This window comes from Serratia bockelmannii, from assembly GCF_008011855.1.
Taxonomy (GTDB): domain Bacteria; phylum Pseudomonadota; class Gammaproteobacteria; order Enterobacterales; family Enterobacteriaceae; genus Serratia; species Serratia bockelmannii.
Genome location: NZ_VOUX01000004.1, coordinates 172806 through 228402 on the forward strand (window position 1 = coordinate 172806; position 55597 = coordinate 228402).

Below are 55597 nucleotides of genomic sequence, written 5' to 3' on the forward strand. Positions count from 1 at the left end.
ACGGGAATGGCAGCGTCCAGAATACCGAGAGAGCGAAGGTCAACCACAGCGCCGGACGCGGGATACCGGACTCGCTATCCACCCGGGTGAACAGTTTGAAGAAGGTGCCGGCGCGCGCCCAACCGTAGATCACGCGAGGCGTGGCGTTCATATAGATGTTGCCGGTGCCGCTCGGCGAAACGATCGCGTCGCTGACTACCAGAAACGCCAGCCATCCCATGCCCAGCGTGATGGCGATGTCGCGGAACGGCAGGGAGAACTGTTGGCTGATGCCGGCCCAGCCACCGCTCAGCATCTCGCTAGGGATACTGCCGAGAAACGCTATCTGCAGTAGCACATAGATGATGGTGGACAGCACCACCGACAGGATCAGCGCGATAGGAATGGTGCGCTGCGGCCTTTGCACCTCGCTGGCGACCGAAATGATCGGCGTCAGGCCGAGGTAGGCGAAGATGATGCCGCCGGCGGAAATGGCGGCCTCAACCCCGGCGGAACCGAAAGGGGCAAAGCCCTGGCTGTGCAGGTTTTCCGGTTTGAAAAAACTGAACAACACCACGATCACCAGCAGGGGCACCAGAAACTTCAGCACGCTGATCAGGTTATTGGATTTGGCGAAGGTTTTGACGCTGTAGTAGTTGAGCGCGAAGAAAAAACACAGCAGCGCCAGCTGCACCAGCCAGCCGATCGCTGTTGGATCGCCGGACCCCGGCTGGCTGAGGAACGGGAACCAGGCGGCAGCGTACTGCCGGGCGGCGACGACTTCGATGGCGATCAGGCTGGAGAAGGCGATCAGCGTGATAAACCCCAGCAGATAACCCATTAGTTCACCGTGCGAGAATACCGGATAGCGAATGATGCCGCCGGCGCGCGGCAGAGCGGCGCCCAACTCGCAGTAGACGATGCCGAGCAGCAGCACCGCCAGACCACCGATCAGCCAGGAATAGATGCCGGCCGGGCCGGCGATGGAGGAGACGTGGCTGGCGGCGAACAGCCAACCGGAGCCGAAGATGGCGCCCAGACCAATGAACGTCAGATCGGTGAGCGTAAGCTGCTTCTTGAATTTGCCTTGGGTTGTCATGGTATTACCCTTTTGTTATTGAGTGGCAGGCAGATGCGGCCGGGCTAATGTTGGGCAGGTGAAACCAGGGGATCTCGGGTGTAAGCGCCGTTAACCAGTCGCAGCAGGTTGAGCGGGTTGGCGTCTTGCAGCGCCGGCGGCAACAGCGCCGCAGGGGTGTTTTGCAAACAAACTGGCCGCAGGAAACGCTCGATCGCCAGCGTGCCTACCGAGGTGCCGCGTGCGTCGCTGGTGGCCGGGTAAGGGCCGCCGTGTACCATGGCGTCGCACACTTCCACCCCGGTCGGGTACCCGTTGAATAGTACCCGACCGGCTTTGCGCGCCAACAGTGCCGTTAGCCCGGCGGCCATATCGAGATCGTCGTCGTCCGCCAGCAGCGTGGCGGTCAACTGGCCTTGCAATGCCGTTAGCGCCGCATGCAGCTGCGCTTCGTTATCCATCGCCACCAGGATGCTGGCCGGGCCGAAGACCTCCTGTTGCAGCAGCGGGTCGGCCTGCAGCAACAGCGCCCCCTCCGCCTGATAAAGCTGCGCCGCCGCCCGAAGAGCAGGCGTTTCGCTTCGGCCTGCCAGCCGCCGCATACCCGGGTGGGCATCGAGGGCCGCCAGCCCGTGACGGTAGTGCTCCAGGGTGCCGGCATTCAGCATCGGCTGCGGCTCGGCGGCGTTGACCAGGGCGCTCATCGTTTCGGTTAACCGATCGAAGGCGGCGCCGCGCAGCGCGACGATCACGCCGGGCTTGGTGCAGAACTGACCGCAGCCGAGCGTGAAGGAAGAGACCAGTTCCTGCGCGATGTGCTGCCCGCGCCGCGCCAGCGCCTTGGGCAGGATCATTACCGGGTTGATGCTCGACATTTCGGCGAAGACCGGAATAGGTTGGGGACGTTGCATCGCCAGATCGAACAGCGCCCGGCCGCCTTGCAGCGAGCCGGTGAATCCCACCGCTTGAATCGCCGGATGTTGTACTAAATCGGCCCCCACGCGGTTGCCGAAGAGCATGTTGAAGACGCCAGAGGGCATCCCCGTGCGTTCCCGTGCGCGCTCGATCGCCTGAGCGGTTAGCTCGGCGGTGATCATATGGCCGATGTGTGCTTTGAACACGACCGGGCAGCCGGCGGCGAGCGCGGCGGCGGTATCGCCACCCGCGGTGGAAAACGCCAGCGGGAAGTTGCTGGCGCCGAATACCGCCACCGGGCCGAGCGCCGTGCGGTATTGACGCAGATCGGGGCGCGGCAGGGGGGAACGCTGTGGCAGCGCGCAGTCGATGCGTACGCCCTCGACATCGCCGCGCCGCAGCAGCGTGGCGAACAGCCGCATCTGACCGCTGGTTCTGGCGCGTTCGCCGCTCAAGCGCGCTGGCGGCAGGGCCGTTTCCTGTGTGGCGAGGGCGAAGAAGGTTTCGTCCAAGGCATCTAGCTCCTCGGCGATGGTGTCCAAAAAGTTCGCGCGTTGCTCGGCGCTGAGTTGCGAATAGGGCACAAAGGCCGTGGCAGCGGCTTCGGCGGCGGCGGCGGTTTCAGCCGCCGTGGCTTGGTGGAAGCGGTAGCCGGTCGGCTGACCGTCGTCGGCGCGCAGGCTGAGCAGCGCAGCTTCCCCTGCGGCGCGGCGCTGGCCGCCGATAAATTGTTGGCCGCTGATGGCGACGTGGCGTTCGTTGGGCATGGATTCCCCCGGTAAATAAAGAGCGACGCCCGGCCTGGCCGGGCGGTGAAGGCGTTACAGGCCGACGTTCGGCAGCGCCGGACGAGTGGCCAGCGCTTTATCGATCACGGCATTGATCTCGGTGAGCGTTTCCCCCTGCAGCGCCAGGCGCGGTGGGCGAGTGACGGCGCTGCCGCGGCCAACCCGCTGTTCGCAGAGCTTGATGCATTGCACCAGATCGGGACGGGCATCGAGGTGCAGCAGCGGCATGAACCAGCTGTACAGCGCCAATGCTTCCTCATAGCGCTTTTCCTTAGCCAGACGGAACAGGGTTTCCCCTTCGCGCGGGAAAGCATTGGACATGCCGGAGATCCAGCCTTGCGCGCCGACGGCGATGCTTTCCAGCACCACATCGTCCAACCCGGCGAACAGCACGAAGCGATCGCCGACTTCGTTGCGTAGGTCGATAAAGCGGCGCGTATCGCCCGAGGAGTCTTTGAAACACACGATGTTCTCGCAGTCGACCAGCGAAGTCAGGATGTCGGGTGTGACGTCATTTTTGTAAATGGGGGGGTTGTTGTAGACCATGATCGGCAGATCGGTCGCGCCGGCGACGCTGCGGAAGTGCGCGGCGGTTTCGTGCGGCTTGGCGGAATAAACCAGCGCCGGCATCACCATAATGCCATCGACACCGGCCTTTTGCGCTTCACGCGCCATGTTCTGCGCGAAGGCGGTGGTGAACTCGGCGATGCCGGCGATCACCGGCACTTTGCCGTCGGCGGCGTCTCTCGCCACTTCGATCACCGCCAGCTTTTCCTGCATCGTCATCGAGGTGTTTTCACCGACGGTGCCACACACCACCAGACCGGAGACGCCGTCGCGCACCAGGTTTTTGATCACCGTATGGGTGGCGTCGAGGTCCAGAGAGAAATCGTTGCGGAACTGGGTCGTCACCGCCGGGAATACGCCGCTCCAGCTTATGGCTTTATGGCTCATAGTGTTTGTCCTGTCGTCCGAAAGTGTTAATGAAAAGTGAATCTTTAGTAAGGCTCACCGACAGATTGACCGGTATTGCGCAGGGAGGCTTGACGCTTTTCGCCGATTGCCGCGACGAAATTGGCACAATGGCGGCGGAAAGCGGGCATGAAAAAAACCAGGCGCCGGTGCGCCGTGAAGAGAGGGAGGTAACCAGGTAAATCAGCGCGTTAAGCGGAAAGCGTCAGGCGGAAATCGCGCGGCGTGGAGCCGGTCATCGCTTTGAACTGACGGCTGAAGGCGCTGTGATCGGTATAGCCGCACTGTAGCGCGATGTCGGTGATTGGCAGATCGCCGGCCAGCAGTTCCGTGGCCTTTTCCAGCCGCACTTTATGGATCATCTGGCGCGGGGTGAGGTGGAAGATACGTTTGCAGTAGCGTTCGATCTGCGCCACCGACAACCCGGTCAGCGCCGTCAGCTCTTCAAGCGCGATCGGTCGCGCGTAGTGGCGGCGGATATGCACGTCGATCGCCGCCAGCCGTTGGTAGGCCGGGTGATTGGCCCTGGCCTCCTGCAGGTCGTGAGAAATACCCGCCATACCGATGATTCTTCCCTGCGCGTCATACAGCGCCAGCTTTTGCGTCAGGCACCAGCCGGTTTCTCGGCCATTGTACAGGTGCATCTCCAGTTGATCCTGGATCAGCACGCCGTGGCGCAATACCCGCAGATCCTGCTCGGTGTAGCCGGATCCGAGCTGAGCGGGAAAAACGTCGGCGGAGGTCTTGCCCAGCAGCGGCGTGACGGTTTTGAAACCGCAGCGCTTGGCCAGCGTGAGGTTGGCCAGCAGGTAGCGAGCCTGGGCGTCTTTGATAAAGAACACCACGTTCGGGATCGCGTTCAGCAACGGCGCGATCAGCGCCAGTGTATTCAGCAGATCGCGCAGGTTGTTCGGGCGCTGTTGCGCCAGTCCGTCGCACAGACGCGACAGATGTTCGACGGCAAAAACGTCCTCCTGCTCCGGCAACCCAACAAGCGAAGGCGGCGAGAGAGAAACCGGAGGCTGATAGTCTGAAGTGGATCGCATAACAGTCCCTTTTCGGTCGTTAGCCGGAAAAACAGGCGGGCCAGGTTGGCACTTTCGCATCAATATTAACTTTTCTGTAACGAAGCAAGCGCTATTTCCGGCCGGCTGCTAAATATGCGGATTGCCGCATACTTTTGCCGGGCGGTGTTTGGCAGTTGCTTGAAAACTGCGGTGTTTCTCGCTACACAAAGGTTTAGCATGGAAATAACAATATGATAAATAAGTCATTATTATGGCATTCGTTAAGCGTATACCCGCGCCGCGTCAGACCTGACTTTTATCACTGTGCTGATTTCTTCATTCGCCGCGCCGAAACGCATCAAGCCGCCATGCCCACATTCGTTCAGGCTAATGCCATTGGTAACATCTCATTAACTCAGGAGACGCCGATGGCACTTTCTGCGCATATCACCGCTTTGCGGGCGATCGATTCTCATACCGGCGGAGAGCCGACACGTCTGATCGTGGAAGGGTTTCCCGATCTCGGCGAGGGCAGCATGGCGGAACGGCGGGCGCGTTTCGCGCAACATTATGACGATTGGCGCTGCGCGGTGATGCTCGAACCGCGCGGCAATGACGTGCTGGTGGGGGCGCTGCTGTGTCGCCCCTGCTCGCCGCAGGCCACCGCTGGGGTGATCTTCTTTAACAACAACGGCTATCTGGGTATGTGCGGGCACGGCACTATCGGGCTGATCGCTTCGCTGGCGCACCTGGGGCGGATCCACGCCGGGAGCCATCTCATCGAGACCCCGGTCGGCACGGTAAACGCCACGCTGCATGACGACGGCAGCGTCACGGTGGAGAACGTGGCGGCTTATCGTTACCGTCGCCAGGTGCGGCTTGAGGTTGGGGGATACGGGCCGGTGACGGGGGATATCGCCTGGGGCGGTAACTGGTTCTTCCTGATCGGCGAGTCGCCGTTACCTATCGATAGACAAAATCTGGAGGCATTGACCGCGTTCACCTGGGCGGTGCGGCAGACATTGGAACAGGCGGGCATCTGCGGTGAAGACGGCGGAGTGATAGACCATATCGAACTGTTCGGTGACGATCCGCAGGCCGACAGCCGAAGCTTCGTGTTGTGCCCCGGCAAAGCCTATGATCGTTCTCCGTGCGGTACCGGTACCAGCGCCAAACTGGCGTGTCTGGCGGCGGACGGCAAACTGCCACCGGAAACGCAGTGGCGGCAGGTCAGCGTGATCGGTAGCGAATTCCAGGCCTATTACCGCTGGAATGGCGAACGTATTACTCCTTTTATTCGCGGGCAGGCCTATGTGTGTGCCGATAGCCAACTGCTGCTCGACGAACGCGATCCCTTTGTCTGGGGAATACGCTGATGGGCACCGGACAGAAAGCCGATGTCATCGTGATCGGCGCCGGCATCATCGGCGCTGCCTGTGCCTGGCGGTTGGCGCGGGAAGGGTATCGTGTCTCGGTAGTGGACGATCGTCGCGCCGGTGCGACCGCCGCCGGCATGGGGCATCTGGTATGCATGGACGATAATCCGGCTGAGCTGGCGTTGAGCGCTTATTCGCTGCGGTTATGGCGTGAAGTGACGGAGCGGATGCCGCAAGCGTGTGCCTGGCGCGGCTGCGGAACGCTATGGCTGGCGGATAAAACGGATGAAATGGGCATTGCCGAACAAAAGCGGGCGCGGCTGGCGGAGCAGGGTGTGACTGCGGAACTGCTGACGGCGGAGCAGATCGCCGCCGTGGAGCCGATGCTGCGGCACGGCCTGGCCGGTGGGCTGCGGGTGCCGGCCGACGGCATTGTGTATGCGCCGCTCGTGGCTCGCTGGCTGTTGGACGACGGTAGTGCGGCGATCGAGGTGGTACATGGTGAAGCGACAGCACTGGAGGAAGGGGCAGTGAGGCTGGCGGATGGCAGGCGCCTGGCTGCGCCACTGGTAGTCCTGGCCTGTGGCCTTAGGGCCAATAGCCTATTGCCGCAGGCTTTGCTGCACGCCAAGAAGGGCCATCTGGCGATCACCGATCGCTACCCGCCGCGGGTGCGGCATCAACTGGTGGAGTTGGGATATGGCGCCAGCGCGCATGCCAGCGACGGTACGTCGGTGGCATTCAATGTGCAGGCACGGCCCACCGGACAATGGCTGATCGGCTCTTCCCGCCAGTTCGACGCCGTCGATTCGGCGTTGGACATGCCAGTGTTGGCGGCGATGCTCAAGCGTGCGCAGCATTTCTTGCCCGCACTGGCGCAGATGAACATCATTCGCTGCTGGGCCGGGCTGCGCGCTGCCTCTGCAGACGGGCTGCCGTTGTTGGGCGCACATCCGCGGCATTCCTGGCTGTGGTTGGCGCTGGGGCACGAGGGATTGGGTGTCACAACCGCCCTTGGTAGTGCCGCGCTGATTACTGCGCAGATCGGCCGGCAAACGCCGGAGATTGATGATTCCCCCTATTTGGCGGCGCGCGCGTTTGCCGTCGAGGAGCTGCCTGTATGAATGAAAGACAAAATACGCTCTCGTTGAGTATCGATGGAGAGCACCGGCGGGTGCCGGTTGGCCTCAGCGTTGCTGCGGCACTCAGCCTGTGCGGTGACGATCGTTGCCGGTTGTCGATTTCACACCAACCACGGGCCCCCTTTTGCGGCATGGGCATTTGTCAGGAGTGCCGGGTGACCATTAACGGTCTGCGTTGCCTGGCGTGCCAGACGCTGTGCCAAGCCGGCATGCGCATCGAGAGGAGCGATGATGAGTAACTTCGACTGTGAGGTGCTGATCGTCGGCGCTGGGCCGGCCGGCATGGCTGCGGCGCTGGCCGCTGCGGAAAGTGGTGGTCAGGTACGAATGATTGATGATAATCCACATCCAGGCGGACAAATCTGGCGCGATGGACCGCAGGTGGCATTGCCTGAAATGGCGAACCGCTATCGGCAGGCGGTGGTGACGAAGGAAAATATTGCGCTGCAGTCCGGCTGCAAGCTGGTGGCGCAGTGTGGCGCTAACCGATTGGCATATGAAGATGCCGAAGGCTGCGGCGTGATTCGCTATCAAAAGTTGATTTTATGCAATGGCGCTCGTGAACTCCTGTTGCCGTTTCCCGGCTGGACGCTGCCGGGGGTGACCGGCGCCGGTGGTCTACAGGCGCAAATCAAGCAAGGGCTGACAATTCGCGGTGAGCGAGTAGTGATAGCAGGCAGTGGTCCACTGCTGTTGGCGGTGGCGAACAGCGTAAAACAGGCCGGCGGCGAGGTGGTGCTGGTGGCTGAGCAGGCACCGCTTTGGCGGTTGGCGGCGTTTGCGGGCGGCTTGTGGCGCTGGCCAGCCAAGCTGCATCAGGCGTTTTCTCTGATGCCGCATCGTTATCGTGCCGGTAGCCGGGTGCTGGCGGCGTTGGGGCAAGACCGTTTAACCTCGGTGCACGTCAATAACGGTGGGCGGCAAAGAACGATCGCCTGCGACAGGTTAGCCTGCGGTTTTGGATTGGTGGCGAACATTGAGTTGGCCATGCTGCTGGGGTGTCGGATAGAACACGGTGCCGTAGCGGTGGATCATTGTCAGCAAACCAGCCAGGCGCAAATTTATGCCGCCGGGGAATGTACCGGCATCGGCGGCAGTGAATTGGCGCTCACCGAAGGCGCCATTGCCGGTTATGCCGCCACCGGTCAGAAGGAAAAAGCCGATTTTATGATGGCGCAGCGGCAGCGGTGGCGGCGTTTCGCCACGGCGACAGCGGCCGCTTTTACGCTCGATGAACGCATGAATTCTCTGGCCAAACCGCAGACGCTGCTGTGCCGCTGCGAAGACGTCGCGCTGGAACAGGTCCGCCATCAGCCGGATTGGAACACGGCTAAGCTAAGTAGCCGCTGTGGCATGGGGGCATGCCAGGGTAAAGTCTGCGCGGCGGCGGCGAGGCAGCTTTTGGGCTGGCCTTTGCCACCGCCGCGTGTGCCTTTAACGCCGGTCAGGGCGGAAACACTGGTTGCGCTGGGGCTGAACCGAAGTGATGACGACGGCTGAATGGATTAGCGGCATGTCACCCTAGGCAAACGCCGCCACATCACCATTGCGGCCAATAGTAGGTTTTCTCTCGCCAACCTTTGCTGTACATACAGGCTTCGATGGTGGCGTTTCGGGCGGACTGATTGCGGTCGGTCTGCACCGTCTTAATCGACGGCTCTTTGTCATAGCGGTATCCCGATGGGCAATCTTTCTTATTTTTCTCGCAAGGGATGTATTTGTTTTCGTAGCTGAACTCCACGTCCCGCACCACGTCCGGCGGAAAACGATCGTAGCCGCGGCTGCGGCATTCGGCATATTCGGCATCCCGGGTACTCTCGACCGCGCCGGGCCTTTCCCATTGGGTGCAGGCGGTCATCATCAAAAGCGGCAAAACAATCAAACAACGGTAATTCTTCATGGTGTCCCTAACTCTTTCTCTGTCCTGAGGCTCTCCGACTAGGAATGTTCCTAACTGGCGAGGTAGGAAAGTGTAATAAACTGGCGGAATAATTGGAAATGATAATGGTTATTGTTTAGGTATGATTGAGGAAGTGCCGCGTTGAGAGAGGATGTGGCACATTGGGGAAGTCTGTAGGGATCTGCGACCACACGACGAAGGTGGGTCGATGTGGTGCTGGTTTTATTCATTCTTTTTATGCCGTAATGATCCGAGCGCAATTGCATCGTTTTGATGAGTGAAATAATACGCATGCTAAGTATATTCTTATCTTGCCTGACTATTATTTTTATTTAGGATATTTACCCATGCCAAGGATTTAATACTCGGTATTAATACTCTATTTTTTTATTTCTGTTTTTTTATTGGGGTTTTATTTTCGGGTTTTTTCTGGGGAAGGCTTTTAGTTACAGGGAATTCATTTGCATTTTAAATTTGGATTTTTTAAATTCATTTTAGAGGAAGGGTAATCGTACGCGACAGCGTCAAAAAAGGAGTTTATTTTGTCTGGGATAAAGAAAACGCCTGAAAGTCATGACGGTTTACCTTCACCATCAGAGGATTATGATACTTTCAAGCACCTCTCCGATGTGGGGGCCGTGTTGGGATATGGGCGAACTCGCTTTTATCAGTGGTGCCGCGGACGCGGATTTCTAACCCCAATGAACGTTCCATCACATGAAATGATCAGCCTGGGATATATGGTGGCGGTGTTATCAGAGACCGGTCATACCCGAGTTTACGTCACGCAGGATGGTTTCAGTTACGTCAGTGGTGCTTTTGCGGCAGATATCCAACGTGGCATGGTCAAGTTTTAAATCTGCAAGAATCGCCTTTATTTCAATAGCTTTAATGCAGAATCTTCTTATTCCTGCCGGTTTGTGGGTGAGTGGGAAGTTATCCGATTTTTTCGTCTCTGCAGTATGAATGCTACTGGAGACAGCTATTCTCTTGTTACGATAAGCATTATTTTCTTCAGGAGCCAAGGATGAAGCATTACGCCGCGTTGTTATTTGCCTCTGCACTGTTGACGGGATGTGCGACTCAAGTCGTACCGCCGCAACAGGCTGAATTGCCGCCCCCAAGCCGTCTGATGCTCTATCAGAATATCCCGGATACGCCTTACGCTACGGTAGTGGTGGTGCGCGACAGCGGAATGCTAGCGGGGAGCTGTCGCACCGGCGTCTATGTGAATGGGGAGTTCGCCGCTTCGCTGGGGTCGAAAGAGAAAGCAGAATTTCGCGTGCCGCCAGGCAATATTACGGTCAGTATCGGGCAAGATATGATCGAGAATAATCTGTGTATTTGGCGTGAGACCGGCGGCAGTGTACCGATGACGCTGCGCGCCGGTGAAAGCCGCTATCTGCGTATCGCCGGCGATCGGCAGAGAGGCTTCGTTTTGCAGGCAGGGCGGCCGTAACATTTCCGGCAAGGGCGTTAACGCCCTTGCCACCATCCCCACAGCGTAATGAGTAGCCACGCCGCTGCAATCCAGCACAGTACCGCCGCACCCAGCGCTAACGACAGCCGCAGACTGTTAATCAGGAAATACAGCGAAATCAAATACACCAGGTAGGGCAACACCGCCCACATGCCGAAAATCAGCGTCGTTTTTAGCGCCGCTATTGAACGTTCGCTGCCGACAACATAATGCGCAATCAAAGCAAAAGTGGGGAAGAGCGGGACTAAACCGGCGATATAATAGTTGCGCGTTTTGGCCAACAGGCCAATCAGAACCACGACCAGCGCGCCGATCAGCGCTTTGACAAGGATGCCCATAACGGTCTCGGGTGTGGGGGAAAGTCAACACACTGCCCGAAAGTCTGTGCAAGATCAATGGCGTGTTGCGTAGCGCGGGGAAAAACAGACCCGCATGAAACGCGGGTCTGAGAGGCAACGTTTACTGGCGGTAAGCGTGCTTGATTTGCTGAATGCTGTTCTTGAAGATTTCCGCCTGAGTCGGATCTTCAATCTGGGCAATGAAACGTTCCATGTTGATGATGACTTTCCCGGCGTCGGCCTGGCCGATCGACTTCAGGATCAGCGTCAGCGTAGCTTTGAGGCAGGCAACCTCGGTCGCCAAGATTTCCGGGTTTGCAGACGTAGTGAAATCAACGTTGCTCATTTTCTCTCCTGATTTTTTGAGGCCGTAGCCTGATACAAGCTGCTTTGGCGCACCGCGCGTGGGCTAAACAGTTGTCGCGCGCGGTGGCGAATTTAACTGGGCGCGGAGTATAGCATAGCATGCGTCCATCATCTGCACCGGGCTTGCTCCGGTCACGCGGGTGGGCAACGTTCGCTCATTGCTTGTCCGAATCATCCTCTATCGGCAAGTTATTTCGAGGTGGTTAACAAGTATTTGTCCGGCACGTTATTGTTGAACGATGGGGTTATTATAATTATTTGGAGCGTAGTACACCGATTTTAGCGGCGTTTGCCGGGAATAATAGTTTCGACCGTGGGTTGCCAGACCCGCGTTGGCAGCGGATTTTGCTACGCCTTTAAATATCAAATGATTACAAATAGCCAATAGCCGTGTTAATATTATTCATGTCGTGATTGCTTACACAGATTTCTCACTCGTAGCATGATTGTCGCGCTATCCTGTGTCTGGTACAGCGCCGCGGAATTATTTTCGTCGCCTGATGTTTTCCGACGTGACGATTTATCGGCGGCATAGACGGCTAAAATTGAAAAATCAGCTCTGCTCCGCAAAGTTATTCGAAAGTATGTATTAATCTGTGTTCATTCTTGTCTGAAAAACAAGTAATATCTCTGGCGAAAACAGAGGCCGATTGCGTTACTCCCTTTTTTTGGAGATTTTTCCTTGATTAGCGTTCTTCTTGTTGATGACCACGAACTGGTGCGCGCAGGGATACGACGCATTCTTGAAGATATCAAAGGTATAAAAGTTGTCGGTGAGGCCCAGTGCGGTGAAGACGCCGTAAAATGGTGCCGTGGCAACGCTGTCGATATCGTGCTGATGGACATGAATATGCCGGGCATTGGCGGGCTGGAAGCCACTCGCAAGATTGTGCGTTATGCGCCCGACGTCAAAGTCATCATGTTGACCATCCATACTGAAAATCCTTTGCCCGCGAAGGTGATGCAGGCGGGGGCCGCCGGTTACCTGAGCAAGGGCGCCGCGCCGCAAGAAGTGATTAACGCCTTGCGTTCCGTGCATGCGGGGCAGCGCTATATCGCGTCTGACATCGCTCAGCAGATGGCCTTGAGTCAGCTGGAGCCGCAGGCTGAAACGCCGTTCAGCTGCCTGTCTGAACGCGAGTTACAGATCATGTTGATGATAACCAAAGGCAAAAAAGTGAATGAGATCTCGGAGCAACTGAGTCTCAGCCCAAAAACGGTGAACAGCTACCGTTACCGCATGTTCAGCAAACTGAATATCAGCGGCGACGTCGAATTGACTCACCTGGCCATCCGACATGGATTGTTCAATGCGGAGACGTTGTTAAGCAGTGAATGATCGTTTTGATGCCAAAGCCTTCCTGAGTACCGTCACCAGCCAACCCGGCGTCTATCGTATGTACGACGCCACGGGGACGGTGATCTACGTCGGTAAAGCCAAAGACCTGAAAAAGCGTCTCGCCAGCTACTTTCGGCAGCAGGTCAGCAGCCGTAAGACCGAGACGCTGGTTAAAAATATCGCGCAAATAGACGTAACGGTTACCCATACCGAAACGGAAGCGCTGTTGTTGGAACATAACTACATTAAATTGTACCAACCGCGATATAATGTTCTTTTGCGAGACGATAAATCTTATCCGCTGATTTTTCTCAGCGCGGATACCCATCCCCGTTTGGCGGTGCATCGCGGCGCCAAACACGCCAAGGGCGAATATTTCGGGCCTTTTCCCAACTCTTACGCCGTACGCGAAACGCTGGCGCTGCTGCAGAAGCTGTTCCCGATCCGCCAGTGCGAAAACAGCGTGTATCGCAACCGTTCACGTCCGTGTCTGCAGTATCAGATCGGCCGCTGTCTGGGGCCTTGCGTCGCCGGCCTGGTGAGTGAAGAAGAATATCGGCAGCAGGTGGACTACGTGCGGCTGTTCCTTTCAGGCAAAGATCAACAGGTATTGCACCAGCTGATTGCGCGCATGGAAGAAGCCAGCAAACTGCTTAATTTCGAAGAGGCGGCGCGCATTCGCGATCAAATTCAGGCCGTACGCCGCGTCACGGAGCGGCAGTTCGTGTCGGGCGACAGCGACGATCTGGACGTGATTGGCGTGGCGTTCGATGCCGGTATGGCGTGCCTGCACGTGCTGTTCATCCGACAGGGCAAGGTGCTGGGCAGCCGCAGCTATTTCCCTAAAGTGCCGGGTGGTACGGAGATGAGCGAGGTGGTGCAGACCTTTGTTGGCCAGTTCTATCTGCAAGGCAGCCAGGCGCGCACGCTGCCCGGCGAGATCTTACTGGATTTCAGCCTGCCGGAAAAAGATCTGCTTGCGGAATCGCTCTCCGAGTTGGCGGGGCGCAAGATCCAAATTCAAAGCAAACCGCGCGGCGATCGCGCCCGTTATCTGAAGCTGGCGCGCACCAATGCGGCAACGGCGTTGACGACCAAGCTGTCGCAGCAGTCGACTATTCATCAGCGGCTGGCGGAATTGGCCAAGGTGCTGAACCTGACGGAAATCAACCGTATGGAGTGCTTTGATATCAGCCATACCATGGGCGAGCAGACCGTGGCTTCGTGCGTGGTGTTCGACGGTAATGGCCCCGTGCGAGCGGAGTATCGGCGCTATAATATCAGCGGCATCACGCCTGGCGATGACTACGCGGCGATGACGCAGGTGCTGAAGCGCCGTTACGGCAAGGCGCTGGAAGAGAAAAAGATCCCGGATGTCATCTTCATCGACGGCGGTAAAGGGCAACTCGGCATGGCGATCGAGGTATTCAAATCGCTGAACGTCACCTGGGACAAGAATAAGCCATTGCTGATCGGCATCGCCAAAGGCGCCGACCGCAAGGCCGGGTTAGAAACGTTGTTCTTCGTCCCGGAAGGCGAGGGAATTTCTCTGCCGCCGGATTCGCCGGCGCTGCATGTGATCCAACACATCCGCGACGATTCGCACAATCATGCGATTACCGGTCACCGGCAGAGAAGGGCGAAAGTCAGAAATACCAGCGCATTGGAGCTGATTGAAGGCGTAGGGCCGAAACGGCGCCAGGTGCTGTTGAAGTATATGGGCGGACTGCAACCTTTGTTGAACGCCAGCGTGGAGGAAATTGCAAAAGTGCCGGGTATTTCACAAGCATTGGCAGAAAAGATCTACAATGCATTGAAACACTGAGGGCAATGTAGCAACATACTCTTAATTTCCACTCTAGCCAGATAGTTACCGTAGCATTATGCAATTGAATATACCGACTTGGCTTACCCTGTTTCGCGTAGTTCTGATCCCATTCTTTGTGCTGGCGTTTTATCTGCCGTTCAACTGGGCTCCGATGGTTTGCGCCGTTATCTTTGTGTTTGCCGCCGTCACCGACTGGTTTGACGGCTTCTTGGCACGCCGCTGGAAACAAACAACGCGCTTCGGGGCGTTTTTGGATCCGGTCGCGGACAAAGTGATGGTGGCGGTGGCGCTGGTGCTGGTGGCGGAGCACTACCACAGCTGGTGGATCACGCTGCCGGCGGCCACCATGATCGCCCGTGAAATCATCATTTCGTCGCTGCGTGAGTGGATGGCGGAAATTGGCAAACGCAGCAGCGTGGCGGTGTCCTGGATTGGCAAAGTGAAAACCATGGCGCAGATGATGTCGCTGGTGGGCTTGCTGTGGCGGCCGGATCGCTCCGTAGAGTATGTGGCGATTGGTTTGCTGTATATCGCGGCGGTGCTGACTTTCTGGTCGATGTTCCAATATTTGAACGCGGCACGCAACGATCTGCTGGAACCGTGATCGATACGCTGCAAAAATCGGCAAACGATCGTGATGCGCCAACAATTTTATTGACTCATCACGTCAGGTAAGTAGAATGCATCGCATCAGACGACAACGATGAATTGCCGAAAGATAGCAAAGAAATCAGTCAGTTCTGGTAATGCGGGAATAGCTCAGTTGGTAGAGCGCAACCTTGCCAAGGTTGAGGTCGCGAGTTCGAGCCTCGTTTCCCGCTCCAAATTTTGATCTGCAGAGTTCTTTGGAATTCCATTGAGGTTTGTAAGTCATTGAAAAAAGGGGCGAAAGCCCCTTTTTTTATTCCAGAGGTTTTCCCTGGAATCCAGCGCCAGCCAACACTTTTTAGTCCATTTTTTAGTCCATCAATACGGACGCGAGCTTGTGCGCATTGTTGCTGTATGGCACTGGGCGATATGCCGACCATCTGTTCCTGAACCAGGCACAGAGGAGTTGGACATGGCACTTTCCGATACCACCATTCGGCAGGCAAAAGCCGTTGCCAAGGCATGCACACTCGGCGACTCTGATGGCCTCGCGTTGGCCGTGTCACCCGAAGGCAACAAAAGTTGGCACTTTCGGTATTCCTGGAACAGCAAGCAGAAATGGTTGTCTCAGGGTACCTACCCTGGAATCTCCCTCAAAGAAGCCCGCACTCGTCGCGACATCGCTTGTGAATTGGTTGCCCGCGGCATCAACCCCTGCAAGCAAAGAAACCAGGACCGCAGACACGCCTTTCTCGCTGAGAATCACACCTTCCAGAAGGTGTTCGAGCAATGGTTCGAGTTTCGCAAGAAGAGTCTGAAGGCGGGCCGTTAAAGCACACAGGAGCAGATCCAGCGAATCTTCCTCAGAGATATTCTCCTGACCCTCGGCCCTCAATCTGTCTATGAGATTAAGCGTACGGACTTGTTGGACATCCTCGAGAGCATTGAACGCAGTAGGGCTTTCACAACGGCCGTCACCCGATGTACCGCTATGCCCTGGTTAAGGTTCCGGACCTGGAGCAGAATCCGGCGTCTGACCTTGATGTAGTGGCCGCGCCCAAATCCCCCGTTCGACACAACCCCCTTCCTGCATATGGGCGGACTGCCTGAATTGTTGCAGAAGCTCCGTGCCTACAGGGGACAGTTGCAAACTCAGCTGGTGCTACGGTTGTTGATGTTGACTGGTGTGCACACGGGCGAACTTCGCTTGGCGACGCCTGATCAGTTCCACTTGGATTAAGGTTTCTGGATCATCCCTCCGGAGATCGTCAAGCAGCTGCAGCTGGATATGAGCAGGGACGGCAAACAATCATCGGATAAGCGTCTGTTGTTGATGGCGATGGCGCTGTTCACGCTGGGCAATGCGGTAGTCAGCCTGGCAGTAGAGCGCGACCTGGGATTCGAGTGCCACTCCTATCCCATACCGATCACAACTGATCCGGGTACCCCACTACAGGTTGCGTACGACATTGAGAGCCGCACTGCTCTGGGCCACCGGCATTATTTCTATCGTGTTGATATTCAGATGCTCCGGCTGCTGGATGATCCAGAATACAGTGTTGGCGATGTCCTCAGGACCAATAGCTTTTACATCTTTGTACAGAGCTTCGACCGCTTCCATATTGCCATTGAGTCGTACCACCGAGAATTCAGTCCCAGAACACAGGCCGGGCTCGATATTGGTAACTCTCACATGGGTACCAGCCAAATCGGCGCGCAGATTCAAACTGAATTGTTTGACGAAAGCCTTGCTGGCTCCATATACATTACCTCCCGGATATGGGTAGGTCCCGGCGATCGATCCAATGTTGATGATCAGTCCGCTGTTAGCCTCAACCATCCCTGGCAGAACTCGATGAGTGACGAGGGCAAGACCGGTGATGTTAGTGGCGATCATGCGCTCCCAATTTTGTACATTGCTCTGCTGTGCACGCTCAATGCCCAACGCCAGCCCAGCATTATTCACCAGTATATCAATGGAAAACGGGGCCTCACTCACCTGCTCGAACGCCTTGTCGAGGGACAGCGGATCAGTGACATCCAGCGGCAGCGGGATGAACTGTTCGCCAAGCTCCTGCCGCAGGAGCAAGAGCTTCTCCATGCGGCGTGCAGCGCCTATGACCCGATAGCCTTCGGCAATCAGCCGATGACAGATTGCTTTACCAAAGCCGGCTGAAGCCCCGGTGACTAATGCAGTTCGCATACTATTCCTACCTTTGTTAGAAATATCGTTGGAAACTCAGGCCAGATACTTCACGCCAAGACTGGCGAACAAGCAGAGCATCGAAAATACTAGAGCTTTACGCACGACGTCATTGCCCTTACGAATTGCCAAGGCACTGCCCAGATGGTTGCCAAGGATGTTGCAGGCCACCAACGGCAAAGCAAGCAAATAAATCACCTTGCCGGCAATAACAAATGCCACCAGCGCCCCGATGTTTGAGGCAAAGTTGAATGTCTTGGAGTTTGCGGAGCTGGAAACCAGGTCCATTTTGAGCAGGTAGTGAAAGGCAATAATAAACATGCTTCCTGTGCCTGGCCCGAAGAAACCATCATAGAAGCCAATAACCAAGCATGTCAGTGGCACCACAGTAAACAGCATTCCATGAGACAAGACATGTTCCTGTACTGGCCGATCTTTTGGTGTAAGAAAAATCAGAATACCAAAGGGGATCAAAGCAAGAATGATCTTACCGACAGTTTCCTGTGGAATTGAAACAATCAGGTTCGCCCCCAGATACGCGCCCAATAGCGAAAATGGGACGCCTACAAGAGCCACCTTCCAGACCATCTTGCTATTGACCAGAAAATTCCTTATCGCCGCAAGAGTTCCCAAGGTACTGACTAATTTTTCCTGGCCCAGTGCGACTTGCGGCGGCAGGCCAACGAGCAAAAAGCCCGGCACCAAGAACAAGCCTCCACCACCTGCGATGCTGTCGACAAAGCCAGCTATAAACGCAATAGTACCCAGCAAAATAATCGCAAATATCCAATGCTCAGCCCAATAGGCTCCTAGTAGTTCCATGGTAATACCTCTATAAGAAAAAATTCAGGAAAGGACTTCGTAAAGATGATCTGCACGCGCCAAGCGCACTCGGCTCAGGCTATTGACCGCGAACAAACGAATTAGCCAACGATCTGCACCGTCATTCTGCGGCTCGAAAGCATCCCGAGCGTGGAGTACCCGCTGGTTCTTGAAGATCATGAAGTCCCCAGGTAGCAAGAGATGCGGCTTATCGAACTTACGGGTTTCAAGCATCGTTCGCAGGACATCAAGCGCGTGTGCGGCAGGGGTATTTGTGCCGTACGTGTTTTCACTATCGAAACGACACAACCACTCGTTGCCCAACCCTCGGACCAACACAGCCAGGTTAGGCGTCGAACGACGATTACTGGCGAAAGAATCCGGGCGTCGCACTTCAAAATTCGGCAAACTCAGTTCATGCACAATAGAATCCGGAAGGCTGTTGAGGACTTCATCAAGATTGACTAGTGTGGTGTTGATTCGTGGGTCGCAGCGTATGCCGACGAACGACAAGTATTCCGGGCAGCACGAAATATCGCCGACAGCCTCAGACGACAACGGCAAATCTGGGTTGTCTACGTGGTAGGAAAACCGAAGACGGGAACCGTGAGAACTTTTCTGACTAGCTGATGCTCGTGAAGGAATCACATGCCGAAATAAACGACCGTCATTTTCACCTTCGTATACGACGGGGTGAATACCTAACAGGCTTTGCAGCGAGAGGTTCACGAGGCAGGCAATGGGGGTGCTCTCCGGACTCAACACGCCAGAGTACGGTGTCGGCGGAGTATCACGATCTCGTGGGCAATTCCTTATCACCATTGCAGTAATCGTCGGGTCTTCAACGAATGTACGGATCTGGCGAGTTAGTTCGGCTCCAATTATGTCCTGGGCCTGCTCCTTAAGCTGAAAATAAATATCCTTGGTGGATTCAAAATCCAGCGGAGTCTGGCTTAACACCGTTTGCCATGCGCTGGAGGTGACCCATGGCAGGCGGATCTCCAACGTTGTCACAGACTCGGTGTCCTGATTGTGCTGTGTGCATTCCATTTCAACTAAGTTTCCATATTTCGGTGCTCGACTCGCTTGATTTGCGGACAGCACTCCCTGTTGTTGTTTTTTGTGATTTAAATCACGTTTTTTTGCTTTGTCTCAAGCAGACGCCATTAATGAATCGGTCAATTCAACCTAATTGCATCGATTCAATTACTGTAATTGAATCGATTGCGGAAATTCAATTAATTTCTGTCACAATGATTTAACTAACACCTGCTTTGGTATTAATTTTTTGATTTTAAACTATTTATTTTAATTCTCTGGCTACCTGCGGTTTTTGTGAGAATTAGGGTGGGCTAAGTAATGAAATCAAGGAAATATTCTGAAAATAGCTCGATAACCTTTAACGGGTTCCTCGATTACACCCATAACGCTTGCATATACTTTTATGCTAGGATTTGGCATTCATGAAGATATCTGGTGCTTTACCTATGTGGGTCCCTCAATACAGCGATCATGAGAAACCGGTTTACCTGATGATTGCCGATGCCCTGGAGCAGGACATCAATTCCGGGCGCCTGCAGCCTGACGAGCGGCTGCCAACGCTCAAGGATCTCGCTGGAACTTTGAAAGTCACTCCTGGGACCATTGGCCGTGCCTATGACGAAGCGGCCAAACGTGGGCTAGTGATTGGTGAGGTCGGTCGCGGGACCTTTGTCCTGCCTGCCCAAACCAAGGCTGCGCCACGCGCGATAGGCGAGCGCTCCCCCGAAGACAATGCACAGATTGATCTTTCAATAATTAAGCCTAGTGATGCCGACATAGACGGTTGGTTGCGGCAGTCAATTATTGAACTCGCGCACTCAGCGGATTTGGGCCGTGTGATGGACTACACCAGCGATGGTGGGCACGCAGTACACAAGCAAGCGGGGGCTCGTTGGGTGCAACGCAGTCTGCCAGATGCAACGTGGCAGCAGATCGTCCTCACTTCCGGAGCGCAGCATGGCTTGCTAGTGGCGATCAGTAGCCTATCGAAAACCAATGATGTGATTTTGTGCGAAGAGCATTGCTATCCTGGAATCATCTCTCTTGCTCATAGCCTCGATCGGCGACTGCAGGGCGTACAGATAGATGAATTCGGGCTACTCCCTGAGGCCTTCCGCGCCGCTTGCGTTGAGCACCGCCCAGCGTTACTAATTTGCGTAACCACCCACCAAAATCCAACTAATTCAATCATGCCCCCGGAGCGTCGCGAGGCAATCGCGCAGATTGCCCGCGAGCATGATGTATTCATTATTGACGATGATATTTACGGTTTTCTGGAGGTCCAGCCAGCGAGTAAACCGATTTCGGCCTATGCACCTGAGCGATCCATCTATTTGACGAGCCTTTCAAAGAGCATTCTTCCCGCGTTACGTATTGGCTACCTGTACGCGCCTCCTGAGACTCTCTCACGCTTGTCATCCATGGTCCGTAGCAGCGTATGGATGCCTTCGCCGATGATGGCACAGTTGGCCAGCAACGTGATCTGCAGCGGTATGGGTGAGCGATTAGTCAAAGCGCAGCAAGATGAGGCCGCTGCACGGCAGAGACTGGTCAAGGAAGTTCTTGGCAGTTATCGAATTTGCAGCCAGCCCAACAGCTTCCACGTTTGGTTGGAATTGCCCGAACCATGGACTTGCGATGAGTTTGCCAACTTGGCCCGTGCTCATGGGGTAATGGTCGTTAGCGGCAGCCAGTTCCTAGCACAGCGTACTATCGCCTCTAATGGCGTGCGAATTGCCTTGATGTCACCGAGTCGCGCCGAACTGAAGTTTGCGTTAACCACGCTGGCCAGCTTGCTAGCCTCTCCCGAACCACGCTTGTTTTACTAAAGCAGCGCATACATATAAGTAGCCGTCAGGCGACAGTTCGTCGGGGGAGGCCGTGTCCAATGGAGCTTCGATCCTTAGCCTGAATCAATCTTTGGGCATTTAAGGGGCTCTGCGACTGGTTCTACAGCTTTTCCACTGGGCATACTTAAAAAGTAACTTGCACTAACTCAGCAGACCCTCCGTCCTTCTAAGTGGGCAAGCTTGTCATCGAATGATAAGCCAAGCTGCACCCAATCAGTAACGCTGCTGTCAGGGCATTGAGCTGGCACGGTAGAGTGATAGAACAACTTCATATGTCCCTATATCTCCAGTCGTTTTCATACCGTAGGATGCCCCGTTGAACGGCGAAAACAGGCACATTTGATTGGACATCGTGCCGGTGCTCTGCAGGGGGATTGATGCCGACCCATCGTGCGTTGGACAACCTGGCGTAAGTCCCCAGCTCTGCAGTTGCGTTGGCCGTTCAGGGCTGCGGCGCTGGAGATTGCGCGATGTCCCCATGATGATGTTTTGCATGATATCTCATCATCATAAGCAGGTGAAAAGCCGGAGAGGGGGAGGTAAGCGATTCCTGTAGAGAAAAAAAGATCCGATTTGCCCGTGAATTCCCGAGCCGACGCATATAAAATCAACATTCCGCTTGCCTTTCCGTCGGCATTGTGAACAGTGCGCCCACAAAATAAGCAGTTGAAAGCGTTAGAGAACTTTTTGCTATTTCGGGGGGTTGCCAAGGTGGGGGGTTTAGTCCATAATGCAGTCCATCGATTCGGCGGTAACGAAATAAATTACTTAAGAATCAGATGATTAGGATAAGCGATTTCAACATCGCCAACCAAAAGAACAAAACGAAGTGGGTGAATCACCGGCTTTGGCCTGAAAAGGCAAACAGAATAAAGGCGCGTTAACAAAGCGGTTATGTAGCGGATTGCAAATCCGTCCAGTCCGGTTCGACTCCGGAACGCGCCTCCAACTTTCCCGAGCCCGGGTGGTGAAATCGGTAGACACAAGGGATTTAAAATCCCTCGGCTTATGGCTGTGCGGGTTCAAGTCCCGCCCCGGGTACCAGGGAATAAAAATACCGAATAATCAAAGCAATAAGTAGTAATGTCGTAGACCGCCGAGAGGCGGTTTTTTTGTTTCTGGAATTCGTATTACACCTGCATTTTTCCTTTCTTATCATACCCATCCCCTTGGATTGTCATCCTGCTTGCAGGGAGCCCCGCAGGGCTCCGAAGTACAACTCATAAGAAACCGAACGCCGCGGCGAGGATCCAACCGAAGACGCAGGAGACGCTGACGCCGATCAGGCCGGGCAGAATAAAGCTGTGGTTGATCACGAAGCGGCCGATGCGGGTGGTGCCGGAGCGGTCGAACTGGATCGCCGCCAGATCGCTGGGGTAGGTTGGCAAAATATAGTAGCCATAGCAGGCCGGCGCCGAAGCGACGATATAGGCCGGGTTGACGCCGATTGCCAACGCCACCGGCACCAACGCCGCCAGTGCGGCGGCCTGCGAATTGACGAATTTCGACACCAGCAGCAGGATCAGCGCATAGGCCCAAGGGTACTCTTTCACCAGCACGCCCAGCGTGGCTTCTATCTGCGCCAGGTGCGCGCCGAACATGGTTTCCGCCATCCAGGCGACGCCATACACCGCCACGATGGCGATCATGCCGGAACGGAACACCTCGTTTTTAGAGATAGACGCCGGGTTGGTGCGGGTAATGATGACGATCAGCGCCCCGGCCATCAGCATACACATCTGGATCACCAGGACCATGGAGAGCGGCTTGCCACCGAAGCTGGGCCGAAGGTCGGAAAAGGCTCCCAGCACCGCCACCAGGGCGATAGTGGCGAGGAAAATCCACATGGCGATCCAGTTGCTGCGCGGTAATACCCGGTCCAGCAGGGTGGCGGCGTCGCCATAGACGTAGCGATGGTTCTCCGGCACCGAGATGAATTTCTGGAACTCGGGATCTTTGTCCAGGTCTTTGCCGCGGAACCAACTGAAGATGCCGATCGCCAGAATGCCGCACAGGGTGGAAGGTATGGTGATAGACAGCAGATCGAGGAATTCCAGATGGCGGCCATTGAAGGTGTAGCTACTGAGCATCGCCACCAGTGAAACGACCGCCACTGAGACTGGGCTGGCGATAATGCCCATCTGCGCGCCGATCGAGCTGGCCGCCATCGGCCGTTCCGGGCGGATGTTATTTTTGATCGCCACGTCATAGATGATTGGCAAGATGGTGTAGACCACATGGCCGGTGCCACACAGGATCGTGAGAATGCAGGTGACGAACGGTGCGATGATCGAGACATAACGCGGGTTGCGCCGCAGCATCCGCTCGGCGATCTGCAGCATGACGTCCAACCCGCCTGAGGCCTGCAGGGTGGCGGAGGCCGCCACCACCGCGATGATCACCAGCATCACGTCTACCGGCGGTTTGCCGGGCTGCAGGTGAAAGCCGAACACCAGGATCATCAAACCGATACCGCCCAGTAACCCCAGCGCAATGCCGCCCTTACGCGCCCCATACAGCAAGCATGCCAATATAACCGCTAATTGCAGAAAGAAATCCATGATAGATACGCCTTAATAATGTTGAACTTAACTGCGTTCAGTTTCCGGCGGCGTTTACAGCAGAAAGTTGTTTTAAATCTAAAGGCGCTAAAAAATTGTGGTTATTAACTCTAAAGAGTGATGGCGGTCACGTTCAGAGAATCTGAAGAGCAGGCGGCTGACGACATCAGCACGAAAAAGCAAGTCAAGAGGTCAGACCTCTCCTATATAACCGGTTCACCACCAGAGGAGAGAGCAATGGATCCGACAAAAATGACGGGGTTGGCGTTATTACAGGCTGCGATGGCCGGCAAAATTCCACCGGCTTCAATCGCTGAAACGGTGCCCATGAAACCGGACGCGGTTGAAGAGGGGTATATCCGTATTGTGGCGCGAGCAGACGGGCGCCATCTGAATCCGTTGGGGGGCGTACATGGCGGTTTCGCCGCTACGGTATTGGACTCGGTGACCGGTTGCGCGGTGCACAGTACGCTGGGCGCAGGGATTGGTTATGGCACCGTCGATCTGCAGGTTAAAATGTTGCGCCCGGTGCCAAAGGAGAGTGATCTGATCGCCGAGGGGCGTCTGGTCTATGCGTCGAAAAATGTCGCTTTCGCCGAAGGCACGCTCAAAACGGCGGAAGGGAAGCTGCTGGCCTCGGCAACCGCCACGTGTTTTATCATTCGTCCTACCGATCAAGCCCCGCAATAACCTGCCTTTATCGGGCTTCGGGCTATCAACCCGGGGCCTGATGCATTTCTCTTCGGCTGCATACCTTGCTGCGCTACGATGACAGGCGCGATACGCCATTGTGGTCTAGTATTCTTGGGTAAAAATTTATCGGGGTGGTTATGCAGCCGTATAAAGAGGTTGAGTTTGATCATGAGCTTTGTCTGGCGATCGGCAAAGCCGTATTAGACGTGGTGGCGCAGGGGGAAGAAACCAGCGCTCCGGCGGTGATGAACGCGATTGAGCGCTCGGTGGAACAGGGGCTGAATGACGACGAAACCGCCATCGCCGACGACGCTCTGGATTTGATGGCTCGTCTCATCCACGGCTTCAGGTTCATTAATCTAGAGGGTGAAGAGGACAGTCCCCATGCATTGGTTGAATTTCAAGCGCTACAAGAGTGACGTTGCCAAACAGGCCGTGCCGCCGCATTTGAATGCGGCCGAATTTGCACGGCATTACGCCGATAAGCCGCAAACCGATACGGAAGAGTATCTTTCGCTCAGCGGGGAGATGTGCTGGGATGCGGTGGTGCTTTGTGCTCACCGTTCTGGCGCGCTCAGCAAGGCGAAATACAAGCAGTTGTGGCAGACGGTGTTCGATAAGCAATACAAACATTTCGTTAGCCCGGATGATACCGAGATCCGCACTATGGCCGATATGCTGCGCGCGCCGCAGGGATGTTTTATCGGCATATTCTCCCTGCGCGACGCGGCTGCGCCCCGTTTGCTGCATGCCATGATCGGTACCGGTGCGGGATTTGCCGCAGGCAATAAAAATCTTTGCATCGGCGTGGGGGGCGCGGTCGGCTGGGAAAATCTCAATCTGGCGCGCGATCTGCGCTGGCAGCCGGAAGGCGGTTTTTTACGCCAGGGTGATAACGAAGTGCTGCGCATTTTTTATCGGCCTTTCCCCGCCTGAGCCGGTCCGGGTGCTTTTAGAGTAAAAAAACCGCCGTCTGGCGGTTTTTTGTTGGCGCGTATCCCCCTTATTTAAACCCGCCGTTGCGAATGAATTCAAGGCCGGCGGCGGTGATCCGCGTTTGATGCGGGTCGATATCATAGTTGTTCTCGTCGATGTCGCTCATCACATAGGCCTGTATCAGCCCCTTGGTTTTGAGATAGGCGAAGGGATCGGCGAAGGCGTGCGGGCTGGTGGCGTCCTGCTTCCACAGTTCGTAGGTTTTCTCATCCAGCGTGCCGGGGTGATTGGCGGCCAGCCGGGTCAGGATTTGATTGTAGAATCCATAGTCGGTCATGATGCGGTCCTCTTTATCGCGCGCGACAGTCTCGGAAAATGACGTAACGTCTTTCAATCATAGCCGATGTTTGCTCGCTGCCTGCGTTATCGCGAACCCAGGTTATCCACGTTGGCTTTCGAACCAGTGAAACAGGCGCGAAATGGTGAGGCTGAGATCGCCGATGTTGAAGAGCGCGCCGAGCCATAGGGTTAGCATAACCAGGATGCCGATGATGATGGGAAGATCCATTTTGCCCATGAGAATGTTTTGCAGAGGTGACGGTGGCCACGAGGGTAACATCGTTTCCCGGCAGGATAAAATGTGCCGCCGTTATTTCGATTGTGCCGCTGCGGAATGGCGAAGGCCGGCCATCAGGATGACCGGCCGGGTTTCAACAGCCTATCTTGCCGCCAAACGGTCAGGCGTAGTGTCGGGCGATATGCTCGGCGGTGGCGATCGTCGTCACATTAGTGGCGACGGAGGGAACGTCGGGGAAGATGGATGCGTCGACGACCCGAAGCCCGTATACGCCGTGTACGCGGCCCTGAAGGTCAACGACCGCCTTCGGTTCGCCGGCATTTCCCATCGGCGCGGAAGAGGTCGGGTGATGATAGGTATCCAACGTCGCCACCATCGAGGCAAGAATGGCCTCGTCGCTGTCTGCAGCGGGCGCAAGCTCGCTGTGGACAAGCGTAGACAGCGGGGCGGTTTGCCCTATTTTACGCGCCAGTTTGACCCCTTCCAACAAGCGAACGCGGTCGTTCTCTTGCGCCAGGAAGTTAAGATCAATGTGAGGGGCTGCCGCTGGATCGCGGCTTTCCAGCCAGACTCGTCCGGTGGATTGTGGCCGAGTCAGCGCCACCGCCAGGACAAAACCGACGCCGGTAGGGCTTTGGTCATGAGGAAACAGATGCGTCGCGGTAATGTGCAGATCGAGCTCTCCCGGTTCCGCCTGGCTGCTGTGGGTCCACAGCTTGGCACCGATAACCGGCGTTTGGCTGCCGATGACATCGGGGCGGGCGGCGTAGGCATTGTAATAAAAGGGGTGATCGACCAGGTTTTCGCCGACGGGGAGATCGGCGACGACGGGGATCCCCAGACGCTTCGACTGTTGCGCAGGCGCGATGCCGGATCGCATCAAAACGGCGGCGCTACCGTAGGTTCCCGCGCTCAGGATCACTTCAGCGGCATGGATTTCTTCGCCGCTGGCCAGGCGGACGCCGATCGCGTGCTGCCCGTCAAATATCACGCGGTCGACCAGCGTATCTGCACGCAGGGTAAGATTGTCTCTGGCGCGGGTTTTCTCATCCAGATAGGCCATGCCGGTGTTAACGCGTACGCCGTTGACGATATTCATCGGGTAGGGGCCGACGCCATTGGCTGAAGGGCCATCAAAATCGTCAATCGCGTCATAGCCGTTGGCGCGCGTGGCGGCGACGAAAGCGCGTTGCATTGGCGTGATGTCATCCAATGTGAGTTGCACGACGGGAAAAGGGCCGCTATCGCCATGGATTGCGCGGTCGTGCAGGCCATGACGAGTCTCCAGTTTTTTGAAGGCGGGCAGCAGGTCCTGATAGCCCCATCCCGGCAGATCCCAGCGGTTGAAATCTTCCGGACGGGCGCGGATCGCCACGGCACCGTTGACGCCTGAACTGCCACCCAAGACTTTACCGCGGATAGCGCCGATCGCGTGGCTGACATAGCCGGGTTCTGTCCGGTATCCCCATTCGAACTCCGGGTTGCCATTGGCGCCGAGGACGTCGCTGTCCGCGATGAGGCGCGGATAATCGTAGGGCGCGTAACTGTGCCCGGCTTCTAACAGCAGGACCCGGCGCGCAGGGTTTTCGCTGAGGCGAGCCGCCATCACCGCGCCGGCGGAACCGCCGCCGACGATGACTACGTCGAAAGTAGGGGATGTCTCTCTGGTCCGTTGGGCCGGTTGTGATTGCGCCGATAATGCGGAAACCGATGTGGAAGCGCCGAGCGTGGCGGCGGCTGAAGCGACAAGCGTTTTTGATATCAGCTGACGGCGTGATAAGTCTTTCATGGCAGAGTCTCCAGAGCGGGCAGAAAGTGTGTGTTCTGCAGACTAAAACCCTGAAGCACAAGCAACAAGCAGGCGAAATTCGAACCTCGGGTTCGCGTTCTGCGAACCTTTCAGGTTGACGTCAGGAAAGAGGAGAGTGCGGTTTCCCAACTGGGCGTATGGCCAATGTGTTCACTCAGAAAGTCCACCAGCGCCTTGATCTTGGGGGATGCGCGTTTTGAACGGCGATAGACGGCGGAAATGTCGCCGCCGTCGGGTGAATAGGCGGCCAACACAATGCGCAGTTCCCCCGCGCGTATCGCGTCGGCGGCGATAAATGCGGGCAGGATGGCGAGGCCCAAACCGGCTTTAGCCGCCGCCAACAGGTGAAAAGCGTTATCGGTGCGCAGCCGTTTACCGATACGAAACGACCGGATTTCGCCCTCGATGGGGAGCTGCAGCATGCCGGTCGGTTCGCGCTGAATATACAGCAACCCCTGGTGCTGTTGCAGGTGTTGCGGGTGCATCGGCGTGCCTTTCTGGGCAAGATAGGCTGGGCTGGCGCAAATCAAATGGCGGTTGGCGCAGATGCGCTGCGCGATCAGGTCGGAATCCGCCAAGGGGCCGATACGGATGGCGACATCGAAATTCTCCTGATTCAGATTGGCCAGGCGATCGCTGTACTCCACGTCCAGATTGAGGCTCGGGTACTGTGCCATAAAGGTGGATAACAGCGGTGCCAGATAGCGGATGCTGAACGCCATCGGCGCGGTTAACCGCAGCGGGCCCTGCAGTTGGCCGTGCAGTGTTCGCACCGACTCTTCGGCATCGCTCACTTCGCTTAATATGAGAACGGCGCGCTGATAGAACAGGTGGCCGGCGTCGGTCAGCCCAAGCGTTTTCCCGCGTTCGAACAGCACAGTCCCAAGGCGCGTCTCCAACTGCTGGATGCGTCTGCTGACCACCGACTTGGTGGTGCCCAAGCGGCGGGCGGCGGCGCTGATGTTGGCGGCCTCGACCACGGCGATATAGGTCGCCATCTCCTGAAACTGATTCATTCATCTCTCCTTCGGCATCCGCCGGGTCAAGTTACCACTCTCTGCACGGCAGGCAAAAAAAACCACCCGGATGGGTGGTTTTTTGCTTGTCAGAGCGAATCAGTCCAGTTTGGGGTGCTGGTCGATCAGGATCTGTTTTTTCTTTTCCAGTTCGGCGATCTGCGCGTTGATGTCCTCGACTTTCTGTTCGATGTTGTCGTAGGTTTCCTGCAGCAGCTCTTTTGCCTCGGAGCGGTCAGAGGCGGCCGGCGTCGCGCCGCGCAGCGGCTTGTTGGCGGTTTCTTTCATGTACAGACCGGTGATAAGACCGATCACTGCAACGACCATCAGGTAGTAGGCCGGCATGTACAGGTTGCCGGTCGCTTCCACCAGCCAGGCGGCAACGGTCGGCGTCGCACCGGCGATCAGTACCGAAATGTTGAACGAAATCGCCAGCGCGCTGTAACGGATGTGCGTCGGGAACATCGCCGGCAGGATGGAGGCCATCACCCCGGTGAAGGAGTTGAGCAGCACCGCCAGCACCAGCAGGCCGACGAAAATCAGGCCGATGACGTTGCTGTTGATCAGAATGAAGCACGGGATCGCCAACGCCAACAGGCCGATGCTGCCACCGATAATGAACGGCTTACGGCCGATGCGGTCACTGGTCAGGCCGATCACCGGCTGCACGAACAGCATGCCGATCATGATGGCGATGATGATCAGAACGCCGTGATCTTCCGAGTAGTGCAGGTTATGCGAGAGGTAGCTCGGCATGTAAGTCAGCAGCATGTAATAGGTCACGTTGGTGGAAATCACGATACCGACACACACCAGCAAACTTTTCCAGTGTTTGGCCGCGATCTCTTTGAACGAGGTCTTTGGCGGATTTTCGATGGCGTTGCGATCCTCTTTCTCCATCTTGTCCACGTGCTGCTGGAACGCCGGGGTTTCTTCCAGCGCATGGCGCAGGTAGAGGCCGATCAGGCCGAGCGGCGCGGCGATGAAGAACGGGATACGCCAGCCCCAGTCGAGGAAGTTGGCTTCGCCGACGATGCTGGAGATCAGCACCACTACGCCTGCGCCCATCACAAAGCCGGCGATGGAGCCGAAGTCCAGCCAGCTACCCATAAAGCCGCGTTTGCGGTCCGGCGAGTATTCGGCGACGAAGATCGCCGCACCGGAATATTCACCGCCGACGGAGAAGCCCTGCGCCAGTTTGGCCAGCAGCAGCAGGATCGGGGCCCAGATGCCGATCGATGCATAGGACGGGATCAGGCCGATACAGAAGGTGCTGACCGCCATAATGATAATGGTGACCGAGAGAACCTTCTGGCGACCGAACTTATCGCCCATGGCACCAAAGAACAGGCCGCCGAGTGGACGCACCAGGAAGGGCACGGAGAAGGTTGCCAGTGCGGCGATCATTTGCACGCCGGGAGAGGCGCCCGGGAAGAAGACCTGGCCAAGCGCATAGGCGACAAAGCCGTATACGCCGAAGTCGAACCACTCCATCGCGTTACCCAGGGCCGCCGCGGTGATCGCCTTCTTGAGTTTGCTGTCATCGATGATGGTGATGTCGTTAATGTGCATCGGTTTATGTCGTTTTTTTCTTAACTTCATATAATCATCCCTTAATGAATTATTCGTTGTTCGTGAAAGCGTAATCTCCGTTCACTGTTGTTTTCGAGTTATCAAATCGGCTAATCGAATCGCGGTTCAAGACGATTCATTATCCACATTTAAGTTGGGATGTGGATCACAAAATACCGTCGTTTATGCCGAGGTTATGTCATTTAGGTGACTAATTATTTTGCATCTATAGCTTAACGTTATATCTTGCGGCGATCAAATCCAGCAGTTTAACTTAAGTGTTTGCACCGATTTGGTGCGAGAATGGTCTAATAAATGTGCGATTTGACGATTTTTCGTCTAATTGGTCATGTTTTAAGTATAGAGAGTACGGGAGATAAAACAGGAAAAATTGATGTGTTTGCCGTCAAAAAAACGCCTGACCCACTGGCCAGGCAGTTTGGATTAAGGTACCGATGAACCGCCGAATTCGAGATAGATTTTCGCCAGATTCTGGTACTGCGCGAAGCGGTTTTCATCCACCGACAGTTCCGCCTGACGGCGTTGTTCCTGAGCATTCAGCCAGTCGGTAATGGTGACGGCGCCCTGTCGGTAACGCACCTCGTTCAGCCGTTCCGATTTACGCGCCAACGCTAATGAGGCGCGCAACTGCGTCTCCTGCGCCAGCAGCTGCGTGCGCAGTGACAGCGCGTTGTTCACATCGCCCATCGCTTTGTACAGCGCCTGCTTGAAGGCCAGAACTTGCTGTTCATAATCGTTGCGGGCGATCTTGATCTCCACGCCCATTTGCCGCCACTGCAGGAACGGCAGCGTCAGGCCGGCGCCGAGGCTGCCCGTCGGGTTGCGCAGGAATTCCAGCAGCGCGCCGCTGCTGGCGCCCAGTGAACCGGTCAGGCTGAACGCAGGATAGTATTGCAGACGTTTTTCATCGACGTTGGCCAGGGCGGCGCGCAACCGCAGCTCTTGAGCGCTGAGATCCGGGCGACGGCTCAGGACGCTAGCGGGAATGCCGGTGTTGATCTGCGGCATCGCCGTCGTCGGCAGGCGCACGGGCGCGATGGTGGCCTGGCCTGATGGCGCGCCCAGCAGCACCGCCTGCTCGTTCAGCGCCTGTTGACGATCGTGTTGTAACGCCAGCAGGCTGCGTTCCTGCGCCAGCAAGTTTTGTTCCGCGTTCACTACGTCCAGCGCCGAGATGCTGCCGGCCTGATAACGGGCGTTGGCCAGCCGCAGCGTCGTTTTGGCATAGGCGATGCTCGCCTGGCTGACGCTGATTTGTTGATTGAGAAAACCGATGCGCCAGTAGTTGGTGGCGGCGTCGGCCAACAGTTTCAGGCGCGCCGCCTGCAGATCCTGCACGGAAGCCTGGTTGCTCCACTCGGCGGCGTCGCGCTGGCGCGCCAGCTTGCCCCACAGATCGACTTCATAGCTGGTGGTGAGCGACGCGTTGCTGGTTTTATTCCACGCGGAGGACTCGGACAGCGGGCGATTGATACCGCTGCCTAATGAGGCGCTGATGCCGGGCGCGGTGCTGATGCCGACGCGTTCCGCCTCGAGCTGCGCGCGGTAAACGCGCAGTACGGCGGCGGCCAGATCGTTATTGCTCGCCATCACCTGTTGCAGCCAGCGATCGAGCTCAGGATCGTGGAAATCGCGCCAGTCGAACGGCGTGGGCGCGGCGTTGTGGGCGTCGTGCTGCCAGCTCGTCGGATAGTTGACCTGCGGCGCCCGGTAGTCGCTTTTCAGGGCGTTGCCGCAGCCGGCGGTGAGCAAGGCGACGAGGCTTAGCGCCAGGGGAGATAAAATTTTCATGGGTTACTCGCTGGCCAATGAAACGACCGGATCCATCCTTGCCGCTTTACGGGCGGGGAGATAACCGAAGATCATGCCGATTAAAGTTGAACAGAAAAACGCCGTCGCGGCAGCTTGCCAGGAATAGATGGCGGTGAACATACCGCCCGCCAGCGAGGTGAACAGCGACCCGGCGGCGAACGACAGCGCGATGCCCAATGCGCCGCCGATCAGACAGACCAGCACCGCCTCTATCATGAACTGTTGCATGATGTCGCTGCGCCGCGCGCCGACCGCCATGCGCACGCCGATTTCGTGGGTGCGTTCGGTCACCGAGACCAGCATGATGTTCATCACCCCCAGGCTGCCGATCACCAGCGCGATTGATGCCACCATCAGGATCAGCAGGCTAAAAGTCATTGACGTGCGTTCGATGGACTTTCGGATTTTATCGAAGTTGTACAAACGGAAATCTTTTACGCCGTGGCGCTGGGTCAACAGCTGTGTGATAGCGGTGACGGCCGATTCGCTGGCGACATTGTCCTTTAGGCGAACGGTGATGCCGCTGAGCGTCGGTTTGCCTACCATGCGATACATGACAGTGCTGTAGGGCATCCATACAGTGATGCGATTGGGCGCGTAATTGCGATTGCTTTTAGCCACACCGATCACCCGGGCCGGCACCGAGCCGAGAAACACGATCTGGCCGAGCGGCTCGACGCCGAAATCGCCGAACAGCGCCTGGCGCGCATTGTCGTCGATGATCACTTCCTGCAGCGCATTACGATCGTCGCGGAAAGTCACGCCTTGTAACAGCTCGACGCCGTTAACGCGGAAATAGTCGCGCCCGACGCCGGTGATCGAGGCAGTGGCGGACTTGCTGCGAAAACGGATGCTGTCGGAGGCGTCTACTTCCGGGCTGACGCTGTCGACGAAGCTTTGCTGTGCCAGCGCGTCGGCATCGGCCGGCACCAGGGTGCGGATGCTGTCGATGGCGTCGTCGAAGAAATCGCGGCCCGGATAGATGCTTACCACATTCGTGCCGAGATCTTTGAGGTTTTCCAGCGTGCGCTGTTTGGCGCCTTCGCCCAGCGCCACTACCGTGACCACGGCGGCGATGCCGAAGATGATGCCGGTCATGGTCAGCGCGGTGCGCAGACGATGAGCGTTCATCGCCTTCAACGCCATGTGCAGCGATTCGCGAGTGCGGTCGATCAGGCGTTGCCAGCCGCTTTGCCGGCTGCGGTTCGGCGGCGGCAACGATGGGCCGGACGCCGACTTGCGGCCACTGTCAGCGATGATCTTGCCATCTTGCAGTTCGATGACGCGCTGCGCATGTTGCGCCACTTTCATATCGTGGGTGACGATCACCACGGTGTGGCCGCGCTGATTCAGTTCGCTCAGGATCGCCAGCACTTCCTGGCCGGATTGGGTGTCCAGCGCGCCGGTCGGTTCGTCCGCCAGGATGATCTCACCGCCGTTGATCAGCGAACGGGCGATGCTGACGCGCTGCTGCTGGCCGCCGGAAAGCTGGCCGGGTTTGTGGTCTTCGCGCCCCTCAAGCCCCAACCGCGCCAGCAATTGCGCCGCCCGCTGCCGCCGCTGATCGCGCCGGGCGTTGGCGTAGATAGCCGGGATTTCGACATTGCCCAGCGCGCTGAGATCGGGCATCAGGTGGTAACGCTGGAAAATAAAGCCGATATGCTCGCGGCGCAGGCGGGCCAGTTCGTCCGGCGACAGGTGGGCGGCGTTCTGGCCGCTGATGTAGTAATCGCCGCGATCCGGCACGTCGAGGCAGCCCATGATGTTCATCAGCGTCGATTTGCCGGAACCGGAGGCGCCGATGATCGCCACCAGCTCGCCGGCGGCGATGGTCAGATCGATGTCTTTCAATACCGTCAGCGCCTGGCCGCCGTTGGTGTAGGTTCGGCTGATGCCTTTTAGTTCGATGATCGCGTTCACAGGAAGATGCCATCCTCAGCCGATTTGGCGGCGGGCTGCGACAGCACCACGGTTTCACCGGCTTTCAGGCCGCTGAGGATCTGAATGTCGACGTTGTTGGTGATGCCGGTGGTCACTTTGCGCGTTTCCAGCCGCTGGTCTTGGGTCAGCACCTGCACCTGCTGCTCTTGGCCATCGATTTTATGCACCGCCTGGATCGGCACCAGTAGGGTGTTCTTCGCGTCGCCGAGCAGCAAGGACACCTGCGCGGTCATGGCGATGCGCAGGCGGTTTTCCGGGTTGGGCACGTCCAGCAGCGCGTTGTAATAGACCGAGGCGTTCGAGGTGCCGGAGCCGGAAGCAGAGCTGGTCCCGGCGAGCGAGTCGTCTTTCATCACCGATTCCGGTGCCAGCTCGATGGTGCGTAGCGTGGCGTCGTACCGCTTATCCGGATCGGAGAAAATAGTGAAGTACGCCTTTTGTCCCGGCGAAATGCGGGTGATGTCGGCTTCGGAGATCTGCGCCTTGATGGTCATCATATCCAGCCGCGCCAGCTTGACGATGGTCGGTGCACTTTGGCTGGAGTTGACCGTTTGTCCCTGCTGCGTGACCACGGCGATAACAATGCCGTCCATCGGCGCAACCACGCGGGTATAGCCCAGATCGATTTTTTTCTTTTCGACTTCGATCTGCGATTGCACCAACTGCGCATTGAGCGCCTGCAGATCGGCGCGAGTGGTGGCGAGCGAGGCTTCGGCGGTCTCGAAGTCTTCCCGCGAACTGGCTTCGTCGTTCAGCATGCGGCGCTGGCGTTTAAAACGCGACTCCGCCTGTTTCAGCAAGGCCTGTTTGGCTAACATATTGGCTTTGACTACGTTCAGCGCTGCCTCGGCGTTGCGCAGATCGTTGCGCTGTTGCAGATCGTCGATGTCGGCGATCGGTTGCCCTTTAGTGACGCGATCGCCCAGCTTGACCTTCAGCGATTTGACTTCGCCGGAGACGCGGGCGCCGACGTTGACGCGTTCGATGGCATCCAGCCGCCCGGTGGCCAGCACGGCGTTTTCGATATCGCCCAGGCGGGCCGGCGCGGTAACGTAATCCTGCTGAGGCGGGCGTTGCCAAAAAATGGCCAGCGCGACGGCGACGGCGATGAAAACGATGGCGGCGATCAACGCCAGACGGCGGGAGGGGAGTTTCAGTGATGACATACCCAGGTTTTCCATAACGATAAAAGCGGCGGTTCTAGTCTGCCATCATGGCAGCGCCAGCTTGAACTGGCGCTAAACGTGAGGCGCTTTCCCGCTGGAAAGGGGATAGTAAAGGCTTTCCCGCTAAAGATCACGGCGAGTTATTATCCACCACGTGTGCAACCGGCTGCGTTGGGCGTTATACTGGGTAAAAAACCAGTATTCATTCATCAGCAGGATAACACCACCGCCATGATGCCAAACCGCCTCGAGCCAGAACTCGACATTTACCAATACCCGGAGCACCTGCGCGCCTGCCTGGCGCCGTTGCCCAAAGGGCCGGGTGTGTATGTGTTTCACGGTCAAAGCGAGAGCCTGCCGCTTTACATCGGTAAAAGCGTCAATATACGCAGCCGGGTGATGGCGCACTTCCGCGCGCAGGACGAGGCTAAAATGCTGCGCCAAACCCGGCGCATCAGCTTTATCGAGACCGCAGGCGAGTTGGGGGCATTGCTGCTGGAGGCGCAATTGATCAAACAGCAACAGCCGCTGTTCAACAAACGTCTGCGGCGTTCGAAACAGCTGTGCGCGCTGCGCTTGCAGGCAGATGCGGTGACGATTGCTCACGCCAAAGAGATCGACTTCGCCGTCACGCCCCACCTCTACGGGCTGTTTGCCAATCGCCACGCCGCGCTGGAAAAGCTGCGCGCCATCGCCGATGAGCATCGTTTATGTTACGGCAAGCTGGGGATCGACAAGCTGCCGGCAGGGCGAGCCTGTTTCCGCTACAGCCTGCGCAAGTGCGCGGGCGCCTGCTGTGGCGTGGAGTCGGCGCAGGAGCATGCGCTGCGGCTCGGCGCGGCGCTTGAGCAGTTGCGCATCGCCTGTTGGCCGTTCGCCGGGCGCGTGGCGCTGGAGGAGCAGGGCGAGACGCTGCGTCAGTACCATGTGATCCACAATTGGTTTTATCTGGGCTCGGTCGGCGATCTGGCGCAGGCGGAGCAGCTACAGAGCGCGGCCAGCCATTTCGACAGCGATGGCTACAAGATTTTGTGCAAGCCGCTCATCGCTGGCGATTACCCGATTATTGAGCTGCCGTAAGGCCATCATGCTGGTGATAACCTAAGATTTATCCGTAAAGTCAGGGCATTATGCTAAAAAAACTTGAATCCATAATGTTGTTATGGATAATGGCGCCCCGAAGCGAAGGAACGCGCTATTAACTCAGTTGGCAGAGTGATTGGTTTTATAATGGCTTGTTTTGGCTTGAAAATTGATAGACGCGGGTTCGAGTCCTGCATAGCGCGCCAGCTTTCTTTCTTCGTCTCATCGCGCTTACCGTAAAGCGCACCCGGGTTGATTTGCACTATCGGCTCCTCGTTGGGATTTTCGGGTGTGCTTTACCGTAACCGCTGGCTTTCCTTCCTCTTTCTCTTTCGATCCTTTGCTAAACTGTAATCAGGCAGGCTTGCTGCCCGGCAACAGGAGGTCGATATGTCTCACTCCGATCAACTGCAGGAACTCTTGCAACGCGTCGCCGCCCTCGAGGCGAGAGAGAAAGCGCTGACCGCCGCGTCCAACGCTTATCAGGCGATTATCACTACCATGTTAGGCAATATGGAGAAGACCGAACGTGATCGGATCATCGCGATGATCGATCAGGCCCATGAAATCGCCTACGCCCGCGCCATTCAACGCAGCAACGAACCGCAAAAGCAGAAAATCAAGCAGGCCGACGATGTGGCCCAGCGCATGTTCATGTTTGCGCAAGGCAAGGCCGCTCAGCCGCGCTGAAGCCGAACTATAACAGTTGCCGTCATTAAGTTGGCTAACTGATCTACCCGGCAAAACTGTACTTGTGTTACTTTTAGCAGCGAGATTTGATGGCAATGCTGTTTCCAGCATAAGGTTGTAACGATGGACGCGATTAAAAGCATCTTGGTTAAAGAGATTGAGCAGATCAATCGGCGCGAAGGGCGTGACGGCAAGCCGCGCTTCAACAGCGAATTCGCCCGTACTCACCGCTATTTGTGCCTTGCCATGTTCGCCGGTTACTTCGCGGTGATCGCCGTGATGTATCAGGTGCCGTACATGGGGGTGTATGCCTTCCTGGGCTTCACCGCCTTCGTGCTGTTCATGTTCGCCATGCTGCTGATCGAGATCCGGCCGGTGTACCGTTTCGAGGACATCGGGGTGCTGGATCTGCGGGTTTGCTACAATGGCGAATGGTACTTCACGCGCGCGCTGTCGCCTTATGCGGTGCAGCAATTGCTGGATGAGCCTTCCATCGGCGCCGCGCTGAAACAGAAGATGCGAGTCATCATCGGCAACAAGGGCGAAATCGACTTCTACGACGTGTACGATATGGCATACGGAAAAAAGCCGCAGGATGAGCCACCGCAGCTGGCGGCGGCAAACTGAAAGGTTTCCGGCCGGCGGCTTGTCGATTATACTCAGCGTTTGAACATGAAGCAGAATAAGGACCAAGCGATGAGTGATGATATTTTCGATTTTGATATCGATGCCGAACTGGCGAAAGCCGAAGAAAAAGCGGCGCAGAAGGTAAAAGAGGTCCCTGAAATCCTCGAAGACGAAGCGGACTGCGAAGGTTGCAAGATTTGATCGCCTGACCCATAAAAAAAACCGCCGCGGCGGTTTTTTTTATGTCTGAGCGTCGCGTGGCATCAATCCAGCACGAATCCCCAGATCAGGAACGCCGCCACCAGAATCAGGCAAAGCGCGGACACCGTCACCAGTATTTTCCCCAGAATGTCTTTTTCTTGTTCCTGCTGCGTCACGTTAAAATTATCCAATTAAAAGTCTATGGACCAAACCGGCGATGCTGAGATCGGCTGCCGCTACACCCAGCGCCATGAGCATCATCACCGAAAGAAATCGAGTCTTGCCGTTCACACCCTTAATCCCTGTGGGCGCCGCTGTTAAGTTTTTATATCAAAGGGATATAATTCAGCGGCGCCGAATCGCATACATCGTGATAGTGATTAAGAACGTTCTTAAGGCCAGAAGTTCCCTCATCTGATAGCGCCGCTGTGCGGCAGCGTCAGTCGGTCACGATCCTGACGCCTATCTTGCTGACTTGATTGCCGTCCATTTCTGCAATGGTCCAGGTCAGGCCGTCCCACTCCACCTGGTCGCCGATCACCGGTTCGCCGCCGATCAGCTGAATGACGAACTGCCCCAGCGTCTGCTGCTCGTCCACGTCGTCTTGCAGGTTGAGGCCATAAACCTGTGAGATGTCGCTCAAACGGGCGTCGGATTGCAGGATAAAGTCGCCGAAGAAGCGCTCGTCGAGCGTCACTGCCGGTGCCTGGCTAAAGAGCTTGCCGAGGATCGGCAGGTCGTGCTCATGGCCGATGACGCACAAAATATCGTTCTCGCGCAGCCGGGTACTGCCGCTAGGGTGCAACAGCTCTTTGCCGCGGAACAGGGCGGCGATGCGGGTATTAGGCGGCATTTTCAGTTCACGCAGCGCAGCACCGACGCACCAGTTTTCCGCCGAAAGCTGATAAACGAATTGTTCCCACTGGTTTTCCGGGTGTACGTCCAGCCCAACGCGGGAGATCGGCGTCAGCGCCGGCGGCACGATCACCTTGGCCTTTTTGGCGGCGAATGACAGCGTGGTGCCTTGCAGTAGCAGGGAAACCAGCACCACGAAGAACGCCACGTTAAAGAACAGTTGGGCGTTGGGCAGCCCGGCCATCATCGGGAACACCGCCAGGATCACCGGCACCGCGCCGCGCAGGCCAACCCAGGAAATAAAGCCGCGTTCGCGCAGGGTAAAGCTGCGGAACGGCAGCAAACCGATAAACACCGACAGCGGGCGCGCGAACAGGATCATCCACAGCGACAGCAGCAGGGCAGGGATGGCGATCGGCAGCAGCTCATGCGGGTTGAGCAGCAGACCGAGCACCAGGAACATGCCGATCTGGCTGAGCCAGGCCAGGCCATCGAAGGTTTGCACGATGCCGTGACGGTTGCGGATTGGACGGTTGCCCAGCAGCAGACCGCACAGGTACACCGCCAGAATGCCGCTGCCGTCCAGCGCGGTAGTCAGCGCGAAAATAAGAATGCCGCCGCTCACCGCCAGCAGCGGGTAGAGACCGTCCGCCAGCTTGATGTGGTTGATCAGCGTCAGCAGCAGCCAGCCGCCGCCGAGACCGAAGACGATGCCCATGCCGAACTGCTGCATCAGATGCAGCGGGAAGGTCCAGCTTAGCGCGGTTTCCCCGGCGGCGATCATCGCAATCAGCGTGATGGTGAGAAATACCGCCATCGGATCGTTGCTGCCGGATTCGATCTCCAGCGTAGCGCTGACGCGTTCGTTCAACCCTTTGCCGCCCAGCAACGAGAAGACTGCGGCGGCGTCGGTGGAACCGATGATGGCACCGATCAGCAAGCCCTGCAGCAGATCGAGGTTGAACAGCCAGGCGGCGGCCATGCCGGTTAGGCCGGCGGTGATCACCACGCCGACGGTGGCGAGAGACAGTGCTGGCCACAGTGCCACGCGGAACGAACTGACCCGGGTGCGCATGCCGCCGTCGAGCAGGATCACCGCCAACGCGAGGTTACTGACCAGATAAGCGACCGGGTAATTGCTGAAGACGATGCCGCCGGGGCCGTCGACGCCGGCCAGCATGCCGATCGCCAGGAAGATCACCAGGATCGGAATGCCGAGTCGGGAAGAAAATGAGCTGAGCAGAATGCTTGCCCCCACCAGCACGGCACCGATGACGAACAAGCTGTTAATGGTGCTGGCATCCAAAATTTCGCTCTCCTGAGGCTGGGGATAGGGGGCACTGCGCGTGTGCCGATGATAACGTGTTTAGTGGGTAAAACGCCAAGGCTGATTGTGAAAACAATCGATCAATTATTGCCCTTTGGTACGATTAAACTAAGAAAGTGAGGAGAAGAGGGGAAATTCTGCCTTTTAGCCAACATTATCAGGCTGCTGTATTTTTGCTGTGGCAACAATGATCGAGCTGCTCGGAGGAAAAACCATTAAGCCCGTGCAGGCAGGCTTAATGGTTTGCAGGCGCGGTAGGGTTAGTGGTCGAGCGATTCCAGCGCCCGTTTGATCAGCTCGGTGGCCAGCTTGCTTTCCGCTTCAGAAATGCCGTCGAGATTAAAGTTGGAGAGCTCAGCAACCAAAACGCTGCGTTCTTTGCCGCTGATTGAGGCGTCCAGCGCGGACAGCAGCCTGCCGAGGATCTTCAGCAGGGTAGCGTTTTCCGCTACGGCTTCCTGAGCCGGGGTGTTCTTATCGGTCATTCAAAATCCTCTCTGTCGTGACGGAAGGGAGATGCAGCTAACGCCATCGAATGAATTAAACGATCGCGCAGCCCTTCGGGGGTGTCGAGCCCAATCACTACCGTAAGGCAGGGATATGGATTTTTACTTATGCATTGCAGTTATAACGACTAGGTAATCTATGCTGCCGTATCACTGTGCCCTAACGGGCGACGCCAGGCTGAGCAATGTGTGCTCTGTATGCAAACGACCAGTATAGGCTTTCTGCGCGGCGTTAATATGACAGAAAACCCCTGCGAACGGTCAGGTTTACAGGGGACAAGGTTATTGCGGCTTGCCGGAGAACAGGAAACGCAGCACCGGAATGCGCTTGTGCAGCTCATATAACGCGAAGGCCAGCGAGAACACAAACAGCAGGCCCAGCAAAAATCCCAACAGGTTATTGCCGATATACGGCGTCACGAAAGCGCCATATATCAGGGTCAACGGGTGGTGCACCAGATATATAAACAGCGAGGCGTTGACCAGATAGGTGATGCGCGGCGAGTGATAATTCAGCAGGTTATGCCCGAAAGAGAACACCACATTGGTCATCAGGATCCCCATTAGGGTTTTGATCACCACTTCCAGCTCGAACATATAGCTGCTGTGCGCCAACAGTTTCTGGTTCAGCATATATGCGATAAACAGCAGCAGCGAGCCGAGCAGCGCCAGCGGCGAACGACGCAGAAAAATCTCTTTAAGCCACACATACTTAAACGCATAGGCGCCGAGGATGAAGAACGGCAGGTAGAACATCGTCTCCATCACCACGAAATTGAACAGGCCATTGGATAATAGCTGCGGCGCGAAAATTAAAATAATACGGTGCGCGACCGAATAGCATACCGCATAAATAAAGAAACACAGTGAGACATTTCCTAATCCACGCATTCTGTTTATTAACGGTGGAATAGGATCGCGGGTTTGACGCTTGATTTTGCGGAACAGATAAAAGCAGGCGAAGGTCAACAATGACAGGGTCAATAAGAACCACAGATGAGACACCAATTCCCAAACTGTTACATTTATTTTCTGATAGAGAGAAAACTCGTCCCAGCCGTTTAATTTATCGGTGAAATATTTCAGCATGAAAAATTGCGGCACCGTAATTAGCGGGATGGAGCTCAACAGCGGGATCGCCACCCGCTCCAGCCTGACCTTCAACCACTGATGGCGCTCGTAGCGCTCGTAGAGCATGTAGGAGAAGTAGCCGGAGATCACGAAGAACACCTGCATGCGGAAAGCGTGGATGAAGTCGTTCAGCACCGTGAGCGAGAAGGAGGGCGACGCGCTGTTCACCGCCCAGGCGTGGCTGGAATAAATCAGGGAGAGGTGAAACGGAATGCCGAGCAACATCAAATAGGCTCGGATCGAATCGAGGAAAAACTCGCGCTGTTTGCTGCCTTTAGTCATAGATTACCGCTGGTGATTTAATCGAGAGTTCATTAACACGCTTAATAAGTCGTCAAACGTTAAATTGTTATCCGGAACCCTACTATAGCCCCCCGCATTTTTCCATAGCGTCTTGTTGCGCGGCTTGCTACGCTGGTGTTCCATCAGCTGCTTAAACAATGAGCCGTAAACATGAACCATCCATTTATCATGTTGTCGGAAAGCTGAGTAATCCATTAATATGGATTTAAATGATTTGAGCACACGAATAGGGGGGGATGTGCTAGTTAATATATTATCCGGACAACCACGCGCCGCGAGCGTTCGTTGGTTAGGTGCTACCGTATTGTTCACGCTGTTCAGTTCGCCGGCATGGGCCTTTTCTATTGATGATGTCGCCAAGCAGGCGCAGGATCTGGCGGCGAAAGGTTTCGAAGCCCCGAAGAGCAACCTTCCTTCTCAGTTCCGCGAGATGAAGTTCGCAGACTATCAGCAGATTCAGTTCAATCACGATAAAGCCTATTGGAGCAAGCTGAAAACCCCTTTCAAGCTTGAGTTTTATCATCAGGGGATGTACTTCGATACGCCGGTGAAAATCAACGAAGTCACCTCCACCAGCGTAAAACAGATCAAGTACAGCCCAGATTACTTCAACTTCGGTTCGGTCAAACACGACCCTGAATCGGTGAAAAATCTCGGTTTTGCCGGCTTCAAGGTGCTTTATCCGATCAACAGCGCCGACAAAAACGATGAGATCATGAGCCTGCTGGGCGCGAGCTATTTCCGCGTGGTGGGTAAAGGGCAGGTTTACGGGCTTTCCGCTCGCGGCCTGGCTATCGACACCGCTTTGCCGTCCGGCGAAGAGTTCCCGCGTTTTCGCGAATTCTGGGTTGAACGTCCGAAGCAGGGCGACAAGCACCTGGTGATCTACGCGCTGCTGGATTCCCCGCGTGCCACCGGCGCTTACCGCTTCACGGTGATCCCGGGCCGCGACACCACCGTGGACGTCGAGTCTAAAGTGTTCCTGCGCGACAAGGTGGGTAAACTGGGCCTGGCGCCGCTGACCAGCATGTACCTGTTCGGGCCGAACCAGCCGTCACCGACGCTGAACTACCGCCCGGCGTTGCACGATTCCAACGGTCTGTCTATCCATGCCGGCAACGGCGAGTGGATCTGGCGTCCGCTGAACAATCCTAAACACCTGTCCGTCAGCACCTATACCGTTGAGAATCCGAAAGGCTTCGGTCTGCTGCAGCGCGGTCGCAACTTCAAAGAATATGAAGATCTGGACGATCGTTACGATCTGCGTCCGAGCGCCTGGATCGAACCAAAGGGCGACTGGGGCAAAGGCAAGGTCGAGCTGGTGGAGATCCCGACGGCGGATGAAACCAACGACAACATCGTCGCGTTCTGGACGCCGGATACCTTGCCGGAAGCCAAAAAGCCGCTGACGCTGAGCTACCGCCTGAACTTCACCCGCGATGAAGACAAGCTGCATTCGCAAGACATCGCCTATGTGGCGCGGACTATGCGTTCGACCGGTGACGTGAAGCAGTCCAACCTGATTCGCGAGCCAGACGGCAGCGTGGCTTTCCTGGTCGACTTCGTTGGCCCGGTGCTGAAAGGACTGGATGCCAATACCCCGGTCGCCTCTCAGATCAGCATCGGCGACAATGGTGAAATGGTAGAAAACAACGTCCGCTATAACCCAGTGACCAAAGGCTGGCGCCTGACGGTGCGTCTGAAAGTGAAAGACGACAAGAAGCCGGTAGAAATGCGTGCGGCGCTGGTCAATGGCGATAAGACTCTGTCGGAAACCTGGAGCTATCAGCTACCTGCCAATGAATAAGCCTACTCAACCCGCCCAGGATTATCTTGCGGCGTTGCCTCTGACCGCTGAGCGGTCAGAGGCGCTCAACCCTCAAACGGCGGATGACGCTCAGGCTCTGGAGGCGCTCCATCGGCAGATGGGCGCCGCCGACGCCAACGTCAATAGCCTGTCGGCGGATGACGTGGCGCTGGCCTCGGTCAAACCGCGTATCGAAAACGCCTGGCCGGATGCGGTCAGCGATGACGACTTCGATACCGACGCCGAAGGGCGTGCCATTCTGAAGGCGACGCCGCCGATCAAACGCACCACCATGTTCCCGGAAGCCTGGCGCACCAACCCGGTGGCGCGCTTCTGGGATTCTCTGCTGGGGCGTTCGCCGCACAATCGGCACGCCACCAAAGAGGAAGCCGCGGCCGAGAACCGCTGGCGTGTCGTCGGCTCCATGCGCCGCTATGTGCTGCTGGTGCTGATGCTGGTGCAGACCGGCATCGCCACCTGGTACATGAAAACCATCTTGCCTTATCAGGGCTGGGCGCTGATCGATCCTATCGCCATGTTGGATCAGGATCTGATGCAGTCGGTCCTGCAACTGCTGCCGTATGTGCTGCAAACCGGCATTCTGATCCTGTTCGCCGTGCTGTTCTGCTGGGTCTCGGCCGGTTTCTGGACCGCGCTGATGGGCTTCCTGCAGTTGCTGATCGGCAAGGACAAATACAGTATTTCCTCTACCATCAAGGGCGATGAGCCGATCAACCCGGCGCACCGCACCGCGCTGATCATGCCGATCTGCAACGAAGACGTCGAACGCGTGTTCGCCGGCCTGCGTGCGACCTATGAGTCCGTCGCCGCGACCGGTCAGCTGGAACACTTCGATATCTACGTGCTGAGCGACAGCTACGATCCGGACATCTGCGTGGCGGAGCAAAAGGCGTGGATGGAGCTGTGCCGCGATGTCGACGGCCACGGCCGCATCTTCTATCGCCGCCGCCGCCGCCGCGTAAAACGCAAGAGCGGCAACATCGACGACTTCTGCCGTCGTTGGGGCGGTGAGTACAGTTACATGGTGATCCTGGATGCCGACAGCGTGATGAGCGGCGAATGCCTCACCGGGCTGGTGCGTTTGATGGAAGCCAACCCGAACGCCGGCATCATCCAGTCGGCGCCGAAGGCGTCCGGTATGGATACCCTGTATGCGCGCGTGCAGCAGTTCGCCACCCGCGTTTACGGGCCGTTGTTCACCGCCGGCCTGCATTTCTGGCAGCTGGGTGAGTCACATTACTGGGGCCATAATGCCATCATCCGCGTGAAGCCGTTTATCGAGCACTGTGCGCTGGCGCCGTTGCCGGGCGAGGGCTCCTTCGCCGGTTCAATCTTGTCGCACGACTTCGTTGAAGCGGCGCTGATGCGCCGCGCCGGCTGGGGCGTGTGGATCGCTTACGATCTGCCGGGCAGTTACGAAGAGCTGCCACCAAACCTGCTGGACGAGCTGAAACGCGACCGCCGCTGGTGCCACGGCAACCTGATGAACTTCCGCCTGTTCCTGGTGAAGGGGATGCACCCGGTGCACCGTGCGGTGTTCCTGACCGGCGTGATGTCTTACCTGTCGGCGCCGCTGTGGTTCATGTTCCTGGCGCTCTCCACCGCATTGCAGGTGGTGCATACGCTGATGGAACCGCAATACTTCCTGCAGCCGCGGCAGCTGTTCCCGGTCTGGCCACAGTGGCGGCCCGAGCTGGCGATTGCACTGTTCTCCACCACGCTGGTGCTGCTGTTCCTGCCGAAGTTGCTCAGTATTGTGCTGATCTGGGCCAAGGGCGCGAAAGAGTACGGTGGGGCGTTCCGCCTGTTCATTTCGATGCTGATGGAAATGCTGTTCTCGGTGCTGCTGGCGCCGGTGCGCATGCTGTTCCATACCGTGTTCGTAGTGAGCGCCTTCCTCGGTTGGGAAGTGGTGTGGAATTCTCCGCAGCGTGACGATGACGATACGCCTTGGGGTGAAGCGTTCCGCCGCCATGGCTCGCAGATGTTGCTGGGCCTGGTGTGGGCCGGCGGCATGGCGTGGCTGGATCTGCGCTTCCTGTGGTGGTTGGCGCCGATCGTGTTCTCGCTGATCCTGTCACCGTTCGTGTCGGTGCTGTCGAGCCGCGCAACGCTGGGCATGAAGAGCAAACGCGCCAAGCTGTTCCTGATCCCGGAAGAGTACAACCCGCCGCGCGAGTTGCTGGCGACGGAAGAATATCTGCATCTCAACCGCAACCGCGCGCTGACCAACGGCTTTATGCATGCGGTGGTCAACCCATCCTTCAACGCGCTGGCGACGGCGTTGGCGACGGCGCGTCACCATCTGCGTGCGACGCTCGATCGCAACCGCGAGGAGCGGGTGAACGAAGCGCTGCAGCTGGGGCCGGAGAAACTGGTGAAGGGCAAACGTCTGGAGCTGCTGAGCGATCCGGTTACGTTGGCTCGTTTGCACCAGCGCGTTTGGCTGTTGCCGGAAGGCGCCGCCTGGCGTGAGCACTATCAGCAGTTGCCGCACAACCCGCTGGCGCACCCAACGGGCCGGCGTTAATCGCTGAACGGCAACGCTCAAACGGGGAATGCGCATGGCGCGTTCCCCGTTTTTTTTACCTTTTGCTTACGCGCGCCGATGCCGGTGGAGAAAGGGAACTGTGATAGACTGCGGCCGATGCGTTGTTCACTCGCGAAACAACCCTTTGCTCAGAGTCAATGTCGTGAAGCTCTCTTCCTACCTTCGGCTGGCCTGCGTGGCGGCCGGCGTGATGGCCCTAACCGGTTGCGGCAGCATCATCAGCCGCACCATGCCCGGCGCGGGGCATGGCCACCAGTACTATCCCGGCGTGCAGTGGGATTTGCGCGATACGCCCTGGCGTTACGTCACGGTGATAGATGTGCCGTTGTCGATGGTGGTGGACACCTTTATGCTGCCGTTCGATGCGCAGCACGGCCCCTATGAATAAACCTGCTCAGCGGGTGGCGAACACCACCAGCTGATAGCCTTTCTGCCCACAGTGGAAAGGTGCCAGCGCCGTCATGCCCAATCCTTGCACGTGAGCGGCCAACGAATGCGGATTGTCGTCGTCGATAAACAGCGCGCCCACGTCGTAGTCATGACTGGTGTGCGCTTTGACGGCGGCGTAGAGGCGTTTCAGCACGCCTTTGCCGCGCCAGGCGGCGTCGAGGCAAACCGGGCCGTAGAGAAACACCCGCTGCTCACTCAGCGCCCGCCCGGCGAAGGACTGCGTGGCGAGCGTCGTCAGCATCGCATCCACCACCGGCGGCCGAGGTTGCATGTCGGCGGGCATCAGGCAAACAAACCCTGCCAGTTGGCCCTCCTGTTCGGCCACTAGTATGCCGATGCCGCGGTTGATCGCCGTCAGCTGCGCCTCATTCATGCGCGATACGATAAATCCCTGTCGTTTTTGGCGCTCGTCGAGCGCTTCCGGCACGTTTTCCCCCTGCAGCTGCAAAATGGCGGGGTAGTCGGTAGAGCGGGCCCGGCGGATAATCATGCTGCCTCCTTGGCGATAAAAACGTGGTGCGGGTTAACGTTCATCCCATTCATCGGCCGCGGCTTGGCCTTCTTCGGTATCCAGCGGCGGCTCGAGCTGGAAGTCGCCTTCTTCCCATTCATACAGGGTATTTTCGTCTATCCACTCGGCGGTGATTTCCACCTCGTCGTAGTCCCCGTCGAAGATCGCCTGTGCCGCCGCACCGCTGCGCAGCGTCAGGCATTCCACCGCTTCACCCTCTTCTTCGAAGAACTCCGCCTGCCACATCGTGTCGCCATCCTGCATCACGTACTTTTGCAGATTGAACTGCTGCGGCACCGGCGGTTCGTCACCGCTGCCGCCTTCGGCGGTGTCGAGAAACTCTTCGCGTGCGGCCTCGATGGCTTCTTCCAGGGTTGCATACAGGCTCATGTTCGCCTCCGTTGACAATGAGAATAAAGCGTCCGGCGTGCTGCCGGCGCGGTGGGGAAAAACGTCAAAACTAATTGTTGTCTCACTGGCGCAGGATGCAAATTTTTTTGTTGTCCGCTCTGCGACGACGGTTGTCCGCAAAGCGGGAGAAGCAGGCGCGGAGACGGGAAATAATGACGGTATCGTTCACTCAGGCATCAGGAGAAGCCCATGTTAATCGACCCTTCAAGCAAATACCGACCGTTCCCGCCGGTTACGTTACCGGATCGCCAGTGGCCTGCGCGCACGCTGCGGCAGGCGCCGCGCTGGTGCTCCAGCGATCTGCGCGACGGCAACCAGGCGCTGGCGGAGCCGATGGATAACGCGCGCAAGCGCGAATTCTATCAATTGTTGTTGCAGTGCGGTTTCAAAGAGATTGAGGTGGCTTTCCCTTCGGCGTCGCAAACGGATTTCGATTTTGTGCGCACGCTGATCGACGAGCAACTGATCCCGCACGACGTCACGATTCAGGTGCTGACGCAGTCGCGCGACGATCTGATCGATCGTACCTTCGAGGCGCTGCAGGGTGCGCCACGGGCTATCGTGCATCTGTACAACGCCACGGCGCCGATGTTTCGCGACATCGTGTTCCGCCAGGATAAGGCCGCTACCGTGGCGCTGGCGGTGAACGGCGCGCGGCGCATTCGCCGGCATTGTGAGGCTCAGCCCGATACCGCCTGGTGCTTCGAGTATTCGCCGGAAACCTTTTGTTTTACGGAATTAGAGTTCGCGCTGGAGATCTGCGAAGCGGTGGCGGAGGTGTGGCAACCGGGGCCGCAGCGGCCGATAATTATCAACCTGCCGGCGACGGTGGAAGTGAGTACACCCAACGTGTATGCCGATCAGATTGAATGGTTCTGCCGCCATTTCAGCCGTCGCACCGATGTGGCGATCAGCGTGCATCCGCATAACGATCGCGGTACCGGCGTGGCCTGCGCGGAGCTGGCGCTGTTGGCCGGCGCCGATCGGGTCGAAGGCTGCCTGTTCGGCAACGGAGAGCGTACCGGTAACGTCGATCTGGTTACGCTGGCGTTGAATCTTTATACCCAGGGCGTGGCGCCGGGCCTGGACTTCAGCCGCCTGAAACAGGTGGTGGAAGTGGTGGAACAGTGCAATCAGCTGCCGGTGCATCCTCGCCATCCTTATGCCGGCGAATTGGTGTTTACCGCCTTCTCCGGTTCGCATCAGGATGCGATCAAGAAAGGTTTCGCCGCGCAACGCCAGCGACAAGATGGCTGGTGGCAGGTGCCTTACCTGCCGCTCGATCCCGCCGATGTCGGCTGCAGCTATGAGGCGGTGATCCGGGTTAACAGCCAGTCCGGCAAAAGCGGCGCCGCCTGGCTGTTGGAGCAGAACCATGGGCTGGCGTTGCCGCGCGGTTTGCAGATTGATTTCAGCCAGGTGGTCCAGCGGGCGACCGACGGCAGCGGTAAGGAAATGAGCGTCGCGCAGCTGTGGCGCTTATTCCGCGACACTTACGGGCTGGTGGAGCAGCCGTGCTTGCAGCTGTTGAGCTACCAGACGGAAAGTCACGGGGTAGAGGCCTACAGTTTCAACGCGAGAGTCGCCTGGCAGGGGGAGACACTGCGGTTGCAGGGCGCTGGCAACGGCCTGCTTTCCAGCGCGGTGGATGCGCTGCGCCAACGCTTCGGCTTGCCGTTGGCGATCGAGGATTACCACGAGCACACGTTGGGGCATCAGAGCGACAGTCGAGCGGTGGCCTATATCCGCTGTGCGCTGCCGCACGGTGAGGCGAGCTACGGCGTTGGCATCGACGTCGACTCCGCCAGTGCTTCGCTGCAGGCGCTGTTCAACGTTGCCGGGCGCTATCTGGTGTCAACGTCGGCGCGGCCCGGCTGAAATAGTCGCTGGGCGCGACCCCCAGCACTCGGCGAAACATGGCGCTGAACGCGCTGGGGCTGTCATAGCCGAGATCCAGCGCCACTTCCAACACCGAGCGGCCGGTCGCCAGCGCGTTCAGCGCCGCCAGCAAACGGGCGCGTCGCACCCAATCGGCAAAATGCAGCCCGGTTTCTCGCTGGAAGCGCCGCGACAGGGTGCGTCCGCTGACGCTGAGCTGAGCGGCCGCCTGTTCCAGCGTCCAGGGCTGCGCCAGCGTGGCCTGAATATGGCGGCACAGGGCAAGCAGCGAGGCCTCACGTGGTTCGGGCAGGTGCAGCGGCAGGCTCGGCAGCACCCGTAATTCATCCAGAATCAACTCCATGATGCGCTCGTCACGCCCGCCGCTGGGGTAGCCGGACGTAATCTCCATCGCGCTGATAATCAGCTCGCGCAGCAGCGGCGACACCTGCACCACCTGGCACTGAGCCGGCAGATCGGCGCGCGCCAGCGGATCGACAAACAGCGTCCTGGCCGCCACCTGGCCGGTGATGCGCAGGCTGTGCACCACTTTCGCCGGTACCCAGACGCCGCGGCCGGGTGGCACCACCCAACTGCCGAGCCGGGTGGTGACCTGCACCACGCCGCTCAGGCTGTGGATCAGCTGCGCGCAGTTATGGTAGTGCTCCGGCTCGCTGTCGCCGTGGCGATAATCCCTGGCTAACGGCCGGATGGGCTGATCGGGCGGCAGAACGTCGTGAAACAACAGCATTGTAAGCAGTCTCCGCACGGCAAAAGGGGAAATGACAGGATGCCATGCGGCGCTGTTTCACACCAGTCTGTGGCGTGGTACGGCAAAATAGTTTATAAAATGATATTATATAATTTTATATATTGATGGAGGGGCAATGGATATTGACGCGATGCGCAAGGCGGCGGCGCAGGCCGGCGCGATGCTGCGCACTCTGGGTAACGAAGATCGGCTGCTGCTGCTGTGCCGGCTCAGTCAGGGCGAGATGGCGGTGAGCGAGCTGGCGCAGGCGCTGGATATCCGCCAGCCGACGCTGTCCCAGCAGCTTGGCGTACTGCGGGAGGAAGGGTTGGTGTCCACCCGGCGCGCCGGCAAGCAGATTTACTATGCGGTGGCCGATGCTAAAGCGTTGGCGCTGCTCCACACCCTGTATCAACTTTATTGCCCGCAACCGGAGAACCGCGATGACCATTGACTGGCCACACTTCACGCCTTATTCCGCGCTGGCGGGAGGGGCTATTATCGGCGGCGCGGTGGCGCTGCTGCTGCTGTTCAACGGCCGGATCGCTGGCATCAGCGGCATTACCGGCGGTGTCTTGAGTGCCGCTGGCTGGGAGCGGGGCTGGCGCGCCGCATTTATTGGCGGGTTGCTGCTCTCGCCTTGGCTGTATGCTGCCGCTGCGACTTTGCCGTCCGGTGAGATCGCGGTCGGCAACGGCGGGCTGGCGGCCGCAGGGCTGTTGGTGGGATTGGGCACTCGATTGGGCAGCGGTTGCACCAGCGGGCACGGCGTATGCGGCGTCGCACGGTTGGCGCCGCGTTCGCTGGCCGCCACGGCGGTGTTTATGCTGCTGGGCTTTATGACCGTGTGGTTGATGCGCTACCTGGCGGGAGGTTGAGAATGCTTAAAACGCTGTTGGCGCTGCTGAGCGGCATCATTTTCGGTCTGGGGCTGATCGTCGCCGGCATGGCCAATCCGGCCAAAGTGTTGGCGTTTCTCGACGTTACCGGCGTGTGGGATCCCTCGCTGGCGTTGGTGATGGCGGGTGCGATCGCGGTGGCGGCGCCGGCCTTCCTGTGGGCGAGGCGACGCGAGCGTAGCCTGTTGGGGGAAACGCTGCAGATCCCGGCCGCCGGGCGTCTAGATCGTCGTTTGCTGGCGGGCAGCGCACTGTTCGGCATCGGGTGGGGTATCGCGGGTATTTGCCCCGGTCCAGCCTGGGTGTTGGCCGGGGCGGAGATAAGCCGGGTATGGCCGTTCCTGCTGGCGATGCTGGCGGGTATGGCGCTGTATGACGTTATCATGAGGAGGAGGAGTACGTGTCGATAGCCAAAGCGGTGTTGCGCATCGCGCGCCCGACCGATCGGTTGCAAGAGATTGCTACGCTGTATTGCCGCGGGCTTGGTTTCGAAAAGCTGGGTGAGTTTGTCGATCATCAGGGGTTTGACGGCATGATGATTGGGCATCCGCAGCATGCCTACCATCTGGAGTTCACGCAGCATCGTGGGGTGCGGGTCGGGCAGGCGCCGACGCAGGATCATCTGCTGGTATTTTATCTGCCGGATGAGAACGAATGGCGGGCTGCGTGTGAGCGGATGCAGGCGGCAGGGTTTTTATCGGTCGCCGCCTATAATCCCTATTGGGATCGGGCGGGGCAAACCTTTGAAGATCCTGATGGCTATCGGGTGGTATTGCAACATCAGGCTTGGCAGGCATAAAAAAACCGGCGCATCGAGCGCCGGTTTGCGAGATAAAACGGGGTATCCGTCAGACGTTGGTCGCCGGTTTTTGCGCGCTCTTGGACTGGGTATTTTCCAGCATGCGGCGAATCGGCACGATCAGCACAATAAGCACGGCGGCGCAGATCAGCAGCGCGATGGAGCAGCGAGCGAACAGATTCGGCAGCATATCCAGTTGGTCGGCCTTGACGTGACCGCCGATCAGACCGGCCGCCAGGTTGCCCAACGCGCTGGCGCAGAACCACAGCCCCATCATCTGACCGCGCATTCTCTCCGGCGCCAGCAGCGTCATGGTGGCCAGCCCGATCGGGCTCAGGCACAGCTCACCCAGCGTCAGCATCAGGATACTGCCTACCAGCCACATCGGCGATACGCCGGCGCCGCCGTTGCTCAGCACATTCTGCGCGGCCAACATCATCAGGCCAAAACCACCGGCGGCGCACAGGATGCCGATCACGAACTTGGTGATGCTGCTCGGACGCACGTTATTGCGCGCCAGTGCAGGCCAGGCCCAGCTGAAGACCGGTGCCAGCAGGATGATGAACAGGGCGTTGATCGACTGGAACCACACCGCCGGGATCTCGAAGTCGCCGATCATGCGATTGGTGTAATCGTTGGCGAACAGGTTAAACGAGGTCGGTTTCTGTTCAAACGCTGACCAGAAGAACGCGGCGGAGATCAGCAGGATGAAGCACACCAGCAGGCGTGCGCGCTCTTTGCGGCTCAGGCCGGCAAAGGCGAACAGATAGATGAAGTACAGGGTGACCGACGCGGCGATGACGTACACTAGCACGCTGGCCACCTCGACCGGGTTGATAACGATCGTGCCCTGAGCGATCAGCACGATGGCCGCCACCAGGATGGCCGCCAACGCCAGCAACCAGGCACCGACGCCTTTTTTCTTCGCGACCGGGCTGTTCCAGGTGGAGTCCAGGCCCACTTCGCGATCATAGCGTTTCATCGCCGGGACGGCGAACACCCGGAAGATCACCAGCGCTACCAGCATCCCGATACCGCCGATGCCGAAGCCCCAGTGCCAGCCGTGTGACTTAATCAGCCAGCCGGAGATCAGCGGGGCGATGAACGAACCGATGTTGATGCCCATGTAGAACAGCGAGAAGCCGCCGTCGCGACGCGCATCGCCTTTCTTGTACAGCGTGCCGACCATCACCGAGATACAGGTCTTGAACAGGCCTGAACCGAGCACGATGAACATCAGACCGATGAAGAACAGGTTGGTGCCCATCACTGCGGACAGGGCGATCGACAGGTGGCCGAGCGCGATCAGGATCGAACCGTACCAGACGGCCTTGCGTTGGCCGAGCCAGTTATCTGCCAGCCAGCCGCCCGGCAGCGCCGCCAGGTACATGCTGCCGGCGAAGATGCCGACGATCGCCGACGCGTTCTCACGCGCCAGGCCCAGGCCGCCGTCGTACACGGTGGCAGCCATAAACAGGATCAGCAGCGGACGGATGCCGTAGAACGAGAAGCGCTCCCACATTTCGGTGAAGAACAAAGAACCCAGTGGATAGGGATGGCCGAAGAAGGTCCGGCTTTCTGACTTATTGACAGAGGATTGCATAACGATTTCCCAATAAAAGGCGCTGCAAGGCTGCAGCCCGTACTGTGGTATGTATGTGTATTTAATGAAGGCGATCCGCCCAATGCGGATTACCCGACAAACACCGCGGCTGCAACGCTGATAAACCGTGGAAAGCGTGCTGACCTTTTCTTCACTTGGCCGATGCTTCACATCTGGCGTGATATTATTTAACCATTTGATAACTGGTCGTTGGTTTTGTCTAGTACCTGTATCCCATTTTTTAGACGAAAAGTCGACAAGCATCTCCTTTTCTGGTTTTTCTGTTGGTTATGACAGGAATATGATTGACAGCGGGTTTTATGCGCTGAAAGTTAATTAATTGTTGATAAACAAGATGTTGAGATAAGAATGTTCTGAGCGGGGCGAAAGTTCACAGGCCTGAAGGAAGCATTATTAAAAGTAGGGGAAACGCGCCGTTGATCTGACCAACGGCGGAAAGTGGCGATAAATGCAGCTATGACTCTTCCTGCAGCGTGTCTTCCCGCCTATAGCCCGGCCGTCGCCGCAGACACCACCAGGAATAACCGGCGTTGAACAGCACCACCAGCGCGGTGACCGCGAAGACCGCGCGAAAACCGTAGCCGGCGGAGATTGCGGCGCCGAGCAGCGGGCCGCTGACGTTGCCAACATCGCGGAACGACTGGTTGTAGCTGAAAATACGGCCGGCCACCTGATTGGTGCAGTTGTAAATCAACAACGTCTGTACCGCCGGCAGCAACGCGCCGTCGGCCGCCCCCAGCAGAAAACGCAGTACCCCGAGCTGCCACGGCGTCTGCACGAACGCCATCGGGATCAGTAACAGCACCGAGACGATCAGCATAAAGACCAGAATGCGTTCCGGGCCAATGCGATCGCCCAGCTTGCCCAGCCGCGGGGCGCTCATCAATGCCGCGACGCCGGGCACTGAGGCGATAAGCCCGCTGATAAACGCCAGATTGTGGGTGGCGCCGGCCAGATCGCGCACATACAGCGTCAGGATCGGCGCAATCGAGCCGGTGGCGATCTGGATGATCATGGTGGTGACAAACAGGCTGAGCACCAGTTTCGGGTTCTTCAGCGAGGCGAACACCTGTTTTGCGTGCAACATGTCGCGTTTTTGCACCGGGGTAAATTGTTCTTTGACATACAGCAGCGTCAGTACGAAGCAGACGAATAACACTGCGGCGGTGATATAAAACACCGGGCGCAGGCCGTACAGATCGGCTAACAAACCGCCGATCAATAGGCCTATCAGCGCACCGCCGACGCCGCCGGTAGACAGGGTGCCGAGCGCCCAGCCGCTGCGGTTGCGCGGCACCTGGGTGGCGATCAGCGCGTTGGCGTTGGGAATGAACCCGCCGAGCAGCCCCAGCACCGCACGCAGCGCGAGAAACTCCCAGACCGTTTGCGCCATGCCCATCAGCGCCATGACGATCGCCATACCGAGCGCTGAACGCAGCAGCATCAGTTTGCGGCCGCGTCGGTCTGCCAGGGCGCCCCAGAACGGCGCGGCGATAGCGGAAAACAGGAAGGTGATGCTGAACAGCAGACCGGACCACATGTTGAGCGCCTGATGGCCGGTAACGCCCAGCGTCTCTACGTACAGCGGCAGAAACGGCATCACCAGGCTGAAGGCGGCGCCGGTGAGAAAACATCCCAGCCAGGCGACGAAAAGGTTGCGTTTCCAGTTAACGGGTTCTGCTGCCGAAGCCATAAATGCCCACTGCCGAAAGGTGACGCGTTTTGCCAGCGGCAAGATGAAGGGGCAAAACGTGAAAGTTAGCCTGGTAAGTATGCGCCGCAAGCGCAGCGACGGCAAACGAGGGGACAAAGATTGGGCGAAAAATGAAATAAAGTTTTAAAAATGACGTTTAAACCTTATTCCGCGCTTAGCGCGCGGAATTTACAGCGTTTTATAGTCCGGTCAGCGCCTCGAAACCGGCGGCGGTGGTGGTGGCGCTAAAGTCGGTGACCTCGTAGTGGGCTACGGCGTTGAAGGGATCTTCGGCCAGGATGGCGTCTAACTGCGCACGGTCAATGCCCTTGGCCAGGATCACGCCGCCGGTGCGGGGATTC

General features: G+C 57.5%; 56 protein-coding genes and 4 tRNA genes (2 of these 60 only partly in view). 30 read left to right on the plus strand and 30 right to left on the minus strand.

Translation table 11 applies throughout. The features are described from left to right. The 3 genes in view from FOT55_RS08175 to FOT55_RS08185 are tightly spaced (at most 54 nt apart) and all read right to left on the minus strand, a layout consistent with a single transcriptional unit that may run on beyond the window. Positions 1–1078, minus strand: the 5' portion of a protein-coding gene (locus tag FOT55_RS08175; protein WP_025302350.1) for an APC family permease. It extends 488 nt beyond the left edge of the window; the window shows 1078 of its 1566 coding nt (coding positions 1–1078); the start codon lies at positions 1076–1078; its stop codon lies off the left edge, out of view. Positions 1079–1122: 44 nt separating this feature from the next. Continuing rightward, the gene (locus FOT55_RS08180; RefSeq protein ID WP_147823351.1) at positions 1123–2739 is read right to left on the minus strand and encodes an aldehyde dehydrogenase (NADP(+)); all 1617 of its coding nucleotides are present in this window, start codon (positions 2737–2739) and stop codon (positions 1123–1125) included. A gap of 54 nt (positions 2740–2793) precedes the next feature. Continuing rightward, positions 2794–3714 carry a dihydrodipicolinate synthase family protein gene (locus FOT55_RS08185; protein WP_049204282.1) on the minus strand — a complete coding sequence of 307 codons (921 nt, stop codon included), beginning with the start codon at positions 3712–3714 and terminating at the stop codon, positions 2794–2796. Between the two features lie 29 nt (positions 3715–3743). On the opposite strand from FOT55_RS08185, the gene FOT55_RS25395 reads away from it, so the two are divergent. Continuing rightward, positions 3744–3914 (plus strand): hypothetical protein, encoded by a 171-nt coding sequence (locus FOT55_RS25395; protein ID WP_153266251.1) that lies wholly within the window; start codon positions 3744–3746, stop codon positions 3912–3914. Positions 3915–3923: 9 nt separating this feature from the next. Here FOT55_RS25395 and FOT55_RS08190 read toward each other — a convergent pair whose 3' ends face one another. Next, a complete protein-coding gene (locus FOT55_RS08190) occupies positions 3924–4778 on the minus strand; it encodes an AraC family transcriptional regulator (RefSeq protein WP_025302353.1) in 855 nt (284 codons plus the stop codon). A gap of 389 nt (positions 4779–5167) precedes the next feature. Here FOT55_RS08190 and FOT55_RS08195 point away from each other — a divergent pair, with 389 nt between their 5' ends. From FOT55_RS08195 to FOT55_RS08210, 4 genes are read left to right on the plus strand one after another with little or no spacing between them, the layout of a single operon-like run. Continuing rightward, on the plus strand, positions 5168–6115 hold the full coding sequence (locus FOT55_RS08195) for a 4-hydroxyproline epimerase (RefSeq protein ID WP_147823352.1): 948 nt from the start codon (positions 5168–5170) through the stop codon (positions 6113–6115). Then, complete coding sequence (locus FOT55_RS08200; RefSeq protein ID WP_147823353.1) at positions 6115–7239, plus strand: NAD(P)/FAD-dependent oxidoreductase; 1125 nt, start codon at positions 6115–6117, stop codon at positions 7237–7239. The genes FOT55_RS08195 and FOT55_RS08200 overlap by 1 nt, the downstream gene beginning before the upstream one ends. Further along, positions 7236–7496, plus strand: a complete 261-nt coding sequence (locus tag FOT55_RS08205) for a (2Fe-2S)-binding protein (protein ID WP_147823354.1) — start codon at positions 7236–7238, stop codon at positions 7494–7496. Before FOT55_RS08200 ends, FOT55_RS08205 begins: the two co-directional genes overlap by 4 nt. Next, positions 7489–8757 carry an NAD(P)/FAD-dependent oxidoreductase gene (locus tag FOT55_RS08210; RefSeq protein WP_025302357.1) on the plus strand — a complete coding sequence of 423 codons (1269 nt, stop codon included), beginning with the start codon at positions 7489–7491 and terminating at the stop codon, positions 8755–8757. The genes FOT55_RS08205 and FOT55_RS08210 overlap by 8 nt, the downstream gene beginning before the upstream one ends. A 40-nt stretch (positions 8758–8797) precedes the next feature. Here FOT55_RS08210 and FOT55_RS08215 read toward each other — a convergent pair whose 3' ends face one another. Further along, positions 8798–9157, minus strand: coding sequence for a hypothetical protein (locus FOT55_RS08215; protein ID WP_025302358.1), 360 nt, complete (start codon positions 9155–9157; stop codon positions 8798–8800). 755 nt (positions 9158–9912) lie between these two features. After that, positions 9913–10182 (minus strand): hypothetical protein, encoded by a 270-nt coding sequence (locus FOT55_RS25400; RefSeq protein ID WP_161800801.1) that lies wholly within the window; start codon positions 10180–10182, stop codon positions 9913–9915. Positions 10183–10184: 2 nt separating this feature from the next. Between FOT55_RS25400 and FOT55_RS08225 the strand changes: the two genes are divergently transcribed. Beyond that, on the plus strand, positions 10185–10616 hold the full coding sequence (locus FOT55_RS08225) for a hypothetical protein (protein ID WP_025302359.1): 432 nt from the start codon (positions 10185–10187) through the stop codon (positions 10614–10616). A 17-nt stretch (positions 10617–10633) separates the two neighbouring features. Here FOT55_RS08225 and FOT55_RS08230 read toward each other — a convergent pair whose 3' ends face one another. Both FOT55_RS08230 and FOT55_RS08235 read right to left on the minus strand, forming a co-directional pair. Continuing rightward, positions 10634–10975 carry a GlpM family protein gene (locus tag FOT55_RS08230; protein ID WP_025302360.1) on the minus strand — a complete coding sequence of 114 codons (342 nt, stop codon included), beginning with the start codon at positions 10973–10975 and terminating at the stop codon, positions 10634–10636. Positions 10976–11096: 121 nt separating this feature from the next. After that, entirely contained in the window at positions 11097–11321 is a 225-nt protein-coding gene (locus FOT55_RS08235) for a DUF2594 family protein (protein ID WP_004927950.1), read from the minus strand. Between the two features lie 702 nt (positions 11322–12023). On the opposite strand from FOT55_RS08235, the gene uvrY reads away from it, so the two are divergent. From uvrY to FOT55_RS25575, 5 genes are all read left to right on the plus strand, one after another. Next, positions 12024–12680, plus strand: coding sequence for a UvrY/SirA/GacA family response regulator transcription factor (gene uvrY / locus FOT55_RS08240; protein WP_004927947.1), 657 nt, complete (start codon positions 12024–12026; stop codon positions 12678–12680). Then, positions 12673–14505, plus strand: coding sequence for an excinuclease ABC subunit UvrC (uvrC, locus tag FOT55_RS08245; RefSeq protein WP_025302361.1), 1833 nt, complete (start codon positions 12673–12675; stop codon positions 14503–14505). The genes uvrY and uvrC overlap by 8 nt, the downstream gene beginning before the upstream one ends. A gap of 58 nt (positions 14506–14563) precedes the next feature. Continuing rightward, a complete protein-coding gene (gene pgsA / locus FOT55_RS08250; RefSeq protein WP_004927937.1) occupies positions 14564–15112 on the plus strand; it encodes a CDP-diacylglycerol--glycerol-3-phosphate 3-phosphatidyltransferase in 549 nt (182 codons plus the stop codon). Between the two features lie 144 nt (positions 15113–15256). Then, a tRNA-Gly gene (locus tag FOT55_RS08255) sits at positions 15257–15332 on the plus strand. A gap of 236 nt (positions 15333–15568) precedes the next feature. After that, positions 15569–15928: an Arm DNA-binding domain-containing protein gene (locus FOT55_RS25575; RefSeq protein ID WP_238476094.1), complete on the plus strand. Its 360-nt coding sequence runs from the start codon at positions 15569–15571 to the stop codon at positions 15926–15928. A gap of 618 nt (positions 15929–16546) precedes the next feature. Here FOT55_RS25575 and FOT55_RS08265 read toward each other — a convergent pair. Genes FOT55_RS08265 through FOT55_RS08275 form a run of 3 tightly spaced genes read right to left on the minus strand, consistent with a single transcriptional unit; the run spans position 16547 to position 19135 of the window. Then, complete coding sequence (locus FOT55_RS08265; protein ID WP_072008267.1) at positions 16547–17299, minus strand: SDR family NAD(P)-dependent oxidoreductase; 753 nt, start codon at positions 17297–17299, stop codon at positions 16547–16549. A gap of 36 nt (positions 17300–17335) precedes the next feature. Further along, positions 17336–18121, minus strand: a complete 786-nt coding sequence (locus FOT55_RS08270) for a sulfite exporter TauE/SafE family protein (protein ID WP_025302363.1) — start codon at positions 18119–18121, stop codon at positions 17336–17338. A gap of 24 nt (positions 18122–18145) precedes the next feature. Beyond that, positions 18146–19135: a TauD/TfdA family dioxygenase gene (locus FOT55_RS08275; protein WP_197780650.1), complete on the minus strand. Its 990-nt coding sequence runs from the start codon at positions 19133–19135 to the stop codon at positions 18146–18148. A gap of 449 nt (positions 19136–19584) precedes the next feature. Between FOT55_RS08275 and FOT55_RS08280 the strand changes: the two genes are divergently transcribed. The 3 genes from FOT55_RS08280 to FOT55_RS08290 all read left to right on the plus strand — a co-directional run bounded on the left by FOT55_RS08280 (position 19585) and on the right by FOT55_RS08290 (position 22056). Then, positions 19585–20991, plus strand: coding sequence for an aminotransferase-like domain-containing protein (locus FOT55_RS08280; protein WP_225735594.1), 1407 nt, complete (start codon positions 19585–19587; stop codon positions 20989–20991). Between the two features lie 895 nt (positions 20992–21886). Then, positions 21887–21960, plus strand: a tRNA-Cys gene (locus FOT55_RS08285). A gap of 10 nt (positions 21961–21970) precedes the next feature. After that, positions 21971–22056: transfer RNA gene (locus FOT55_RS08290), tRNA-Leu, on the plus strand. Positions 22057–22232: 176 nt separating this feature from the next. Here the strand turns inward: FOT55_RS08290 and FOT55_RS08295 are convergent. Further along, the gene (locus FOT55_RS08295; RefSeq protein ID WP_025302367.1) at positions 22233–23573 is read right to left on the minus strand and encodes an anaerobic C4-dicarboxylate transporter; all 1341 of its coding nucleotides are present in this window, start codon (positions 23571–23573) and stop codon (positions 22233–22235) included. A 120-nt stretch (positions 23574–23693) separates the two neighbouring features. On the opposite strand from FOT55_RS08295, the gene FOT55_RS08300 reads away from it, so the two are divergent. From FOT55_RS08300 to FOT55_RS08310, 3 genes are all read left to right on the plus strand, one after another. Further along, positions 23694–24263, plus strand: coding sequence for a PaaI family thioesterase (locus tag FOT55_RS08300; protein ID WP_226905742.1), 570 nt, complete (start codon positions 23694–23696; stop codon positions 24261–24263). Between the two features lie 140 nt (positions 24264–24403). Continuing rightward, the gene (locus FOT55_RS08305) at positions 24404–24685 is read left to right on the plus strand and encodes a hypothetical protein (RefSeq protein ID WP_025302369.1); all 282 of its coding nucleotides are present in this window, start codon (positions 24404–24406) and stop codon (positions 24683–24685) included. Continuing rightward, on the plus strand, positions 24651–25202 hold the full coding sequence (locus FOT55_RS08310; RefSeq protein ID WP_025302370.1) for a hypothetical protein: 552 nt from the start codon (positions 24651–24653) through the stop codon (positions 25200–25202). Before FOT55_RS08305 ends, FOT55_RS08310 begins: the two co-directional genes overlap by 35 nt. Positions 25203–25269: 67 nt before the next feature. On the opposite strand, the gene FOT55_RS08315 is transcribed toward FOT55_RS08310, so the two are convergent. From FOT55_RS08315 to etsA, 8 genes are all read right to left on the minus strand, one after another. Further along, complete coding sequence (locus FOT55_RS08315; protein WP_025302371.1) at positions 25270–25539, minus strand: hypothetical protein; 270 nt, start codon at positions 25537–25539, stop codon at positions 25270–25272. A gap of 102 nt (positions 25540–25641) precedes the next feature. Continuing rightward, positions 25642–25770, minus strand: a complete 129-nt coding sequence (locus FOT55_RS25670) for a hypothetical protein (RefSeq protein ID WP_261423666.1) — start codon at positions 25768–25770, stop codon at positions 25642–25644. A gap of 169 nt (positions 25771–25939) precedes the next feature. After that, positions 25940–27568 (minus strand): GMC family oxidoreductase, encoded by a 1629-nt coding sequence (locus FOT55_RS08325; protein ID WP_141997744.1) that lies wholly within the window; start codon positions 27566–27568, stop codon positions 25940–25942. Between the two features lie 110 nt (positions 27569–27678). Beyond that, the gene (locus FOT55_RS08330; protein WP_025302374.1) at positions 27679–28605 is read right to left on the minus strand and encodes a LysR family transcriptional regulator; all 927 of its coding nucleotides are present in this window, start codon (positions 28603–28605) and stop codon (positions 27679–27681) included. Positions 28606–28704: 99 nt separating this feature from the next. After that, on the minus strand, positions 28705–30207 hold the full coding sequence (gene proP / locus FOT55_RS08335; RefSeq protein WP_025302375.1) for a glycine betaine/L-proline transporter ProP: 1503 nt from the start codon (positions 30205–30207) through the stop codon (positions 28705–28707). A gap of 414 nt (positions 30208–30621) precedes the next feature. Next, positions 30622–31989 carry a macrolide efflux RND transporter outer membrane subunit EtsC gene (gene etsC / locus FOT55_RS08340; protein WP_049208434.1) on the minus strand — a complete coding sequence of 456 codons (1368 nt, stop codon included), beginning with the start codon at positions 31987–31989 and terminating at the stop codon, positions 30622–30624. 3 nt (positions 31990–31992) lie between these two features. Further along, positions 31993–33930 (minus strand): MacB family efflux pump subunit, encoded by a 1938-nt coding sequence (locus tag FOT55_RS08345; RefSeq protein WP_033642649.1) that lies wholly within the window; start codon positions 33928–33930, stop codon positions 31993–31995. After that, entirely contained in the window at positions 33927–35117 is a 1191-nt protein-coding gene (gene etsA, locus FOT55_RS08350; protein WP_455677417.1) for a macrolide efflux RND transporter periplasmic adaptor subunit EtsA, read from the minus strand. Before etsA ends, FOT55_RS08345 begins: the two co-directional genes overlap by 4 nt. A gap of 231 nt (positions 35118–35348) precedes the next feature. Here etsA and cho point away from each other — a divergent pair, with 231 nt between their 5' ends. From cho to FOT55_RS25675, 5 genes are all read left to right on the plus strand, one after another. Further along, positions 35349–36197: an excinuclease Cho gene (cho, locus tag FOT55_RS08355; RefSeq protein WP_049205152.1), complete on the plus strand. Its 849-nt coding sequence runs from the start codon at positions 35349–35351 to the stop codon at positions 36195–36197. A 112-nt stretch (positions 36198–36309) separates the two neighbouring features. Then, positions 36310–36406 (plus strand) — tRNA-OTHER (locus tag FOT55_RS08360). A 184-nt stretch (positions 36407–36590) separates the two neighbouring features. Further along, the gene (locus tag FOT55_RS08365) at positions 36591–36890 is read left to right on the plus strand and encodes a sigma-S stabilization anti-adapter protein IraP (protein WP_025302380.1); all 300 of its coding nucleotides are present in this window, start codon (positions 36591–36593) and stop codon (positions 36888–36890) included. Positions 36891–37013: 123 nt separating this feature from the next. Further along, the gene (locus FOT55_RS08370) at positions 37014–37517 is read left to right on the plus strand and encodes a YlaC family protein (RefSeq protein WP_043141770.1); all 504 of its coding nucleotides are present in this window, start codon (positions 37014–37016) and stop codon (positions 37515–37517) included. 69 nt (positions 37518–37586) lie between these two features. Further along, the gene (locus FOT55_RS25675; RefSeq protein ID WP_256376330.1) at positions 37587–37718 is read left to right on the plus strand and encodes a hypothetical protein; all 132 of its coding nucleotides are present in this window, start codon (positions 37587–37589) and stop codon (positions 37716–37718) included. A gap of 62 nt (positions 37719–37780) precedes the next feature. Here the strand turns inward: FOT55_RS25675 and FOT55_RS25680 are convergent, their stop codons facing one another. From FOT55_RS25680 to mdoC, 4 genes are all read right to left on the minus strand, one after another. After that, positions 37781–37909, minus strand: coding sequence for a hypothetical protein (locus tag FOT55_RS25680; RefSeq protein ID WP_016928228.1), 129 nt, complete (start codon positions 37907–37909; stop codon positions 37781–37783). Positions 37910–38157: 248 nt separating this feature from the next. Continuing rightward, the gene (locus tag FOT55_RS08375) at positions 38158–39879 is read right to left on the minus strand and encodes a potassium/proton antiporter (protein WP_015377414.1); all 1722 of its coding nucleotides are present in this window, start codon (positions 39877–39879) and stop codon (positions 38158–38160) included. A gap of 281 nt (positions 39880–40160) precedes the next feature. Then, positions 40161–40385 carry a hypothetical protein gene (locus tag FOT55_RS08380; RefSeq protein WP_033633376.1) on the minus strand — a complete coding sequence of 75 codons (225 nt, stop codon included), beginning with the start codon at positions 40383–40385 and terminating at the stop codon, positions 40161–40163. Between the two features lie 303 nt (positions 40386–40688). Continuing rightward, positions 40689–41819 carry a glucans biosynthesis protein MdoC gene (gene mdoC / locus FOT55_RS08385; RefSeq protein WP_147823356.1) on the minus strand — a complete coding sequence of 377 codons (1131 nt, stop codon included), beginning with the start codon at positions 41817–41819 and terminating at the stop codon, positions 40689–40691. A 259-nt stretch (positions 41820–42078) separates the two neighbouring features. Between mdoC and mdoG the strand changes: the two genes are divergently transcribed. The 3 genes from mdoG to FOT55_RS08400 all read left to right on the plus strand — a co-directional run bounded on the left by mdoG (position 42079) and on the right by FOT55_RS08400 (position 46607). Next, positions 42079–43647, plus strand: coding sequence for a glucans biosynthesis protein MdoG (gene mdoG, locus FOT55_RS08390; RefSeq protein ID WP_025302384.1), 1569 nt, complete (start codon positions 42079–42081; stop codon positions 43645–43647). Further along, the gene (gene mdoH, locus FOT55_RS08395) at positions 43640–46198 is read left to right on the plus strand and encodes a glucans biosynthesis glucosyltransferase MdoH (protein ID WP_025302385.1); all 2559 of its coding nucleotides are present in this window, start codon (positions 43640–43642) and stop codon (positions 46196–46198) included. The genes mdoG and mdoH overlap by 8 nt, the downstream gene beginning before the upstream one ends. A gap of 211 nt (positions 46199–46409) precedes the next feature. Next, entirely contained in the window at positions 46410–46607 is a 198-nt protein-coding gene (locus tag FOT55_RS08400) for a YceK/YidQ family lipoprotein (RefSeq protein ID WP_060433862.1), read from the plus strand. A gap of 6 nt (positions 46608–46613) precedes the next feature. Here the strand turns inward: FOT55_RS08400 and FOT55_RS08405 are convergent, their stop codons facing one another. Next, positions 46614–47159: a GNAT family N-acetyltransferase gene (locus FOT55_RS08405; RefSeq protein WP_147823357.1), complete on the minus strand. Its 546-nt coding sequence runs from the start codon at positions 47157–47159 to the stop codon at positions 46614–46616. A gap of 33 nt (positions 47160–47192) precedes the next feature. After that, on the minus strand, positions 47193–47570 hold the full coding sequence (locus FOT55_RS08410) for a MysB family protein (protein ID WP_043141761.1): 378 nt from the start codon (positions 47568–47570) through the stop codon (positions 47193–47195). Positions 47571–47780: 210 nt separating this feature from the next. On the opposite strand from FOT55_RS08410, the gene leuA reads away from it, so the two are divergent. Next, positions 47781–49469: a 2-isopropylmalate synthase gene (gene leuA / locus FOT55_RS08415; RefSeq protein WP_147823358.1), complete on the plus strand. Its 1689-nt coding sequence runs from the start codon at positions 47781–47783 to the stop codon at positions 49467–49469. On the opposite strand, the gene FOT55_RS08420 is transcribed toward leuA, so the two are convergent. After that, positions 49420–50220, minus strand: a complete 801-nt coding sequence (locus FOT55_RS08420; RefSeq protein WP_060447411.1) for an AraC family transcriptional regulator — start codon at positions 50218–50220, stop codon at positions 49420–49422. The genes leuA and FOT55_RS08420 overlap by 50 nt on opposite strands. Before the next feature lie 136 nt (positions 50221–50356). Between FOT55_RS08420 and FOT55_RS08425 the strand changes: the two genes are divergently transcribed. Genes FOT55_RS08425 through FOT55_RS08440 form a run of 4 tightly spaced genes read left to right on the plus strand, consistent with a single transcriptional unit; the run spans position 50357 to position 51918 of the window. Further along, positions 50357–50674: an ArsR/SmtB family transcription factor gene (locus FOT55_RS08425; RefSeq protein WP_033638023.1), complete on the plus strand. Its 318-nt coding sequence runs from the start codon at positions 50357–50359 to the stop codon at positions 50672–50674. Continuing rightward, positions 50664–51098: a YeeE/YedE family protein gene (locus tag FOT55_RS08430; protein ID WP_049205117.1), complete on the plus strand. Its 435-nt coding sequence runs from the start codon at positions 50664–50666 to the stop codon at positions 51096–51098. The genes FOT55_RS08425 and FOT55_RS08430 overlap by 11 nt, the downstream gene beginning before the upstream one ends. 2 nt (positions 51099–51100) lie before the next feature. Next, a complete protein-coding gene (locus tag FOT55_RS08435; RefSeq protein WP_043141748.1) occupies positions 51101–51529 on the plus strand; it encodes a YeeE/YedE family protein in 429 nt (142 codons plus the stop codon). Then, the gene (locus FOT55_RS08440) at positions 51520–51918 is read left to right on the plus strand and encodes a VOC family protein (RefSeq protein WP_025302393.1); all 399 of its coding nucleotides are present in this window, start codon (positions 51520–51522) and stop codon (positions 51916–51918) included. Before FOT55_RS08435 ends, FOT55_RS08440 begins: the two co-directional genes overlap by 10 nt. Positions 51919–51967: 49 nt before the next feature. Here the strand turns inward: FOT55_RS08440 and FOT55_RS08445 are convergent, their stop codons facing one another. The 3 genes from FOT55_RS08445 to FOT55_RS08455 all read right to left on the minus strand — a co-directional run. After that, positions 51968–53521, minus strand: coding sequence for a peptide MFS transporter (locus tag FOT55_RS08445; RefSeq protein WP_043141745.1), 1554 nt, complete (start codon positions 53519–53521; stop codon positions 51968–51970). Positions 53522–53996: 475 nt separating this feature from the next. Continuing rightward, positions 53997–55235 carry a multidrug efflux MFS transporter MdtG gene (mdtG, locus tag FOT55_RS08450; protein WP_147823359.1) on the minus strand — a complete coding sequence of 413 codons (1239 nt, stop codon included), beginning with the start codon at positions 55233–55235 and terminating at the stop codon, positions 53997–53999. A gap of 199 nt (positions 55236–55434) precedes the next feature. After that, positions 55435–55597 carry the 3' portion of a YciI family protein gene (locus FOT55_RS08455; RefSeq protein WP_025302396.1) on the minus strand. It continues 122 nt past the right edge of the window, so 163 of the gene's 285 nt are visible here — the last part of the coding sequence; its start codon lies off the right edge, out of view; it ends in the stop codon at positions 55435–55437.

What these genes read in the sequence shown, in the direction of transcription:
- FOT55_RS08180 (WP_147823351.1), bottom strand. Translation starts at nt 2,739, where the DNA reads ATGCCCAACGAACGCCACGTCGCCATCAGCGGCCAACAATTTATCGGC.
- FOT55_RS08185 (WP_049204282.1), bottom strand. Translation starts at nt 3,714, where the DNA reads ATGAGCCATAAAGCCATAAGCTGGAGCGGCGTATTCCCGGCGGTGACG.
- FOT55_RS25395 (WP_153266251.1), top strand. Translation starts at nt 3,744, where the DNA reads ATGAAAAGTGAATCTTTAGTAAGGCTCACCGACAGATTGACCGGTATT.
- FOT55_RS08190 (WP_025302353.1), bottom strand. Translation starts at nt 4,778, where the DNA reads ATGCGATCCACTTCAGACTATCAGCCTCCGGTTTCTCTCTCGCCGCCT.
- FOT55_RS08195 (WP_147823352.1), top strand. Translation starts at nt 5,168, where the DNA reads ATGGCACTTTCTGCGCATATCACCGCTTTGCGGGCGATCGATTCTCAT.
- FOT55_RS08200 (WP_147823353.1), top strand. Translation starts at nt 6,115, where the DNA reads ATGGGCACCGGACAGAAAGCCGATGTCATCGTGATCGGCGCCGGCATC.
- FOT55_RS08205 (WP_147823354.1), top strand. Translation starts at nt 7,236, where the DNA reads ATGAATGAAAGACAAAATACGCTCTCGTTGAGTATCGATGGAGAGCAC.
- FOT55_RS08210 (WP_025302357.1), top strand. Translation starts at nt 7,489, where the DNA reads ATGAGTAACTTCGACTGTGAGGTGCTGATCGTCGGCGCTGGGCCGGCC.
- FOT55_RS08215 (WP_025302358.1), bottom strand. Translation starts at nt 9,157, where the DNA reads ATGAAGAATTACCGTTGTTTGATTGTTTTGCCGCTTTTGATGATGACC.
- FOT55_RS08225 (WP_025302359.1), top strand. Translation starts at nt 10,185, where the DNA reads ATGAAGCATTACGCCGCGTTGTTATTTGCCTCTGCACTGTTGACGGGA.
- FOT55_RS08230 (WP_025302360.1), bottom strand. Translation starts at nt 10,975, where the DNA reads ATGGGCATCCTTGTCAAAGCGCTGATCGGCGCGCTGGTCGTGGTTCTG.
- FOT55_RS08235 (WP_004927950.1), bottom strand. Translation starts at nt 11,321, where the DNA reads ATGAGCAACGTTGATTTCACTACGTCTGCAAACCCGGAAATCTTGGCG.
- pgsA (WP_004927937.1), top strand. Translation starts at nt 14,564, where the DNA reads ATGCAATTGAATATACCGACTTGGCTTACCCTGTTTCGCGTAGTTCTG.
- FOT55_RS25575 (WP_238476094.1), top strand. Translation starts at nt 15,569, where the DNA reads ATGGCACTTTCCGATACCACCATTCGGCAGGCAAAAGCCGTTGCCAAG.
- FOT55_RS08265 (WP_072008267.1), bottom strand. Translation starts at nt 17,299, where the DNA reads ATGCGAACTGCATTAGTCACCGGGGCTTCAGCCGGCTTTGGTAAAGCA.
- FOT55_RS08270 (WP_025302363.1), bottom strand. Translation starts at nt 18,121, where the DNA reads ATGGAACTACTAGGAGCCTATTGGGCTGAGCATTGGATATTTGCGATT.
- FOT55_RS08280 (WP_225735594.1), top strand. Translation starts at nt 19,585, where the DNA reads ATGAAGATATCTGGTGCTTTACCTATGTGGGTCCCTCAATACAGCGAT.
- FOT55_RS08295 (WP_025302367.1), bottom strand. Translation starts at nt 23,573, where the DNA reads ATGGATTTCTTTCTGCAATTAGCGGTTATATTGGCATGCTTGCTGTAT.
- FOT55_RS08300 (WP_226905742.1), top strand. Translation starts at nt 23,694, where the DNA reads ATGGCGGTCACGTTCAGAGAATCTGAAGAGCAGGCGGCTGACGACATC.
- FOT55_RS08305 (WP_025302369.1), top strand. Translation starts at nt 24,404, where the DNA reads ATGCAGCCGTATAAAGAGGTTGAGTTTGATCATGAGCTTTGTCTGGCG.
- FOT55_RS08310 (WP_025302370.1), top strand. Translation starts at nt 24,651, where the DNA reads ATGCATTGGTTGAATTTCAAGCGCTACAAGAGTGACGTTGCCAAACAG.
- FOT55_RS08315 (WP_025302371.1), bottom strand. Translation starts at nt 25,539, where the DNA reads ATGACCGACTATGGATTCTACAATCAAATCCTGACCCGGCTGGCCGCC.
- FOT55_RS25670 (WP_261423666.1), bottom strand. Translation starts at nt 25,770, where the DNA reads ATGGATCTTCCCATCATCATCGGCATCCTGGTTATGCTAACCCTATGG.
- FOT55_RS08325 (WP_141997744.1), bottom strand. Translation starts at nt 27,568, where the DNA reads ATGAAAGACTTATCACGCCGTCAGCTGATATCAAAAACGCTTGTCGCT.
- FOT55_RS08330 (WP_025302374.1), bottom strand. Translation starts at nt 28,605, where the DNA reads ATGAATCAGTTTCAGGAGATGGCGACCTATATCGCCGTGGTCGAGGCC.
- proP (WP_025302375.1), bottom strand. Translation starts at nt 30,207, where the DNA reads ATGAAGTTAAGAAAAAAACGACATAAACCGATGCACATTAACGACATC.
- etsC (WP_049208434.1), bottom strand. Translation starts at nt 31,989, where the DNA reads ATGAAAATTTTATCTCCCCTGGCGCTAAGCCTCGTCGCCTTGCTCACC.
- etsA (WP_455677417.1), bottom strand. Translation starts at nt 35,117, where the DNA reads ATGTCATCACTGAAACTCCCCTCCCGCCGTCTGGCGTTGATCGCCGCC.
- cho (WP_049205152.1), top strand. Translation starts at nt 35,349, where the DNA reads ATGATGCCAAACCGCCTCGAGCCAGAACTCGACATTTACCAATACCCG.
- FOT55_RS08365 (WP_025302380.1), top strand. Translation starts at nt 36,591, where the DNA reads ATGTCTCACTCCGATCAACTGCAGGAACTCTTGCAACGCGTCGCCGCC.
- FOT55_RS08370 (WP_043141770.1), top strand. Translation starts at nt 37,014, where the DNA reads ATGGACGCGATTAAAAGCATCTTGGTTAAAGAGATTGAGCAGATCAAT.
- FOT55_RS25675 (WP_256376330.1), top strand. Translation starts at nt 37,587, where the DNA reads ATGAGTGATGATATTTTCGATTTTGATATCGATGCCGAACTGGCGAAA.
- FOT55_RS08380 (WP_033633376.1), bottom strand. Translation starts at nt 40,385, where the DNA reads ATGACCGATAAGAACACCCCGGCTCAGGAAGCCGTAGCGGAAAACGCT.
- mdoC (WP_147823356.1), bottom strand. Translation starts at nt 41,819, where the DNA reads ATGACTAAAGGCAGCAAACAGCGCGAGTTTTTCCTCGATTCGATCCGA.
- mdoH (WP_025302385.1), top strand. Translation starts at nt 43,640, where the DNA reads ATGAATAAGCCTACTCAACCCGCCCAGGATTATCTTGCGGCGTTGCCT.
- FOT55_RS08400 (WP_060433862.1), top strand. Translation starts at nt 46,410, where the DNA reads ATGGCCCTAACCGGTTGCGGCAGCATCATCAGCCGCACCATGCCCGGC.
- FOT55_RS08405 (WP_147823357.1), bottom strand. Translation starts at nt 47,159, where the DNA reads ATGATTATCCGCCGGGCCCGCTCTACCGACTACCCCGCCATTTTGCAG.
- FOT55_RS08410 (WP_043141761.1), bottom strand. Translation starts at nt 47,570, where the DNA reads ATGAGCCTGTATGCAACCCTGGAAGAAGCCATCGAGGCCGCACGCGAA.
- leuA (WP_147823358.1), top strand. Translation starts at nt 47,781, where the DNA reads ATGTTAATCGACCCTTCAAGCAAATACCGACCGTTCCCGCCGGTTACG.
- FOT55_RS08420 (WP_060447411.1), bottom strand. Translation starts at nt 50,220, where the DNA reads ATGCTGTTGTTTCACGACGTTCTGCCGCCCGATCAGCCCATCCGGCCG.
- FOT55_RS08425 (WP_033638023.1), top strand. Translation starts at nt 50,357, where the DNA reads ATGGATATTGACGCGATGCGCAAGGCGGCGGCGCAGGCCGGCGCGATG.
- FOT55_RS08430 (WP_049205117.1), top strand. Translation starts at nt 50,664, where the DNA reads ATGACCATTGACTGGCCACACTTCACGCCTTATTCCGCGCTGGCGGGA.
- FOT55_RS08435 (WP_043141748.1), top strand. Translation starts at nt 51,101, where the DNA reads ATGCTTAAAACGCTGTTGGCGCTGCTGAGCGGCATCATTTTCGGTCTG.
- FOT55_RS08445 (WP_043141745.1), bottom strand. Translation starts at nt 53,521, where the DNA reads ATGCAATCCTCTGTCAATAAGTCAGAAAGCCGGACCTTCTTCGGCCAT.
- mdtG (WP_147823359.1), bottom strand. Translation starts at nt 55,235, where the DNA reads ATGGCTTCGGCAGCAGAACCCGTTAACTGGAAACGCAACCTTTTCGTC.